Annotated in this window: 50 protein-coding genes and 1 pseudogene (1 of these 51 running past the window's edge); 23 read left to right on the forward strand and 28 right to left on the reverse strand. The window is 69.6% G+C overall.

The genetic code is table 11. The features are described 5' to 3' along the window. Window positions 1-1181: sensor histidine kinase (locus tag ACFQ4H_RS21005; RefSeq protein ID WP_377572845.1), on the reverse strand; the 1181-nt coding region annotated here is incomplete at its 3' end. A gap of 4 nt (window positions 1182-1185) precedes the next feature. Beyond that, window positions 1186-1851, reverse strand: a complete 666-nt coding sequence (locus ACFQ4H_RS21010; RefSeq protein WP_377572847.1) for a LuxR C-terminal-related transcriptional regulator — start codon at window positions 1849-1851, stop codon at window positions 1186-1188. A gap of 140 nt (window positions 1852-1991) precedes the next feature. Between ACFQ4H_RS21010 and ACFQ4H_RS21015 the strand changes: the two genes are divergently transcribed. Then, window positions 1992-3464, forward strand: a complete 1473-nt coding sequence (locus tag ACFQ4H_RS21015) for an Hsp70 family protein (RefSeq protein ID WP_377572849.1) — start codon at window positions 1992-1994, stop codon at window positions 3462-3464. Window positions 3465-3583: 119 nt separating this feature from the next. On the opposite strand, the gene ACFQ4H_RS21020 is transcribed toward ACFQ4H_RS21015, so the two are convergent. From ACFQ4H_RS21020 to ACFQ4H_RS21040, 5 genes are all read right to left on the reverse strand, one after another. Next, window positions 3584-4741 (reverse strand): ricin-type beta-trefoil lectin domain protein, encoded by a 1158-nt coding sequence (locus ACFQ4H_RS21020; protein WP_377572851.1) that lies wholly within the window; start codon window positions 4739-4741, stop codon window positions 3584-3586. Then, window positions 4738-6231 (reverse strand): S8 family serine peptidase, encoded by a 1494-nt coding sequence (locus ACFQ4H_RS21025; RefSeq protein WP_377572852.1) that lies wholly within the window; start codon window positions 6229-6231, stop codon window positions 4738-4740. The genes ACFQ4H_RS21020 and ACFQ4H_RS21025 overlap by 4 nt, the downstream gene beginning before the upstream one ends. 144 nt (window positions 6232-6375) lie before the next feature. Beyond that, window positions 6376-8415 carry an Hsp70 family protein gene (locus ACFQ4H_RS21030; protein ID WP_377572853.1) on the reverse strand — a complete coding sequence of 680 codons (2040 nt, stop codon included), beginning with the start codon at window positions 8413-8415 and terminating at the stop codon, window positions 6376-6378. 437 nt (window positions 8416-8852) lie between these two features. Beyond that, on the reverse strand, window positions 8853-10517 hold the full coding sequence (locus ACFQ4H_RS21035; protein ID WP_377572855.1) for a SulP family inorganic anion transporter: 1665 nt from the start codon (window positions 10515-10517) through the stop codon (window positions 8853-8855). Continuing rightward, window positions 10514-10852, reverse strand: coding sequence for an ArsR/SmtB family transcription factor (locus ACFQ4H_RS21040; protein ID WP_377572856.1), 339 nt, complete (start codon window positions 10850-10852; stop codon window positions 10514-10516). The genes ACFQ4H_RS21035 and ACFQ4H_RS21040 overlap by 4 nt, the downstream gene beginning before the upstream one ends. Before the next feature lie 284 nt (window positions 10853-11136). Between ACFQ4H_RS21040 and ACFQ4H_RS21045 the strand changes: the two genes are divergently transcribed. Further along, window positions 11137-11814, forward strand: coding sequence for a DedA family protein (locus ACFQ4H_RS21045; protein ID WP_377572858.1), 678 nt, complete (start codon window positions 11137-11139; stop codon window positions 11812-11814). Window positions 11815-11922: 108 nt separating this feature from the next. On the opposite strand, the gene ACFQ4H_RS21050 is transcribed toward ACFQ4H_RS21045, so the two are convergent. The 3 genes from ACFQ4H_RS21050 to ACFQ4H_RS21060 all read right to left on the reverse strand — a co-directional run bounded on the left by ACFQ4H_RS21050 (window position 11923) and on the right by ACFQ4H_RS21060 (window position 15910). Continuing rightward, on the reverse strand, window positions 11923-12252 hold the full coding sequence (locus ACFQ4H_RS21050) for a nucleoside triphosphate pyrophosphohydrolase family protein (protein WP_377572860.1): 330 nt from the start codon (window positions 12250-12252) through the stop codon (window positions 11923-11925). 317 nt (window positions 12253-12569) lie between these two features. Further along, window positions 12570-14846 (reverse strand): S9 family peptidase, encoded by a 2277-nt coding sequence (locus ACFQ4H_RS21055; protein WP_377572862.1) that lies wholly within the window; start codon window positions 14844-14846, stop codon window positions 12570-12572. A 401-nt stretch (window positions 14847-15247) separates the two neighbouring features. After that, the gene (locus tag ACFQ4H_RS21060; protein ID WP_377572864.1) at window positions 15248-15910 is read right to left on the reverse strand and encodes a DUF4097 family beta strand repeat-containing protein; all 663 of its coding nucleotides are present in this window, start codon (window positions 15908-15910) and stop codon (window positions 15248-15250) included. A 227-nt stretch (window positions 15911-16137) separates the two neighbouring features. Between ACFQ4H_RS21060 and ACFQ4H_RS21065 the strand changes: the two genes are divergently transcribed. Next, entirely contained in the window at window positions 16138-16893 is a 756-nt protein-coding gene (locus ACFQ4H_RS21065; RefSeq protein ID WP_377572865.1) for a GbsR/MarR family transcriptional regulator, read from the forward strand. 104 nt (window positions 16894-16997) lie between these two features. Here ACFQ4H_RS21065 and ACFQ4H_RS21070 read toward each other — a convergent pair whose 3' ends face one another. Beyond that, the gene (locus ACFQ4H_RS21070) at window positions 16998-17960 is read right to left on the reverse strand and encodes a threonine ammonia-lyase (RefSeq protein WP_377572867.1); all 963 of its coding nucleotides are present in this window, start codon (window positions 17958-17960) and stop codon (window positions 16998-17000) included. A 212-nt stretch (window positions 17961-18172) separates the two neighbouring features. Between ACFQ4H_RS21070 and ACFQ4H_RS21075 the strand changes: the two genes are divergently transcribed. From ACFQ4H_RS21075 to ACFQ4H_RS21085, 3 genes are all read left to right on the forward strand, one after another. Beyond that, window positions 18173-19396 (forward strand): erythromycin esterase family protein, encoded by a 1224-nt coding sequence (locus tag ACFQ4H_RS21075; protein WP_377572868.1) that lies wholly within the window; start codon window positions 18173-18175, stop codon window positions 19394-19396. A gap of 401 nt (window positions 19397-19797) precedes the next feature. Beyond that, window positions 19798-20703, forward strand: a complete 906-nt coding sequence (locus ACFQ4H_RS21080) for a Vgb family protein (protein WP_377572870.1) — start codon at window positions 19798-19800, stop codon at window positions 20701-20703. Window positions 20704-21191: 488 nt separating this feature from the next. Beyond that, window positions 21192-21854, forward strand: a complete 663-nt coding sequence (locus ACFQ4H_RS21085; RefSeq protein WP_377572871.1) for a TOPRIM nucleotidyl transferase/hydrolase domain-containing protein — start codon at window positions 21192-21194, stop codon at window positions 21852-21854. A 57-nt stretch (window positions 21855-21911) separates the two neighbouring features. Here ACFQ4H_RS21085 and ACFQ4H_RS21090 read toward each other — a convergent pair whose 3' ends face one another. After that, entirely contained in the window at window positions 21912-22388 is a 477-nt protein-coding gene (locus ACFQ4H_RS21090; protein ID WP_377572873.1) for an NAD(P)-dependent oxidoreductase, read from the reverse strand. A 156-nt stretch (window positions 22389-22544) separates the two neighbouring features. Here ACFQ4H_RS21090 and ACFQ4H_RS21095 point away from each other — a divergent pair, with 156 nt between their 5' ends. Further along, window positions 22545-22895, forward strand: coding sequence for a winged helix-turn-helix transcriptional regulator (locus ACFQ4H_RS21095; RefSeq protein WP_377572875.1), 351 nt, complete (start codon window positions 22545-22547; stop codon window positions 22893-22895). Window positions 22896-23030: 135 nt separating this feature from the next. Here ACFQ4H_RS21095 and ACFQ4H_RS21100 read toward each other — a convergent pair whose 3' ends face one another. Then, complete coding sequence (locus tag ACFQ4H_RS21100; RefSeq protein WP_377572877.1) at window positions 23031-24488, reverse strand: amidase; 1458 nt, start codon at window positions 24486-24488, stop codon at window positions 23031-23033. 196 nt (window positions 24489-24684) lie between these two features. Between ACFQ4H_RS21100 and ACFQ4H_RS21105 the strand changes: the two genes are divergently transcribed. Beyond that, on the forward strand, window positions 24685-26826 hold the full coding sequence (locus ACFQ4H_RS21105; protein ID WP_377572879.1) for a helix-turn-helix transcriptional regulator: 2142 nt from the start codon (window positions 24685-24687) through the stop codon (window positions 26824-26826). A 111-nt stretch (window positions 26827-26937) separates the two neighbouring features. Here ACFQ4H_RS21105 and ACFQ4H_RS21110 read toward each other — a convergent pair whose 3' ends face one another. After that, the gene (locus ACFQ4H_RS21110) at window positions 26938-27597 is read right to left on the reverse strand and encodes a TetR/AcrR family transcriptional regulator (protein ID WP_377572880.1); all 660 of its coding nucleotides are present in this window, start codon (window positions 27595-27597) and stop codon (window positions 26938-26940) included. A gap of 96 nt (window positions 27598-27693) precedes the next feature. Between ACFQ4H_RS21110 and ACFQ4H_RS21115 the strand changes: the two genes are divergently transcribed. Then, entirely contained in the window at window positions 27694-28671 is a 978-nt protein-coding gene (locus tag ACFQ4H_RS21115) for an SDR family NAD(P)-dependent oxidoreductase (protein ID WP_377572882.1), read from the forward strand. Between the two features lie 305 nt (window positions 28672-28976). Here the strand turns inward: ACFQ4H_RS21115 and ACFQ4H_RS21120 are convergent, their stop codons facing one another. The 3 genes from ACFQ4H_RS21120 to ACFQ4H_RS21130 are packed head-to-tail and all read right to left on the reverse strand — an operon-like array spanning window position 28977 to window position 30049. Next, a complete protein-coding gene (locus ACFQ4H_RS21120; protein ID WP_377572884.1) occupies window positions 28977-29408 on the reverse strand; it encodes an SHOCT-like domain-containing protein in 432 nt (143 codons plus the stop codon). 21 nt (window positions 29409-29429) lie between these two features. Further along, window positions 29430-29690 (reverse strand): hypothetical protein, encoded by a 261-nt coding sequence (locus tag ACFQ4H_RS21125; RefSeq protein ID WP_377572886.1) that lies wholly within the window; start codon window positions 29688-29690, stop codon window positions 29430-29432. After that, a complete protein-coding gene (locus ACFQ4H_RS21130) occupies window positions 29687-30049 on the reverse strand; it encodes a DUF2089 domain-containing protein (RefSeq protein ID WP_377572887.1) in 363 nt (120 codons plus the stop codon). Before ACFQ4H_RS21130 ends, ACFQ4H_RS21125 begins: the two co-directional genes overlap by 4 nt. Before the next feature lie 347 nt (window positions 30050-30396). On the opposite strand from ACFQ4H_RS21130, the gene ACFQ4H_RS21135 reads away from it, so the two are divergent. Continuing rightward, entirely contained in the window at window positions 30397-30750 is a 354-nt protein-coding gene (locus tag ACFQ4H_RS21135) for a hypothetical protein (RefSeq protein ID WP_377572889.1), read from the forward strand. 261 nt (window positions 30751-31011) lie between these two features. On the opposite strand, the gene ACFQ4H_RS21140 is transcribed toward ACFQ4H_RS21135, so the two are convergent. Next, a complete protein-coding gene (locus ACFQ4H_RS21140; protein ID WP_377572891.1) occupies window positions 31012-31620 on the reverse strand; it encodes a CueP family metal-binding protein in 609 nt (202 codons plus the stop codon). A 53-nt stretch (window positions 31621-31673) separates the two neighbouring features. On the opposite strand from ACFQ4H_RS21140, the gene ACFQ4H_RS21145 reads away from it, so the two are divergent. Further along, the gene (locus ACFQ4H_RS21145; protein WP_377572892.1) at window positions 31674-31871 is read left to right on the forward strand and encodes a hypothetical protein; all 198 of its coding nucleotides are present in this window, start codon (window positions 31674-31676) and stop codon (window positions 31869-31871) included. Here the strand turns inward: ACFQ4H_RS21145 and ACFQ4H_RS21150 are convergent. Next, a complete protein-coding gene (locus tag ACFQ4H_RS21150) occupies window positions 31868-32200 on the reverse strand; it encodes a dihydrofolate reductase family protein (RefSeq protein ID WP_377572893.1) in 333 nt (110 codons plus the stop codon). The two genes, ACFQ4H_RS21145 and ACFQ4H_RS21150, sit on opposite strands and share 4 nt — an antisense overlap. A 475-nt stretch (window positions 32201-32675) precedes the next feature. Here ACFQ4H_RS21150 and ACFQ4H_RS21155 point away from each other — a divergent pair, with 475 nt between their 5' ends. The 3 genes from ACFQ4H_RS21155 to ACFQ4H_RS21165 all read left to right on the forward strand — a co-directional run bounded on the left by ACFQ4H_RS21155 (window position 32676) and on the right by ACFQ4H_RS21165 (window position 35247). Then, the gene (locus tag ACFQ4H_RS21155) at window positions 32676-33329 is read left to right on the forward strand and encodes an SRPBCC family protein (protein ID WP_377572895.1); all 654 of its coding nucleotides are present in this window, start codon (window positions 32676-32678) and stop codon (window positions 33327-33329) included. A gap of 260 nt (window positions 33330-33589) precedes the next feature. After that, window positions 33590-34234 (forward strand): DNA alkylation repair protein, encoded by a 645-nt coding sequence (locus ACFQ4H_RS21160; protein ID WP_377572941.1) that lies wholly within the window; start codon window positions 33590-33592, stop codon window positions 34232-34234. 425 nt (window positions 34235-34659) lie between these two features. Continuing rightward, the gene (locus ACFQ4H_RS21165) at window positions 34660-35247 is read left to right on the forward strand and encodes a DUF3105 domain-containing protein (protein ID WP_377572897.1); all 588 of its coding nucleotides are present in this window, start codon (window positions 34660-34662) and stop codon (window positions 35245-35247) included. A gap of 212 nt (window positions 35248-35459) precedes the next feature. Here the strand turns inward: ACFQ4H_RS21165 and ACFQ4H_RS21170 are convergent, their stop codons facing one another. The 5 genes from ACFQ4H_RS21170 to ACFQ4H_RS21190 form a co-directional block, all read right to left on the reverse strand. Then, window positions 35460-36173 (reverse strand): copper homeostasis protein CutC, encoded by a 714-nt coding sequence (locus ACFQ4H_RS21170; RefSeq protein WP_377572898.1) that lies wholly within the window; start codon window positions 36171-36173, stop codon window positions 35460-35462. Beyond that, the gene (locus ACFQ4H_RS21175) at window positions 36170-38368 is read right to left on the reverse strand and encodes an ABC transporter ATP-binding protein (protein ID WP_377572900.1); all 2199 of its coding nucleotides are present in this window, start codon (window positions 38366-38368) and stop codon (window positions 36170-36172) included. Before ACFQ4H_RS21175 ends, ACFQ4H_RS21170 begins: the two co-directional genes overlap by 4 nt. Window positions 38369-38380: 12 nt before the next feature. Beyond that, complete coding sequence (locus tag ACFQ4H_RS21180) at window positions 38381-39304, reverse strand: ABC transporter permease (protein WP_377572902.1); 924 nt, start codon at window positions 39302-39304, stop codon at window positions 38381-38383. Next, on the reverse strand, window positions 39301-40260 hold the full coding sequence (locus ACFQ4H_RS21185) for an ABC transporter permease (RefSeq protein WP_377572903.1): 960 nt from the start codon (window positions 40258-40260) through the stop codon (window positions 39301-39303). Before ACFQ4H_RS21185 ends, ACFQ4H_RS21180 begins: the two co-directional genes overlap by 4 nt. 77 nt (window positions 40261-40337) lie before the next feature. Next, complete coding sequence (locus tag ACFQ4H_RS21190) at window positions 40338-42140, reverse strand: peptide ABC transporter substrate-binding protein (protein WP_377572905.1); 1803 nt, start codon at window positions 42138-42140, stop codon at window positions 40338-40340. Between the two features lie 287 nt (window positions 42141-42427). Between ACFQ4H_RS21190 and ACFQ4H_RS21195 the strand changes: the two genes are divergently transcribed. The 3 genes from ACFQ4H_RS21195 to ACFQ4H_RS21205 are packed head-to-tail and all read left to right on the forward strand — an operon-like array spanning window position 42428 to window position 46041. Next, window positions 42428-43573 (forward strand): ROK family transcriptional regulator, encoded by a 1146-nt coding sequence (locus ACFQ4H_RS21195; RefSeq protein ID WP_377572907.1) that lies wholly within the window; start codon window positions 42428-42430, stop codon window positions 43571-43573. Between the two features lie 13 nt (window positions 43574-43586). Beyond that, entirely contained in the window at window positions 43587-45056 is a 1470-nt protein-coding gene (locus ACFQ4H_RS21200) for a M81 family metallopeptidase (RefSeq protein WP_377572909.1), read from the forward strand. A 4-nt stretch (window positions 45057-45060) separates the two neighbouring features. Then, on the forward strand, window positions 45061-46041 hold the full coding sequence (locus tag ACFQ4H_RS21205) for an ROK family protein (protein ID WP_377572910.1): 981 nt from the start codon (window positions 45061-45063) through the stop codon (window positions 46039-46041). Window positions 46042-46210: 169 nt separating this feature from the next. On the opposite strand, the gene ACFQ4H_RS21210 is transcribed toward ACFQ4H_RS21205, so the two are convergent. Next, a complete protein-coding gene (locus ACFQ4H_RS21210; protein ID WP_377572912.1) occupies window positions 46211-46903 on the reverse strand; it encodes a YitT family protein in 693 nt (230 codons plus the stop codon). A gap of 145 nt (window positions 46904-47048) precedes the next feature. On the opposite strand from ACFQ4H_RS21210, the gene ACFQ4H_RS21215 reads away from it, so the two are divergent. Further along, window positions 47049-47510, forward strand: a complete 462-nt coding sequence (locus tag ACFQ4H_RS21215; protein ID WP_377572913.1) for an Lrp/AsnC family transcriptional regulator — start codon at window positions 47049-47051, stop codon at window positions 47508-47510. 208 nt (window positions 47511-47718) lie between these two features. On the opposite strand, the gene ACFQ4H_RS21220 is transcribed toward ACFQ4H_RS21215, so the two are convergent. Beyond that, entirely contained in the window at window positions 47719-48396 is a 678-nt protein-coding gene (locus ACFQ4H_RS21220; protein ID WP_377572915.1) for an AAA family ATPase, read from the reverse strand. Between the two features lie 157 nt (window positions 48397-48553). Next, a complete protein-coding gene (locus tag ACFQ4H_RS21225) occupies window positions 48554-49564 on the reverse strand; it encodes a TerC/Alx family metal homeostasis membrane protein (RefSeq protein WP_377572917.1) in 1011 nt (336 codons plus the stop codon). Between the two features lie 609 nt (window positions 49565-50173). On the opposite strand from ACFQ4H_RS21225, the gene ACFQ4H_RS21230 reads away from it, so the two are divergent. The 4 genes and pseudogenes from ACFQ4H_RS21230 (at window position 50174) to ACFQ4H_RS21245 (ending at window position 56094) form a co-directional block, all read left to right on the forward strand. Then, a complete protein-coding gene (locus ACFQ4H_RS21230) occupies window positions 50174-50473 on the forward strand; it encodes a FeoA family protein (protein WP_377572918.1) in 300 nt (99 codons plus the stop codon). Continuing rightward, window positions 50470-52419, forward strand: a complete 1950-nt coding sequence (gene feoB, locus ACFQ4H_RS21235; RefSeq protein ID WP_377572919.1) for a ferrous iron transporter B — start codon at window positions 50470-50472, stop codon at window positions 52417-52419. The genes ACFQ4H_RS21230 and feoB overlap by 4 nt, the downstream gene beginning before the upstream one ends. A 7-nt stretch (window positions 52420-52426) precedes the next feature. After that, window positions 52427-52942: pseudogene (locus ACFQ4H_RS21240) on the forward strand (NifU family protein); the annotation flags it as partial. A 674-nt stretch (window positions 52943-53616) separates the two neighbouring features. Next, a complete protein-coding gene (locus ACFQ4H_RS21245; protein WP_377572921.1) occupies window positions 53617-56094 on the forward strand; it encodes an Hsp70 family protein in 2478 nt (825 codons plus the stop codon). 142 nt (window positions 56095-56236) lie between these two features. Here the strand turns inward: ACFQ4H_RS21245 and ACFQ4H_RS21250 are convergent, their stop codons facing one another. Beyond that, window positions 56237-56875 carry a TetR/AcrR family transcriptional regulator gene (locus ACFQ4H_RS21250; RefSeq protein ID WP_377572923.1) on the reverse strand — a complete coding sequence of 213 codons (639 nt, stop codon included), beginning with the start codon at window positions 56873-56875 and terminating at the stop codon, window positions 56237-56239. A gap of 127 nt (window positions 56876-57002) precedes the next feature. On the opposite strand from ACFQ4H_RS21250, the gene ACFQ4H_RS21255 reads away from it, so the two are divergent. Next, window positions 57003-57671, forward strand: partial view of an SDR family NAD(P)-dependent oxidoreductase gene (locus tag ACFQ4H_RS21255; protein ID WP_377572924.1) — the 5' portion only. Its footprint extends 147 nt past the window's final position; the window shows 669 of its 816 coding nt (coding positions 1-669); it begins with the start codon at window positions 57003-57005; the stop codon falls past the right edge of the window.

A 57671-nucleotide genomic window follows, 5' to 3' on the forward strand; every position in this document is an offset into this window, starting at 1 on the left:
GCTGCGGCGGGCACGTGCGGCGGCGACGCGCCGACCTGCGCCGGCGGTGACCAGTCCCCGTCCAGCCGCAGCGGAAGCCGGATGTCCACCACGGTTCCGGCGATGTCCGATGCCCGTTCCACGTGTAGTCGTCCGCCGAGCGCCGCCAAGCGCCGAGCGTCGTCCCGCAGCGCCACGGCCACCCGGGCCGGCTCGACACCGGACCGCCCCGCCCGGATCGCCAGGGCGGCGCTGGTGCGGATCAGCTCGACCCGTACCGGCTGGGCCCCGCCGCCGAGTCCCAGCGCGGCAACGGCTGGCGCGGCGGCCTGGTACAGACCCGACTCGATCTCCCAACTCTCCCGCCGGCCCAGATCGCCGTGGAAGTCCACCGGCACGCCGAGCACCCCGACGAGTTCCTCCAGCGCCGCGCGCACCCCGACGCCGCGCAGCACCTGCGGATACACGCCGCGGACCAGGGCACGGAACTGCTCGATCATCCCGCTCAGTTCCGAACGGATGGTGGCGGCAATGGCCGCCGCGTCCGGCGAACCGGCGTGTAGCGCCTGCTCCAAAGCACCGGCCTCGGCCAGGATCGCCCGCAACTGCCGGTCCGGTGTGGCCGTCACGGCGGCGGCGAGGCGGTCACGCTCCACGGCCTGCACCGTGGCCAGTTCCAGACGGGCGACGCCGACTCGCCGGACCGCTCGACCGGCCCGTTCCTGCGCGGCGACGGCCTCCCCCCGATTCCGCGCCCGGCGCAGCAGCAGCCCGACACAGAGCGCCGCCATTCCCAGCGTCCGCGCCGGCACCGGCAGCGGGCCGATCCGTTCCCGGTGGGCCAGCACCAGGACGCCGTACCGGGCTCCGCCGTCGGTCGCATCCGTCGTGGCGACCACATCCGGCACGGTCAGCAGCAGATCAGGGTCACCGACAGGATCGGTCAGGAGCAGGTCCGGTGCCCCGGAACCGGTCCGCCACACGACGGCCGGGGCCCACGATGGACGATCTGGGCCCGCCGGCAACCAGAGCGCCGCGTACCGCACCCCACAGCCCCTGCCGAGGTCGCCCAGCAACTCCTGTAGCACCGGCCGGTACCCACCCAACGGGTCCTCGGGTCCGACCGCGCCACCGACGCTGGTATCGGCCATCCGGGCCAGCACCGCGAACGGCCCGACCGGAGCCGGCTCGCCACCGGCCACGTCGTCAGCCCGCCGTCCGGCTCGACCGCAGGTAGGTCAGCACCGCCAGCACCCGCCGGTGGTGCGCGGCGGGCTCGGTGGAGAGGCCCAGCTTGGTGAAGATGCTCGCAATATGCTTTTCGACCGACTTGACGGACAGGTACAGCTCTGCGGCGATCCCGCCGTTCGAGCGGCCCTCGGCCATGAGGCGCAGCACGCCTCGCTCCCGGTCGGTGAGGTCCGCCAGCGGACCCTGGCCGCGGGCGCTCGACCGGTCCACCAGGTTTGCCGCCAGGCTCGGTTCGATCACCAGTTCCCCCGCGGCGATGCGGACCAGCGTATCGGCCAGCACGGCGACCCCGGCGACCTGGTCCTTGAGGCGGTACCCGATCCGCTTCGTCCCGATCTCCAGCAACCGGTACAGATAGTGGGCCTCGGCATGCTGCGAGAGCAACAGCAACCCCATGTCGGGGTATCGCGCCCGGACACGCTGGGCGGTGATCAGCCCACCATCCAACCCGGGCGGCATCCGGATGTCCATGATGGCCACCTCGGCCGGCACGCGTTCCAGCAGGTCGAGTAGCTTGTCGCCGTCCTCCACGCAGCCCACCACCCGCTGGCCTGCGGCGCCCAGCAGCAGTTGCAGCCCTTCCCGGAACAGCGCGCCGTCATCGGCCACCACAACATCCATGGCTGTCTCCCGATGCCACTGCATGCGATCTCATGAACCGTCGGAACGCGTATCGTGCTGGTGCCGCCCGGACGATCATGATTATCGGACCGAGGATAATCGCTTGCAAGCAACCGGCTGTCCGGGCAAGGGGGTCGTGAGTGTACAGCGTCGGCATAGACCTGGGCACGAGCTTCGCCGCAGCGGCGGTCGGGCAGGCCGGGACCCTGGAAATGGTCCGCCTCAGCGGCCAGGCGACGGTGACCCCCTCGGTGGCGTACCTCGACGACAAGGCCGGGCTGCTGACCGGCGAAGCGGCCGACCGCCTCGGCCTGGCTGACCCGGCCCGGGTGGCGCGCGAGTTCAAGCGCCGCCTCGGCGACCCCACCCCGATGATCCTCGGCGGATCGCCGTACTCCCCCGCCGCTCTGATGGCCGCCCAGCTCCGGTCCATCCTCGACACGGTGATCGAGGACCGGGACGCCCCACCCGACCACGTCGTGCTGACCCACCCGGCCGTGTGGGGGGCGTACCGGCAGGAGCATTTCGCCGCTATCTCCCACCTGGCTGGCCTGCCACAACCAGGGTCGGACACCGCCGGCCCGACCGTGGTGACCACGACGGAGCCGGTGGCCGCAGCCACCTACTACTGCTCCACCCACCCGCTGCCGCCGGCCGGCCTGCTCGCCGTATACGACCTGGGCGGGGGGACCTTCGACAGCGCAGTGGTTCGCAACGGCCGGGACGGGCTGGAGATCGTCGGTAACCCGGAGGGCATCGAGTGGCTCGGCGGCACCGACTTCGACCAGGCCATCCTGGACCAGGTCGATCGCCAACTGGGCGGGGCGGTCACGAAGCTGGACCCGACCGACCCGGGCACCGCGCCACTGCTGGCCGCCCTGCACCGCGAGTGCACCCTGGCCAAGGAGGCGCTGTCCACCCGGCCACAGGCGGACGTCACGGTCTGGCTGCCGGCCGGCGTCCGGCACGTGACCGTCGGCCGGGACACGTTCGAGCAGATGATCACGCCGGCTCTGGACACGACCGTCGAGGCGTTCCGGCGGACCCTGGTCCTCTCCGGCATCACCCCGCAGGACCTCACCGCCGTCCTGCTGGTCGGCGGCTCTTCGCAGATCCCGTGGGTGACCCGGTTGCTGCGGAACACGCTGCGGCGGCCGATCCTCATCAACACCCACCCGAAGCACGCGGTCGCACTGGGCGCCGCCATGCTCGGTGCCGACGCCATCGCCCGCCGGAGCACCCGTCGGCCCGGTCGGCGCACCGCCACCTCCACCGCGACGGCGACTACGCCCGCCGCGACGGCCACGCCCACACGCGGTCGGCCACCGTCCATGCCGCCGACACGTCGGAACACCGGAGGTGGACACGGCGGTCGAACACAGCCGCCGGGTGGCCCGTGGCGATCACGGCGCTTGCTGGTATCCGTGATCATCGTGGCCGTCACGCTCCTGCTGGTGCTGCTGTTTCTCGTCGCGCCGAAGCTGCTCGGGGCTATTGGTGCGGCTCGGCCGGGGGGCCTGACGACCAGCGGGAAGGCTGCAATCAGCTCCGCCGTCACCACCTCTCCGTCCCAGGCTCGCGCCCCCGACGTCAGCAGGATCACGATGGGCTGACCGGCCAGGACCAGCTCGTGCCGGCCCGACCTCCGCGCCGCGGCGCGGAGGTCGGGCCGGACACGCCACTGCTGCCGGACACGCCACTGCTGCCGGACACGCCACTGCTGCCGGACACGTCACTGCTGCCGGACGCGGAACAACTGGTTCGTCTGCTTCAGGCAGGTGAACAGCACGACCGACGTAGTCTTCCTGGTCGAGTCGTAATGGATGTTCACGCACTTGTCAGCATAAGAGCTGTAGATGTGGCCATCGCTGTTCAACTTGAACTGCTGGGCCGGGTTGCCGCTGCACACCGCCACCTGCACGGGCGTCCAGTTGGCGGTCGAGGCGTTTGCGGCGTCCATGCACAGGCCGACCGAACGGATGGTCCCGTCGGACATCGCCCGCCAACGCTGCGGAGCCGAAGCGTCGCAGCGAGCCATGATCAGATGAGTACCATCCAACGCACGGTTGGCGCTCAGGCAAGCATGGAACTCGTCGTTGTACAGCCCCCCGCCGCTGCCCAGCCCCGGCGTGGTGCGCTTGGTCGGGCTGGGCGACGCCTTCGCCGGCGTCACGGACCTGGTCGGTGAAGTGCGGGCGGGCGTGCTCGGCTTGGCCGTGGGGGCGGGTGCTGCGGAAGGGGTGGGCAGCGCGCGGGTCGGAGTTGGGGACGGCTGGGTGGTGGCGGGCAGCACGAGGGTCAGCGACGGGGACGGCTGGGGCAGACCACTGCCATCCGGCGAGAGGGCGTACCAGGATGCATGCCGGATCACCCGCTCCACATAGTCGCGGGCAGCCTCGGGGATCCCCCTGTCCCGGTTGACGGCCGGTAGTCCGGAGTGGAACGCCGCCAGCGACAGCTGCCACGGATCACCGGGGACCTTCAACACCCGGAGCTGGCCGACCAGGTCACACATCAGGTGGGCCAGCGCCAGGATGTTCGCCGCCCGGTCCGTACGCGTGGCCGTCTGCGACGGTTTCCAGGCATCCCACTCCGCGTCCGTCAGGCGGGCCAGACCCTGCCCGCCGCCCCGGCCGACGCCATCCTGGTCGAACCCCGACTCGGCCATGATCTGCCCGGACAGCTTCGCCATCCCGAGCGCCGGACACGACCCGCCAGCGGTGGCCAGCACCACCTGGTCGGCGACCGCCACCGGTACGCCGGGCAGCGGCTTGCTGTCGGCCCGACCCACACTCGTCCCGACAAGCACGAACCCGGACGTCAGCAGCCCGACGACCAGCGCCACGGCCAGTGCGTTACGAACGACCCATCGCCTTCCCGCAATTTTCATGGTCGGTCTCCTAGCGGCTGGGGCTCGTCGGTCATGGGGGCGGCCCCGTCCGGTGTGGTCCGTCTCCGGCGGTGGCGAACCACGCGGAGCAGCCGCGGGGTGACCATGGCCACCACGGCCACAGCGAACGAGAGGAACAGGACCAGCAGGGCGATCCAGGTGACGGACACGCCCTGTCCGGTCTCCGGTACGTTTTCCTGTTGCTCGGCGGGGATGTTGCGGGTGACCGCGTTGTACGGGTCGAGGATTCCCCAACCTGTCGTCGGGTCCGGCAACGTGGTGCTGGCCGGCTGTGCGGTCAGCTTCACCCGGTGCACCACCCCGGCGGCGGCCAGGTGCGGGTACCGGGAGCGGACCAGGGCCACCTCACCAGCCACCAGCGCCACGGCGTACTGGATGCCCGTGCCGGAGAACGCGGCGCCGTTGATCCCCACGCTCAGTACCCGCACCGCCGGGGCCAGCACGTCGACGCCGCCGCGCAGGTACCCGCCGGTCAGCTTCCCGTCCTCGCCGATCCCGCCGACCCGCAGCACCTGCGGCGCGACCGGCCCAGACGAAGTCGCCGCCCCGGTGGCCGGGGCGGTGCCGGAGGTGGTCGCCGGGACGACCACGACCACGTCGCGTGCTGTTGCTTCCCCGATGGCCGAGACGACCTCGGGCGCGTTCACGTCCACGTAGGATCCGAATGCGATGACCCGGGCGCCGCCGGAGACCGCGAGCCGGATCGCGGCGGCCTGGTTGTTCGGTTGGGAGGCACCGTCGCCGGCCACCACCCGGATCGGCATGACGGTCGCATCCGGCGCCATGCCGGCAACCGATGCATCGCGCTCGGACCGGCCCACGATGAGGCCGGCCATGGCGGTGCCACTGCCATTGCAGTCGACGTCGCCCCGCCCGGTACCCGTGGTCGTGTCGGCACCCACGGTCAGGTGGCCCCGCAACGCGGACAGCCTGGCGTCGGCCCCGGTGTCCACGACAGCGACCAGCACCCCGGCACCCTTCGCGTACGGCCACGCCCGGTCGGCCTGCAACCGCAGTTGTGCCCACGGCTGTGGGTCACCGTCAGCTGCCTGACTGACCGTACAACGCGGAACCGCAGCTGGCGGGCGGCTCGGGTCCGGTACGGCGGAGGCGCTCACGGACGGCGAGGAACCGGCGGTAGCGGGCAGTTCGCCGTACACGACACCCGGGCCGACCGCATCCCAGGGCAGTACGAGCACCCACCCGACCCGCGGCGCGCCTCCGGCGGCCAACGCACCGCCGCCAGGCTGCTGCCGGCCGACGTTCAGCTTGTAGATGTCGGCGGCCCGTTTCCGGTCACCCAGTACCCGCTCGGCGATCTCCTCCAGGGTCTCCGGCTGCCCCTGGGCATTCGCCGCGACGATGCTGTACTTGACGTTGTCCAGGTTCGCTTGGGCGGGCGGTACGGCGAATCCGAACACGATCGCCAACGCCAGCACCGCCGGCAGCACCCTCCGGGCGAGCAGCACCCTTGCCTCCATCGAGTTTCGGCCGCCACGGCCATCACGGTCGCCAGCGCGCACGCTCAGTACCGGTATCACGGGTCACGGCATGGGCGGGTTCAGCGGCACGGACGGTGGACGCGGCGTATCTGGCCGGTTTCGCCTGGGCGATCAGCTCAGGCTGTCGCATGACAGTGCACCCGGGGCGTCGGCGGCACCCACGACCCAGCGGATGTTGGAGAAGGAAACGTCAAGCGCACCACCCGCGCCGACCAGGAACACCGTGTCCACCCGGCGCAGGTCCAGGCCGCGTTCGACGAAACACCGCAGCGGGATGCGTAGCGTCGTCTGCGCGTCCGTCGACAGCGAGCGCAGCACGGCACCCAGGGCCAACTCTCCCGCGCACGGGTACTGGCAGTGCATGGCGATGGTGGCCGATCCGGTCGGCGCGGCACGCACCGCCACATCGAACACCAGCGCCGTCGAGGCGTCGGCATACGCGCGCATGTCCCGGCCCACGGAGGACTGGATGTAGAACTGGGCGGGAGCGGTGCCGCTCCAGCGCACCCGAAGGTGGGTACCGCCCTGCTCGGCGGCAGCCGTGACGGTCCTACTCGACGCGCTCAGGTCGGGACCGAGCATGGTGGGCGCCCAGCCGTCGCTCTGCGAGCTGACGTACGCCTGATACGGCGCACCCACCGTGCCGTCGAAGACCACCATGTTCTTCAGTCCCGGCACTTTCCCGGGGCCACCGGTCGGTACGCCGCTCTCGGACGGCACTGTTCCCGCTCCGGGAAGCACGGAGCCGGCGGTTTGCGTCGGGGTGCCCTCGGCCGTGGCACCCGCCGGCCCGCGTTGCGGCAGTAGGGTCACGGCCCAGACCGCGACCGAGGCGAGCACCATGCACGCGACGGTGAGCCGCAGCCAACGGGGTGTGCCGCGCAGCCTGTCACCGACCCGACGTAGCCCGTGAAGGGCCCGTGCGGTGGGCTGCGACCGGGCGGCCTGCTGCGGTGCCGGGTCGGCGAGCGGTTCGGGTGGTATCACCGGGGATTCCGACACACTGGCTTCCTGGGCAGCGGCGACGTCGGTGCCCACCCCGGTGGCTGTCGACGCGGCCGATGTGCTGCGCCGCTTCGTGGATTCCTTCGGCACTGCCCGTCGGGCTGCGGTCGCTGCGCCCAGCGCCACGATGTGCTTGGGGTGCAGGCTGACCCGTACCGGACGACCGAGGGCATCGGAGACCATCTGCGGAATCAGCGGAATCCGCGACGAGCCGCCGGCCAGCAGCACCGCGGACAAGTCGGCCGACTGCAGGCCGGCCGAGGCCGCCGTGCGGCGCAGCGCCTCGATGGTCAGCGCCACGGAGGGGCGGATCATGTCGTTGAACTCCGCCCGGGTGACCCGCACCTCCCGCCGCCCGTCGGGTAGCGAAATCCGCAGCCACACCTCCGGTTCGACGGACAGGTCCTCTTTCGCCCGTACGCACGCCATACGGATACCAGCCAGCAACGCCGCGTGCTCGGAATCGTCGGGGTCCAGCGCGCTGACCGCGCCGTCCAGTTGGGTGTCCGCATAGGCCAGCAGTGCATCATCGAAATCGATGCCGCCGAGCTGTTCCACGCCTTCGGGGGTGCCGAGGATCTCCATGCCTCCCCGGCTCACCCGCAGAATCGTCGCGTCGAAGGTGCCGCCGCCCAGGTCGTACACGGCGACGGTCTCGCCGGTGCCCAGGCGGCGCTCAGCGGAGTAGTGCATGGCGGCGGCCTCGGGCTCGGTCACCACATGCACCCCGGTCAACCCGGCCAACCGGGGTACCTCGCCGAACAGCTCCCGCCGATACGGCCCCCACACCGCCGGACAGGTCAACACCACCGAATCTGGCGGCGCGGCCTTGTCCCGGGTCGCGGTGGCCACGACGTCCCGAAGCTGCGCGGCCAGCAGCGCCGCCGGCGGGTACGGCGCACCGCCGATCACCAACGGGGTCGGGTCTCCGAGCCGGCGCTTGTGCCAGTAGCAGAGCCGCAGCGGATCGCGCGCTCCGGCCACCTCTGCCGCCAGGCCCGAGGTGACCGTCCCGTCAACGGCCACGTGTACCACCGACGGCACCACGAAGTTCGGGCCGAGCGCCACCATCGCGGTCTCCTCCGGCCCAGAGACCGCCGCGGCAGTGAACGTCGTGCCCAAATCGACGCCGAGTCCGTACGACACATCCACTCCTCGAACGATGTCAGGGTGACCGGCCGGGCACATCCGCGAAACATGCTAGCCCTACCTGGAATGCACAACCACCACTCCGGAACGACGGTCAGGTTGCCTGATTGCCCCCGGTGACCGGGCCCTCGCAAGTGGACCCGGGTCGTGCCCGTCCCGGGAAGGTGCGGGTGCCGGAACCGTGCGGCCACGCTGCTCCACCCAGCCGCTGCCCCCGACGGCCTGCTGGTGGTCGACGATCTCGGCGGCGGCGCATTCGACAGCGCGTGGCTGGGACGGTCGGTGGCCGCCTTTCACGCTGTCGCCGACCGGGTTGTTCGACGCCTACCGCCCTGGGAACCCGGTTCGTCCGACCGGAATCGAACCGGCCGGTCCGGCTCGTCGTACGAGAGATGGGCCGACGGGCCGGACCGGCCGGGGTCCAGGTGGCTGCCTCAGACGGGTTTGAGGGTGCCGGTTTGGTGCAGGTAGGCGCGGGCGGCGGCGATGGCCTCCGGGGTGCTGGGGAACACCCGGCCGGCTTCGTCGAGGCGGTCGAGGACGTTGAGGGCGGTCAGGGCCCGGGTGTGTGCGGGCCGGGCGCCGGAGGCGTAGACGGTGATGCCGCGATGTTCGAGGCGCTCGATGATGTCCTTGAGGACGAGGGCACCGGTGGTGTCGACGGTGGTGATCCGCGACAGCCGCAGGATGACGACCTTGACGTCGCTGACCTCGGTGAGTTCCAGCAGGAACCGGTGTGCGGCCGCGAAGAACAGCGGGCCGTCGATCCGGTAGGCGACGATGTGCTCGGCCAGCAGTGCGTGTTCGGCCGCGCTGTGGTCGCCCGTGGCCAGGGGCACCTCCTCGATCCTGGCGGCTTGGGCGATCTTGCGAAGCGCGAGGGCGCCGGCCACCACAAGGCCGCAGATCACTGCGGCGACCAGATCCAGGGCCAGGGTCGCGGCGGCGGTCAGAGCCGCGATCAGGGCTTCTGAGCGTGACGCTTTGCCGATGGCGGCCAGGGAGCCGACCTCGACCATCCGGACCGCGGTGGCCAGCAGCACGCCGGCGAGGGCCGCTAGCGGGATTGCGGCGACCACTGGCGCAGCCGCCAGGATGATCACGGCGAGAATCGCGGCGTGGCTGAGAGCGGCCAGCCGGGAGCGGGCCCCGGAGCGGACGTTGACGGCGGTACGGGCGATCGCGGCGGTGGCTGGCACTCCGCCGAACAGCGGGGCGGCGAGGTTGGCCAGGCCCTGTCCGAACAGTTCCCGGTCGGGGTCGTGGCGGGAGCCGACCCGCATCCCGTCGGCGACGGTCGCCGACAGCAGGCTCTCCAGGGCCGCCAGGGCCGCCACGGCCACCGCCGAGGGGAGCAGGGCCGGCACCGTCGCCGGGTTCAGGAAGTCGAGGGAGGGGACGGGCAGGGTGGCCGGCAGGGCGCCGATCCGGGTCACGTCCAACCGGGCCAGGTGCGTCACGACTACGGCGCCGGCCACTGCCAGCAGCGAGAACGGGATGGCGGGCCGCCAGCGGGCGCCGGCCAGCATCACCGCCGCCACGCCGCAGGCCAGCGCGAGGGCTGGCCAGTTCGGCCGGTGGGCGAACTCCAGCACGGCCCGCCAGGCGACCACGACGACCTTCTCACCCTCCGGGGTGGGTACGCCGAGCGCAGCGGGCACCTGCTGGAGGAAGATCACGGCCGCGATGCCGGCGGTGAAGCCCTCCACGACCGGGGCCGGTACGTAGCGCACGTACCGGCCGGCCCCGGTCACCGCCAGGCCGATCAGGAGCAGCCCGGCCAGCAGGCCGACGGTGAGCACCCCGTCCGGTCCGAAACGTAGCATGATCGGAACCAGCACCACGGTCATCGCGCCGGTAGGTCCGGACACCTGCAGGTCCGAGCCGCCGAAGACCGCCGCGACCGCACCCGCGACGATCGCGGTCGCCAGCCCCGCAGCGGCGCCCAAGCCGGAGGCGACCCCGAAGCCCAGCGCCAAGGGCAGGGCGACGATCGCCACCGTCAGGCCCGCCAGCAGGTCACGCCCAGGGCTGCGGCGGATGGTGGCCAGGTCGACGCGGCCGGGCAGCAGCCGAGCCAGGCGGGTCACGGCACTCACGCGGCAGGATCCGAGTCCAGCAGCGCCTCCCGCAGCTCAGCCCGCCCGGCGAGCATCTCGGTCAGGATGCGACGGGCCGCCCGCATCAGGTCGGCCACATCCGGTCCCGCCAGGGCGTAGACCACCTGCCCGTCGGCGCGGGTGGACACCACGATGCCGGCCCGACGCAGCACGGCCAACTGCTGCGACAGGCTGGATGCTTCGACCCCGGTGTCGGCCAGCAGATCCTTCACGGAGGTGGGGGCCTCGCCGAGCAGTTCCAGAACCCGGATGCGGACGGGGTGCCCGAGCATCCGGAAGAACTCTGCCTTTGCCTGGTACAACGGCACCGACACGCCAGCACCCCCGCTCACATTGATGTCGTGAGCATTTGACAATTTCTTCAATTGCACATTCTCGCCAGGGTCGATTCCTGTGGCATGGGTCACAGGCGGCCGTGCAGTGCGACGTGGTCGACATCAACGGCCGGCGGTGCACGGTGGGCACCAGTGGCGGCCGGAACCACGCCACCATCATCCGCGGCGTTGCGGGTTGTGGTGGTGTTATCCCCACCCACAATCGGCGGGCTCGCACCATCGCGTGGCGTCGTCATGATCCGTACGGTCGAAGCAGCAGACCGATGGCGGAGGGGACGACGATGCTGGACCACCTGATGCCGCTGCTCTCCTCGCCTTGGCTCTACCTGATCGTCTTCGCGGCCGTGGCGATCGACGGGTTCGCCCCGGTCATGCCGTCCGAGGCCGTGGTGATCGGTCTGGGCGCGCTGTCGGCGGCCGGCTCACCGAACCTCGTCGCGCTCGCCACGGCCGTGACGGCCGGCGGGATGGTCGGTGACCGGATCTCGTACCTGCTCGGTCGGAAGGCGGGCTGCCGGGTCACGAACGGCAGGCTGGCGGTGGCCAAGGAGAAGGCGGAGCAAGCTCTTCTACGGTACGGAGGTGTCGCGATCCTGGTCGGCCGGTTCCTCCCGTACGGGCGCACCGCCACGACCATGACGTCCGGGTCGGTGTCGCTGGCGCTGGGCCGGTTCCAGCTGTTCACCGCGCTGGCAAGCGCAACCTGGGCCGCATATGCGATCGGCCTGGGCCGGCTGGGTGGCGCGGCCTTCGCCGACTCGCCGCTACTGGGCGCAGTGTCCGGAATGGTGCTCGGCATGATCCTGGCCGGCATGCACACCATCGTGGCGAAGCGGCGGGAGGTCGGGAAGAAGCGGCGAGCCACAGCCCAGCCGGCCGCTTGCGAGCCTGCCAGATTCGAGGCACCCGACCGCGAGTTGGTGACAGCAGGTCAGCGCTGAGTCACGAGATCCCGTCACCCTGATTGCACAACCCTGGCTGGGGGCCATCAGCAGAACCCGCTACCAGCGGAACCGCGATGAGGGAACGAAGCGCAACGAACCCCTGGCTCAGCGGTTGTCGCCGCTGCCACCCAGCACGCCACGGCCCTGCCGGCTGGCCAGCTTGGCCAGGTTGGCCGCCGCGATGTCGTCCAGCGACAGATCGAGGTAGTCCGCGAGCACCGCCACGTACCAGAGCACGTCACCGAGTTCCTTGGCGATGTCGGCCCGGTCGATCCGCGACTCGTCGCTGTCGAGGTCTCGGACCCACTTCTTGAACTTCTCGGCGATCTCACCCGATTCGCCGACCAGCCCGAGCACCAGATGGAGCAGCTCGTTCCTCTTGTCACGTGGAGCAGCAGTACGGAGGGCGCCGCGCTGGTACTCATCCAGGTCCATGGCGGACAAGTATGGTCGAACCCCTCCCACCCGACCAGCCGGGTCGTACCTACGACCGCAGGGAAGCCGCCGTCGTGTTAGCCGAGCGGCTCGGCGTGCTACTCGAATTCTGGCCAACGATGTCCGAGGAGCGGCCAGCGAATGGCCGAGAACGCCGGCGGGGCGGCGTACACCGACGTGGTGCCGGAGTACGCCGCCCTCGGGCAGGACGAGCTACGGAAGACGACAGCCCGCGCTGTCCTGGCGGCTGCTTCGGGTCGTGATCGAACCTTGATGTCGACCAGAGGTAGCCGGGCAACCTGTCTGTGGTGTCGCGCTCAGGCGAACAGCTCACTGAGCAGCTCGGGGTCGATTGCGATGGGAGCGGGACGGTAGGCGGGTGGCTGGATGCCCATCAGCTCGCGTACCAGGAAGTCCCAGCTACGCTTACGGACATAGTGCAGGCAGTCGATGAACACGTGCTCGGCCCCGGGCACGATGAGCAGTTCGAAGTCCTTGTCGGCGGCGACGAGCCGGTCGGCCAGCCGCAGCGTATGGTCCGGGTGGACCCGGTCGTCCATTTCGCCGTGGATGAGCAGCAGTTTGCCCGCCAACCGGTCGGCAATCTCCACGTTCGAGGTACGGGCCCAGGCCTCCGGGTTGTCCGCACCGTCATAGGCCTCCACGAAGTCCAGGCTGAAGTGGCGGGCGTCGTGCGAGCCGGAGAGGGCGACTCCGGCCTTGTACATCTCAGGGAAGTCCAGCATCGCCCGTACTGTGGCGAACCCGCCTCCGGAGTGGCCGAACGCCCCCACCCGGTCCAGGTCCATCCACGGCCGGCTCTCGGCCAACTGTCGCAGCGCCGCGACATGGTCGGCCAGGCAGCCCGCGTCGGCCAGGTGCCCGTAGGAGGCGTCGTGGAAGGGCTTGCTGCGTCCCGGGGTGCCTCGCCCATCCACCGCGACCACCACGAAGCCCAGCGCCGCGATGGGCTCCGCGTCGAGGCCCATCCCGCCGGGGTCGAAGCACGGGGCCACCCGGGTGACCTGCGGTCCCGGGTAGACGGTGTCCACCACCGGGTATCGCTCGGCGGGGTCGAACCCCCGTGGCCGGTACAGCACCCCGTAGATGTCCGTCACCCCGTCGGCCGCCTTCACCCGGAACCGTTCCGGTGGCGTCCAGCCGGTGGCGGTGAGTTTGGTGATGTCGGCTCGCTCCAGCTCTACCAGCACCCGCCCGGCCCAGTCACGGACGCTGGAAACCGGTGCAGTGTCGACGGTGGAGGCGGAGTCGACGAAGTAGTCCTTGGTGTCCGACACCGTGACGATGTGGTCCAGGTCGTCGTCGGTGACCCTGGCGAAGCCGGAGCCGTCCAGCCCGACCCGGCACACCGTGCGCCGGTACGGATCCGCTTCGACCAGCCCGGAGGCGGTGAAGTACACCACCCGCTCGGCCTCGTCGACGTGCAGGATCTGCCGTACCGCCCATTGCCCGGAGGTGACCTGCCCGAGCAGCTCGCCGGTGCGCAGGTCGTACCGGTACAGGTGACCCCAGTCGTCGCGCTGCGAGTACCACAGAACTTCGTCGGCCAGGACCCGCACGATCGGTGGCTCGTACATCCACTGGTTGGGCTCCACGCGGGTGGCCCCGGTCTCGCTGAGCACGGTGGTGACCTCGCCGGTGGCCGGGTCGAGGCGGTGCAGGCTGAGTGTGCGCCGGTCGCGGGGCTGACCGAGGTAGTACACCGCCGATCCGTCCGGCGCCCACCACGCCCACTGGCTCATGATCGGCGACACCATCGGCATGAGCAGCGGCTCGGCCTGCGCGCGGACCGTCGTACCCTCGGCGAGGTCCAGCACGACCAGCTCGGCCTGCGGCATGGCCTCGTCCCCGGCGTAGGCGTACCGCTGGGTGTGCTGGAGGGGCGCGCCCCCGTCGGCGGGCCTGGCCTCCAGGAGGTGGGTCTCGCGGACGCCGCGCTCATCGGTCCGATGCGTCAGCACGCGTGTCGAGTCGGGCGACCAGGCCACCGCGGGCGGCAGGTGCGGCAGGCCGAACTTGCGTAGCAGGGTGCCGTTGCCGAGGCACTCCGGGCTGGAGCCGTACTGGTACGCGGGCTCGCCGTCGGTGGTCAGTGCCCACTCACGGCCGTCGGCCAACGAGCGTGCCCACAGGTCGTACCCCCGTAGGGACACCGCGACCTCCTTGTCGGGTGACGGCACCTCCAGCGGACTACCCGGCGGCGTGAACTCGGCCCGCTCGCAGGCGTAGCTGTCGAGGCGGCAGCGCCAGTGTTCGCCGAACGCGTCGAACTCCACGGCGTTCCCGGTCGGCTCGATGGTCCTGAACGGCAACGCCTCAGGATCGACCTGCTGCCCGGAGGCGGTGGCAAGCGCGGCGGCGAGCCGGGCGTGGTCGAAGGCCGGCCTGCGGCTGCCCGCCGCCGGGTCGACCAGCACGAACCGCCTTCCGACGCCATTGCTCACCGCGTACCAGAAACGGGTGCCTCCGTCGATCCACTGCGGCCTGACCTTGTCGCCGATGACGAGTTCGCCAGGGCGGGCGGGTCGGCGGAGTAGTTGCTCCGCGGCCTGGTAGGCCTGAGGGGTACTCATTCGTCTTGTCCTTTCTCGGCGCCCGGGTCCGGGCATGGTGATGCCACGGCGGCGCCAGCACGGCAGGGGTGATAGGGGCTGGAAGGGCTCGGCCGAGGGCGCTGGCCGTCACACGAGCCGGTGAGGCGAGGTGGGCGCGCTCGCCCGAGCGGCGGTACGACGACCGTCCCGCTCTGGTTGGTGGCGATGTCGTGACCGTCGGTACGGATGTCGCCGGAGGCGGGTCGGGGAAATGAGGTAGAGAGAATGTTGACGGCGGTGGTCTGCCGGTGCAGTTGGACCGGAGGGCGAAGCTCGTTCCTTCGGGGACGGCCCGGTCATCACCGTCGGGCGCGACCTTGTCACCGTGGGACTTGCGCAGCCCGTTCACCGCGGTGGCCAGGTTTCGTGACGCGTGCTCCTCAGAGGCTACGGGCGACGATGTCGCCGTAGGCGGTGGTTGCGTGGATGCTGAGGTCGGGGGCGCCGGTGTTCCTGAGCGTGTTCTGGATCCGGCCATGGGCGGTGCCGGCGTCCAGGGAGGCGGAGACGCCGTGGGCGACGCCGACCGTCACGTCGCCGGCCTGGGTGCGCAGTACGACCGTGCCGCGCACGGCCTCGGCGATCCGGATGTCGCCCTTTCCAGTACTGATCTCCGCAGGGCCATTGAGGCGGCCGACCGAGACGTCACCGCTGGCGGTGGTGAACCGGACGCTCACGGCCTCGTCGAGCTTGATCGCGCCGTGCGAGCCCTCGAAGGCGACGTCGCCGAACCGTCCGACGGCCCGGAATTCGGCGCTGGCTGCCTTCACCTCGACCCGGGAACCGGCGGGCAACTGGACCGTCACCTCGATGAATCCGGAGCTTCCGAGGATCTGGTTCCTGGCCGAGGCCTCGATCCGTAGGACGCCGTCGCTGTATTCGACCCTGGTCTGCTCCGCGACCTTCACGTCGCGGCCCTTCGAGGCGTCCGCCGGCAGGACCTCGACCGTGGTGTCGGCCCGATCGGCGGCGATGAACTGGACACGCCCTGCGGGGATGTCGAGGACGGCGGAGATCGGGGTGGGGGTGTCGAACTTCTGCATCGTGCTTCTCCTCCTGGACCAGTTGTTTCCAACACCGGAAACGCTACGTTGCGTTCGAGAATCAGGCAACAGGCCCGTTGCACCTGAACAGCATTAACGCAGGTGGAGGCCTCATTATCGTTGCAACGTCCGTAATTTCAACGCAACGGAGACGACTCAGACGTTGCATTGTGTTGGGAGTGAACGCTATTCTTCCGACTTCAAGGAAGCATGAAAGGGAGATCGCGATGCCGGGAGGCAGGCTCACCCAGCTCGAACGTCAGCAGATCGCACAGGGGCTGGCCGACGGGCTCGCCTACGCGGAGATCGCCAGACGTCTCGACCGCCCCACCTCGACGATCACGCGTGAGGTGATGCGGAACGGGGGTCCCACCACCTACCGCGCCGACCTGGCCCACCACGCCACTGAACGCCGCGCCCACCGGCGCAGGCAGGCCGTTCCCCGAGGACCACAGGCGCCCCCGCAGGCCCACGGACGCGACGCCGAGGCTGTGCGCGAGTACGAGGAGACGTTCACCACCCTCCTCATGCAACAGGGCCTGCCCAAAATGATGTCCCGGGTGCTGACCTGCCTCTACACCACCGACGCGGGCAGCCTCACCGCGTCCGAACTAGTCCAGCGCCTCCAGGTCAGCCCGGCGTCCATCTCAAAGGCGATCACGTTCCTCGAAAGCCAGGGCCTCATCCGCCGGGAACGCGACGAACGCCGCCGCGAGCGCTACGTCGTCGACGACGACGTCTGGTACCAGGGCATGATTGCCAGCGCCCGATCCAACGCCCAGCTCGCCGAGACCGCACGGCAGGGCATCAGCATCCTCGGCCCCGACACCCCGGCCGCCACCCGCCTCGAGAACATCGCCCGCTTCGTCGACTTCGTCGGCGAGAGCATCATCCGCGCTGCGGAACAGGCCCGCGAGGTCCTCTACACCAGGACCGAAGCGACCTCAGGCGGCACTGTCACGCCAGGTTCGGATCGCGGATAGATCCACCTTCGTGGCTGAGCCGTGGCTGAGCCGTGGCCGCAGCCGGACAGGTCATCGCCGACCGGTACCGGCGTGGACGCTGCCGGTGTTCCGTCTGCCGGGGTTCACCGGTGGACCCAGCGGTGGTAGGCGTCCAGGTCGACGTTGCTGCCACAGACAATCGTGACAACGTGGCGGCCGGCGAAGCGGTCGGGGTCTTCCAGGATGGCCGCGATGCCGAGAGCCGCTGAGGGCTCGACGACCAACCCCGCGTGCTCCAGGAGCAACCGCATTCCGGTGACGATCGATGCCTCACGTACGAGGACTGCGTCGTCGACCACCTGGAGGAGATCGTCCAGGACGGCAGGAATGGGGTACCGGCCGGCCACACCGTCGGCGATGGTATCGGTCGAGTCGGTGGTGACGACCCTGCGTTCGTGCCAGGACAGCGTCATGGCAGGCGCGCCGAGCGGCTGTACACAGATCACCTCGACCGTCGGTGCCAGGGCTTTGAGGACATGGCCGACGCCGGTGGCCATGGCGCCGCCACCAAGCGCGATCAGGACGGCGTCGCCGGCGGACACCGCGCCCACCAACTCCAGGCCGATGGTCGCGGCCCCCTCGCAGGTCTCAATGTCCAGGCTGTCCTCCACCAGCCGGACGCCGCGCTGATGCGCGATGTTCGCCGCCCGCTCGCGGGCCATGTCGAAGTCGCCGTCCACCAACTCCAGGTGCGCCCCGAAGGAACGGATCCGGTCGAGCTTGACCGTCGGCGCAAAGCGTGATGCCACAACCGTTACGTCCAGGCCCCGACGGCGACCCGACCAACCCAGCGCCTGACCGAGGTTGCCGGCGCTGGCGCACACCACCGCCGCTTCGCCCTGGTCGGCAAGGTGGCCCGCGACCAGTTCGGTACCCCGGGCCTTGAAGCTGCGCACCGGGTTCGCCGTTTCCAGCTTGATGCTCATCGTGCAGCCGAGCTGGTGTCCCAGGGCGTCGCACCGGTACAGCGGCGTGGTCAGAAAGACCGGGTCGATCATATTGCGGGCCGCGCGGATCCGATCGAGATCGAGACGGGTACGAACCATGGCCAGTGAACGTACCCGACAGCCGAGCCATGCGAAGTGTGCCCGGAAGGGTCCCGGCCGCCTCGTAGTTCCCGATCACCTATGTGGACCGGCCGTGCCCACGTGCCCGGCCACCCGGCCTGAGTCGCCCGCTGTCTTGAAGGTTTCAGCGCACCGTCCTGGTGTGACTGGGCAAAAGGTTCAACCGAAGGTTCAACGATAGCGTTGAGGACATGACTGCTGCGATCAAAGATGCTGCCCATGTCGTCGACGCTGCCACCGTCATGCGGTTACTCCCGGCCCGGCCACGGCTGTTTGCCCTCGGTGAGCCCACCCATGGCGAGGACGTTCTGCTCGAGCTGCGAAACGATCTCTTCCGGCAACTCGTCGAGCAGGAGGGCTACCGGACGATCGCGATCGAGAGCGACTGCCTGATGGGCCTGGTCGTGGACGACTACGTCACCTCGGGTACGGGCACCCTCGACGAGGTCATGCAGCGCGGCTTCAGCCACGGGTTCGGCGCGTCCCCGGCCAACCGTGAGCTGGTGCGCTGGATGCGCACGTACAACGACGGCCGGCCAGCTGCCGACCAGCTGCGCTTCGCCGGCTTCGACGGCCCGCTGGAGACCGCCGCAGCCGCGAGTCCCCGGCAGGCCCTCACCGCACTTTACGACTACCTCGCGGACCGGGTGGACGCCGATCTGCTTCCCTGCACCGCAGAATCGCTCGACCGGCTGCTCGGCACCGACGAGCAGTGGACCAATCCCGCCGCGATGATGGACCCGACCCGGTCCATGGGGCGGACGCCCGAGGCCGGACAGCTTCGGCTGCTTGCCGACGACCTGGTGAGCCTGGTTGACACGCAGACGCCGTACCTGGTCGCAGTGTCCTCGCCAGACGACTGGGACCGGGCACACCTGTACGGGCGTACCGCCACCGGGCTGCTGCGATACCACTTCTGGATGGCCGATTCGTCACCGGGCCGCATCGCGCGGGTGCTGGGCGCGCGGGCGTCGATGATGGCCGCCAACCTGCTGGCCATCGCCGAGCGGGGCCCGGCGCTGGTGCACGCCAACAACGCGCATCTCCAGCGGAACGAGAGCACGATGCAGATGGGCGATCTGACGTCGCATTGGTGGAGCGCCGGGGCGATCGCCAGCGCCCAGCTCGGCGAGGGGTACGCCTTCATGGCCACCGCCCTCGGCACGATCCGCCACCGTGGTGTGGACACCCCACTTCCGGACACGATCGAGGGGCTCCTCTACGTACTACCGGAGGACCGGTACATCGTCGACCCCCGCCGACTGGCCGCCGCTCTCGGCGACACGACGCCCGCCCCCCGCGTCTCCCCCTGGTTCGGCTACTCCCCGCTGGACCCGGACCACCTGGCGAGCATCGACGGGATCGTGTTCGTCAGGGACGCTCCCGCCGGGCAAACGTGGTGGCCGGCGGCGTGATCATCGACGGCTGATCAGCGGTCCGGATGGTGACCGGGCGTCGCCGACGCCCGGTCACGCGGTGGGGGTGGCGCCCGGTAGGTACGCGGCTGAGGGCTGGCGGCCGACCGTGTCGATGTGGGTTGCGCCCCAGCTGGGTCGCCGGTTCGACGTCCTCACTACGGACGGGCGACTGGACTGCCTCAGCCAACGTCCGCGCTCGCTCGGACTGCCGTGGCCCGATGGCACGGCGACGGGAGCGACCTGTCGGGAAATCCTTTTGTTGATCGTGGCGGGCCCATGACATGATGCTATTGCAACACTAGTCGCACTAAGCGCCGGCCCAGCACCGCCGACGATCATGGCCGGAACGTCCGCCGACATCGACTACATCGCCACCGAGCATGGTCTGGAGCAGCCAAGTGACACCCGTTTCCATTCACGAGTACGCGGTGACCGACGCCGCCGGCGGCCCGTACGCGATCACCACCGGCCCGGACGGTGCACTGTGGTTCACCATGGTCCACAGCGGGCAGATCGGCCGACTGGTACCCGGCCAAAAGCCCACCAGGCAGCAACTCGATCCAGGGTGCGGGCCGACGATCATCACCGTCGGGCCGGACCGGGCGCTCTGGTTCACCGAGTACCGGGCGCACCGCATCGGGCGAATCTCGACCGACGGCTCCGTTGACGAGTTCCCGTTGCCCAGCCCGGAGTGCGGACCGTTCGGCATCGCCGCCGGCCCCGATGGCGCACTCTGGTTCACCGAGACCAACACCGACCGTATCGGACGGATCACCACCGACGGCCAGATCACCGAGTTCCCTCTCCCGGTCGCCGGGGCCTTTCCGTCCGCGATCACCCCCGGCCCCGACGGCGGGATGTGGTTCACCATGAACCAGGCCAACGCGATCGGGCGGATCGGCATGGACGGCGTGACGGTCGTCCACCCGCTGCCGACCGAGGCCGCCGCGCCGGTAGGCATCACCGCAGGCCGGGACGACGCCCTCTGGTTCGTCGAGATCGCCGCCGGTCAGGTCGGACGGATCAGTCCCGACGGCGCGATCATGGAGTTTCCGTTGCCCGACCGCGCCGGCCGACCACACGCCATCACCCCTGATCGTGACGGCAACCTGTGGTTCACCGAGTGGGCCGGCAACCGCGTCGGCTCGATCACGACCGACGGTGTTGTCGAGACGTACGACCTACCGACATCACGCTGCGAACCACACGGCATCACCCTCGGACCCGACAACGCCCTGTGGACAGCTCTGGAGAATGGCTCACTCGCCCGTATCCAGTCCGTCGCCACGACCCCTGCTCGGTAGGTGTCGCGTTGACACGATCCGCTTGTTCAGCGTTCGGCACCGACTCCCGTCATGTCATTCGTGGGCGAGCACGCGTCGGACGGTGGGACGTCCCCGTCGCGCCGGCCGACTTCGGTGAAGCCGGCTCGTAGGAACAGGTTGAGGGTGCCCGGAAACAGGTCGGAGGTTGAGTGGTGGTGGTTCGCTGCCGCGATCGGGTACGCCTCCAGGTGTTGCGCCCCGGACGCGGCGGCATGGGCGGAGGCTCCGGGCTCTTCGACGAGCTGGACCGTAGTTAAATCCCTGGTCGGCCGATAGGCGTATCACCGATGATTGCGGCCATGGCCACGACACTATCGACACCTCATGTTCGAGATGCGACGCGCACCTCTTGATTCCGAGGCAGTGGCGCGGTCGTACCGTCGAGCCGCCGACGGTGTCGCCGCGCGAGGTGCTGGGCGGGTGTGCGAAAGAGTTCACTGGTGTCACACCGGGATGGGGAAATCATCATGGACGTCACCGACAGTGTGCCTGCCCTCGGGGCGCTGGATGGTCCCCTGGGTGGCAACGCCGCCTCGCTCCGGGCTACGGCCCACGCCCTCGGGAAGGTCGAGTCCGCCGTGGCCGTGGTGCTCGTCGAGGGCATCAGTGACCAGATCGCACTGGAAACGGCCGCCATGGGCTACGGCCGGAATCTCGAGGCGGAGCGAGTCGTGATCGTGCCGATCGGCGGAGCACACGCGATCGGCCGCTTCCTGACGAGGTTCGGCCCGCTGGGCACCCGGCCACGACTCGCCGGTCTGTGCGACCTGCGTGAGGAGGAGGTGTTCCGGCGCGGACTGGTCGCGACCCAGGTCGGCTCACCCCGTACGCGCACCGACATGGAGCACCTGGGGTTCTACGTCTGCGTCAAGGACCTGGAGGAGGAACTGATCCGCGCGGTGGGCACCGCCGGGGTCGAAGCACTCTTCGACTCGCAGGGCGACCTCCGATCGTTCCACTCGTTCCAGAAGCAGCCCGCCTGGCGCGGCCAGCAGCCCGAAGCGCAGATATACCGGTTCGTGCGCAGCAGTTCGCGCCGCAACCTGCTCTACGCACGCCTGTTCGTCGAGGCGGCAGTCGACCGCGGTACCTTGCCACGGCCGCTCGACGGGCTGCTCACCGCTGTTTGACCCGGAGTGTGGTTCGACCGGAACCAGTGAGGTCAGGTCGAAACGCAACGTCCCGGGCTAACCCGCCACGCCGATGTGCGTTCGACGGAACTGCATGCGTTCGGCTTCGTCGATCAGGGCACGCGCGTGATCGGCATAGGTGATGTGCGCTCTCAGGTCACCCGGTGCGAGGTGGTACGCGCCGGTGGGCCTGCCCTCGAGGTCGAAGCTGCCCGACGGGCTGACCGCGACCCATTCGAGGTCGGAACTGCGCAGAATGTCCAGGGCGGTCTGGTGGGCCAGTGAGAAGGGTCGGAACTCAGGCGGGAAACCAGTCGTGTCCATGAGAGGCACGCCGTTCGCGTCGGGCAGCAGCGACGCGAGGCTGACCCAGACGAGGCGATCTACCCTGGCCTCCCGCAACCCCGCGACCAGGCTCTCAGCTGCGGCGCGAAAGAACACGGCCGGTTCGTTGACGTCGCCCACGGCCGCGATCGCCACGTCGTGCCCCGCCGCCCCTGCGGCCACCGCCACCGGATCGGTCACGTCCGCCACGGCCCGTACCAGCGGCGTGACCTCGTGGCCACGTGCGCCTGCCTCCGCCACAGCGGCACTGCCCGCCCTGCCACCAGCTCCGAAAACAACGATCTTCAACATGGCAACGACCATAGGCCGGGTCCTGGTTACCGATCGGGTATCTATCCTCGATGTATGAGCCGCCTTGCTCCCGACATGTTCGATGAGCTCTGTCCCTCCTCGTTCCTACCCATCCGGATGGACCACAAGTGGGCGCCACTGGTCATGCGGTCGCTGGAGGAGGCACCCCGCCGATTCGGCGAACTTCGCATCGCGCTACCTCGGACGAGTCCCAAGGAACTCACCCGCGCCCTACGTACCCTTGAACGCGACGGCTTCGTGTCACGCTCCACAGCCGGTCGCACCGTCACGTACGAGCTGACACCGCTCGGCCGGAGCCTGCTGGCCCCCCTCAAGGTCGTCTATCAGTGGACCGCCGACCACTGGGACGAGATCCTCGACGCCCGTGACCCCGTCGAAGCTTGAACGCATGTCGGCTCGACCACCGCTTCTCCGGACCGGAATGCACCGTGGGCTGTGCGTCCACGTCGTCGGGTACGCCGCCGTCGGCGGCGTACCCGATCCGAACGGCGGTGACGGGACCGCCGAGTGGAACCGCCCCTACCCGGCGATCCCCGGGTGCCGGCCGGCCCACGGGCGGGCCTGCTCCAGCACGCTACCCAGCCGGATCAGCAGGTCCTCCCGGCCGTATGCGGCGACGAACTGTACACCGACCGGCAGCCCGTCGGCCGACCAATGCATCGGCAGCGACATCGCCGGCTGCCCGGTCGCGTTGAACGGCGAGGTGAAGCTGACGTACTCGCCCGACTTCAGGAAGCCGGCCAGCGGCTGCCCGGGTACCGGTCGCAGCTCGCCGAGTTGCGCCGGCAGCTTCGGTAGCGTCGGCGTGACCAGGAGGTCGTAGCCCGGGTCGCGCCCGCCGTCGACACCGGCGTCGTCGTGGTTCCACCAGGCAGCAACCCGCCGGCACCACCGGTGCAGCGCGCTCAGCCCTTCGAGGTACGCGACAGCGGGTACGTCCTTGCCGTACATGCCGAGCGCCCAGTTGTCCTGGTCCAGATCGTCGGGGGTGAGTTCCCGGCCGATCACCTTGCCCCAGTGCACGATGTCCAGGTACTGGAACACCGGCATCAGCACCTGCGCCTCGGCCGGTGGCTCGTCCAGCGCGGCCGGGCGGGCCTCCTCCACGATGTGCCCGAGTTCCTCCAGCAGGGCGGCCGTCGACCGGACCGCCACCACCACCTCGGGGTCGAGCGCGACGTTCGGATGGTCGACCTGGATGCCGACCCGCAGCCGGCCAACCGGTGCACCGACCTCCTGCACGTACGGGCGCTTCGGCGTCGGCGCCGTGTACGGATCACCGGGTGCCATCCCGCCGACGACGTCGAGAATTCCCGCGATATCCCGTATTGATCGGGTGATGGCGGACTCGTGCGTCATGCCGGCCCACGCCTCACCCAGTTCCGGGCCGAGCGAGACCCGGGCCCGGGTCGGCTTCAGGCCGACGAGACCGTTCGCGCTCGAGGGAATCCGTACCGATCCGCCACCGTCGTTGGCATGCGCCGCCGGCACCATGCCGGTCGCGACCGCGACCGCGGAGCCGCCGCTGGAACCACCGGACGAACGGCCGAGATCCCACGGGTTGCGCGTGGGGCCGTACGAGTCGGGCTCCGTCGTCGTCCACGCACCGATCTCGGGGGTGTTCGTCCGGCCGACGAGCACGAACCCCGCCGCCCGCAGCTTCGACACCATCCAGGTATCGGCCGACGCCCGCCAGTCCAGCTCCTTCAGGAAGCGGGTGCCGTAGTGGTAGGGGTCGCCCTCGCTCTGCTGGAACAGGTCCTTGACGGCGAAGGGCACCCCGCCGAACGGTCCGGTCGGCGCTCGATCGGCGACCGCCCGCGCCTTCTCGAAGCTGGTGTGGATGAACGCGTTGACCTCGGGATTCAGCTTCTCGATCCGGCTGATCGAATGCTCGACGAGTTCGCGGGCGCTGACCTCGCCCGAACGGACCAGCTCGGCCTGCCCGGTCGCGTCGAGCCAGGTGATGTCTTCCATGGCGTCCTCTCATAGGGCCGGCACTGTCGGGCCGACCGACGGTCGACCGGCGAGTGCCGCTGTTCGCCTGTTACGTCCCACAGCCTCACCGCCACCGGTCGGCCCGACAACGGACAGCCGCCGGATCGGCAGTACTGCCTAGGCAATGCCGACTGGGTCGTACGGGTCATCGGCCGCCCTCGTACGCTGGCCGTCGATGACCCGTACGACGCGTGCACGGCCGGTGCTCGAACGGCGGCTGGAGACCGCCGCCTGGCAGCACCGGTTGACCGTCGTGCACGCCCCCGCCGGCTGGGGCAAATCACTGGGCCTGGCCGCCTGGATCGCCTCGTCGGCGCGGGGGAACCGGATCGCCCGGGCCGAACTGGATCCGGACTGTTCCGAGCCGGTCGTCTTCTGGACCCGGGTGGCCGAGGCGCTGGCCGGCACCGACGACCGGTTCGCCGGCCTGGACACGCCTCCAGCCGGGGTGGACGACCGTCGTACCTGGATAGCGGAGCTGGTCGCCACCGGACTGTCCGCGCCCGCCGACCTCGTCCTGGCCCTCGACAACGTCGAACGGATCGACACCCCGGCCGTCGGCGACGAGCTCGCACTGCTCGTGCTTGGCCGCTCCCGGATCCGGCTCCTGCTGGCCGGCCGTACCCGGCCGCCGCTCGCCCTCGCCCGGCTGCGGGCCTCGGGGGCGCTGGCCGAGATCGACGCCGGCGATCTCGCCTTCTCCGCCGACGAGGCGCGGTCACTGCTCGACAGTCCTGCCACCCCGGAGTTCGAGGAGGCGATCCGGCGGGCCGAGGGCTGGCCCGTCGCGCTGCGGTTCGCCGCCGGGCAGCCGCACGAGCGGCTCCGCGGCGACCATCACCACCTGTACGACTACGTCGTCGAGGAGGTGCTCGCCCCGCTGCCGGCCAACCTGCGTCGCTTCCTGCTCGGCACCGCCGGGCTCGACTGGCTGGGCGGCCCGCTCTGCGACGCGGTCACCGGCGGCGACGATGGCAGCGGCATGCTGGCCCGGCTCGACCGGGCGGGAGTCTTCGTCGTACCGCTCGACCGCCGCCGCCTGTGGTTCCGCTACCACCCGCTGTTCCGGGAAGCACTGCACCGGGCCGCAGCGGCCGAAGGCGTCGACACCGAGGCAGCCCACCGCCGCGCCGCCCGCTGGTTCGTCGACCACGGGATGCCGGACCGCGCGATCGCGCACCTGCTGGCCGCCGGTGACGAGGCCGAGGCGGGCGAACTGATCGCGTCCACGTACTGGCGGATGCTCGATGTCGGCCGCACCGCCACCGTCCTCGCCTGGATCGACCGGCTTGCTCCGGAGCACCTGCACGCCGACGCGCGGCTGCTACTCGCGCACGCGTCGGCGAGCCTGTTCGCCGGCCGTACCGGGGACGTACACCTCGCCCTGGCGCTGGCCGAGACGGCACCGGCCCGGCAGGGGCCCCTGGCCGATGGCCTGCCGTCGGTCGACGCCGGTATCGCGCTCGGCCGGGCCTCCCTCAGTGCGTTGCGCGGCAACGTCGGCGAGGCGGTGCGCTGGGCACGGCGGGCCCGCGCGATGCACGGGCCGGAGCATTTCACGCAACGGGCGAACTGCGACATCATCCTGGCCGGCTCGGCGTACTACGCCGGTCCCGGCGACGACGTCGAGTTCCGGCTGACGGAGATCGTGGAGTCGGCCACCCCGATGCGCAACACCGCGGCCGAGGTCGCCGGCCGCGCAACCCTCGCCCGGGTCCGCGCGGAGCGCGGGGACCTGCCGGCCGCCTGGGAACAGCTGGCCCGAGCCGAGGCCCTGATCGGTTCCCGGTACGCCGCCCTGCCGTTCGCGGACCGTGTGTTCGCCCTCTGCCACGCGGCGGTCGCCCAGCACTCGGGTGCTGTCGACACCGCGGTCGCCGGCTTCACGAACGCCCACGATCTGGCGATCGCCGCGACCGACCGGATCACCGCCTTGGACGCCACCCTGGGCCTGGCGGAGTTGGAACTCGACGCGGGGCGGGTGGAGACCGCCCGGCGCTGGTCGGATGAGGCAGCGCGGCTGCTGGCCGAGTGCGAGGACCCCGGGCAGCGACTGCGCAGCCGGCAGGCAGCGGTGCGAGCCCGGCTCGCCGACCGGGTCGCTGCCGATCCGACCGCTGGCGGTCTGGTCACCGCCCGCCAGGGGGCGATCCTCCAGGCGGTCGCGCGCGGTCTGTCCGATGCCGCGATCGCTGCGGAACTCGGGGTGAGCGTCCGAACGGTGCACGCACACCTGCGGGCGGTCAACGCCCGGCTGCGGGTCCACTGCCGCGCCGACGCGGTCCGCGTCTACCGGGCGCGCGGCGGCCCCGCTTGAGCGGGGTATGTGTGGTGGAACGTCGATGCCAGGTGGCATGGGTGCCCGAGGCACCCGTACGGGGTGCAGCACCGGACACCGCCGTGATCGCCGGTAGCCGTGGGCTGCCGGTCACCGACTCGGGCGGATTCCCTCCGCCCCAAGGGACACCGGCGCAGTGGCGTCCGCGGCTTCTGAGCAGTGCAGTGCGATCTCGGCTGCGCGCAGCATCGCGGCGTGGGTCCGCTCCGGTGGCTCGGCATGCCGCAGGCTGGTCACCGCGCTGGCGCTGATGGCCCCCATCAGCGCCCCGACGACGGCTGCCGCCGCGGCCTCGTCGAGTGCCTCCGGATATGCCCGGTGCAGCGCCTCGGCGATTCGGGTCTGAGCGGTGAACACGGTGTGCAGCACGCGGGCCTGAACGGCGGGCGTTGTGACTATCAGACGCGCCCGCAGTGCCGCCAGGCCGCCAGGTAGGTCGCCGGCGGCGGTGTTGGCGATCATGCTCCGGGTTGCCCCGGCCAGCACCTCCCGCATTGGCGCGTCGGGCCGCCGTCCTTCGATGGCCTGCACGGCCAGGTCGATCCTCGTATCACTGTCGACCAGCAGCACGTCCTCCTTCGCAGGGAAGTGCAGGAAGAACGTGCGCTTGCTGACGTCGGCGGCCTCGGCGATGTCAGCCACGCTCGTCCGGTCGTAACCCTTCTCGGTGAACAGGCGGACGGCGGCGTTCACCAGTGCCTGTCGGGTGACCTGCTTCTTCCGTTCACGACGTCCAAGTTCGCCTGACACCGGGCCAGCGTAGTACACCACGTACATAGGTTCACCAAGAGTATGAGTACACTGAGTGCACTAATTTGTCGGGCGAAATGAAGCGAGGTGCCGTACATGGGCGAGCTGACTGGACGGACAGTGCTGGTCACCGGCGCCGGGCGGGGCATCGGCCGGGCGGAGGCGCTGTATCTGGCGGCCAGCGGCGCGAACGTAGTCGTGAACGACCCCGGCGTGGAGATCGATGGACGGGGCGGCGACGCCAGCATCGCTGCCGCTGTGGTCGACGAGATTCGCGCGCAGGGCGGACACGCGGTCGCCGACACGGGCAACGTCACCGACTGGGCAGCCGCCCAGCGCATGGTCGAACTGGCCGTCGCGGAGTTCGGCGACCTGCACGCGGTGGTCAACAACGCAACCATTGAGATCAACAAAGGGCTCGAACGGCTGACCGAAGCGGAGTTCGACGACGTGGTGGCAGTCAAACTGAAAGGGACCTTCGCGTTGAGTCACTGGGCTACGGCGTACTGGCGTGGCCGGCTGGACCGAGGAGTGCGTACGGACCGAGCCATCGTCAACACCGCGTCGGGCTCCGGCCTGCTCAATCCACTACCCACCCAGTCGAACTACGCGGCGGCGAACGCCGCAGTCGCGGCCATGACCACCGTGCACGCACTGGAACTGCGGCGAATGGGGGTCCGGGTGAACTGCATCAGCCCGTCGATGGTGCGCACTCGGCTGACGAACCCGGTGCCGGGCATGGATCAGACACCGCCGGACGGGGAACTGGACCCGAAGGACCCCGTCGTGGTGGCTCCGCTCGTCGCCTACCTGGTCAGTGCGGGGTGCCCACTGACCGGGCAGGTGCTGTCGGTGCGTGGCGGCTCGATCGCGGTCAACCACGGCTGGACACGCGGTGCGCAGATCAACAAGGACAGGGAACTCTGGACGGTTCCCGAACTGGCGGCGGGCCTGGCGACACTACCGCTGGAGGATCCATTCGACCGGCTGGCGACCGCACTCGGTGGCGCCCTGGGTATCCACGGCCGCGACAGGTTCGAGGCGATGGTCAACGCAGAGCTCGACAGGAGCTGAGCGGTCGGCTCAGCTCGGCTCGGCTCGGCTCGAGGTTTCCGGAATCCGCGTCGGCGGTGTTGCTTGGCCGGCCAGTCGACCAGGCCGGCCCGGTGGCCCGTATTCGTTCCTGCTCGTCACCGCGGCTTCCGAAGGACGTCCCCGACGCAACCACATACCGCACCGGGACGGTGAACGCTTTGGGGGTAGGTTGCGGAGGCAACACCTCGCGAACTCCACAGCCACGGGTTGAGCGCACGCGGCGGCCATCTGGCCGGACGGCGCCCGACCCGTGGTCCGGACGGGCGTCGGGCGCCGTGGCGGTGTCACTCGCAGAAAACCTGCACCTTGGTGTCGGGCTGGTCGACGTCGATGGTGAGGTCGTCGAGTTGCTCGATGAGCTCCTCGATGTGCTGCGGCTTGAGCTGGGTGAGGTCGATGGGTACGCCCGACTTGTTCAGCTCGTCGTTGACCTTGGCGAGCGCCTGCGGGGGGATGAGGCTGGTGAGCCGGACCCCGGCACGCAGCAGTTGCAGCGGGACCCGGACATTGACCCGGGCCGGTCCGTCACTGCTGGTGTCGTCCTCCGAGTTCACCACGACGCGCAGGTACTTGGGTCGCGGTTTCGGGCGGAACGTGGCTCCCGGCGGCGACTCGGGCTGTTCTCGCTCGACGGCGTCGATCAGCCGCTCGGCCTCGTCCGCGGTGATCTTTCCCTCGGCCAGCATCTGTAGGATCTGGCGGCGCTGCTCATTCATTGTCATTCCTCCCCTTCTGACTCATCTGATGCTTAACAGCACGGCCGTTCGGCCCTGCTCAAGTTCGAACCGGGTGCCGGGGAGTGCCCACAGCAGTTGCCCGGTGCCGCGTAACGCGCCCACCGGACTCACCCGGAAGACGAGGCATGCGACCAGTCCGACCAGCACGGCCAGCAACAGCAGCGGTGACAGCACCAGCAGTACCGGCAGTACCGGGACATACAGCCGCAGCCAGCGGCCGTCCCGACGACGTTGGCGGTACGTCACCAGCTGCGGGATCATCGGGACCTCTCCAGCTCGGCCAGCGCCTCCTCGACGCTGATCTCCCCCCGCCGCAGGCGGTCAACGACGTCGGCACCGGCGGGTGCCGGATCGGTGTCGACGAAGTCGAACTGCTCGGCGATCCGGTTCAGCCGGGACTTGATCGTCGGGTAGCTCACCCCGAAGATCCGCTCCATCTCCTTGATCGAACCGTGCGACCGGACGAATGCGGCAACGAACACCTGGTCGTCGGCGCTGAGCTGAGCCAGCTGCGGTGGCTCGAACTGCCCCTCGACCGCGACGCCGCTGCCGACGAGGCGGACCCGCTCGACCACGAACGGCTGTCCGCGCGTCAGGTCCGTCAGCTCCTGCCAGTCCACCTTCGGCCCCCTTACCTCCGACGATCCGTCCACCATTTAGTTTTACCTTGATTTTCTTAAGCTTTCAATCTCGGGGCCTTAATTTTTTTGATTTGATCTTCATTGCCGTGACGCTGACACCCGTCCGGCACGATCCGCCGTGTCCCGGGTGGGCCAACAGTGCCGTCATCACGTCGCGCGCCATGCGCACACCTCGGTCGGCCCGTTCGACTCCTCCACACCTCGGGGCCCACGCTGGCCCGCCGCCCACCGGCGCCACACGTGAAGCCCCCACGCACGGGTCGATCATGAGAGAAGACCGCTGGCGCTGGATTAATGGAACCCACGACCCTGTGGGGGGATGAGGCGTGTCCGGGGTCCTGGGCATGCCCGGCCCACGCTGTGGTGTCGAGCCCGCCTGCCGGGCGTACGACGGGGACCGGGTTCTGCGGACACGGGTTCTGCGGACAGCAGCCGGCAGAAGCGGCTGGGAAGTGGTCGCCATGGCGATGCGGACCCATGAGCAGGAGGGTGTGTGCCGGGTACGCGAGTGCGCGCCGATGCGGCGGGCGTCGATGGTTTCGGCGGCATCCGGGAATGCCGCGAGGCCGGAGCTGCCAGGCATCAGGGTGCCGGCCACCGGGAACGACATGCTGCCCGGCTGCGCCATCGCGTCGTTCCTGGTCATCGTCACCGACGATGCGACAGGTCCTGGTCGCTGATCAGTCGGTCGACGTCGTCGAGGTCGAGGAGGGCGGCCAACACGGCCGGGTCGCCATGATGCATCTCGGGCTGCCGGGGCCACCCGGCATGCAGGCGGGGCACCGAGTCCGAACTCGTGGTTTACCCGTTCGGAATTCTGGACGAGGGCGTGACCTTCAGCGTGGTCAGCGCCCGTTGGAAGAATCGTCGGCTGCGGCGGCGTTCCGACGCGCCGGTACGGGCACGTCGATGACCTGCCCGTACCGGTCGACCGTGTGTGCTCAGGTCATCTGCAATGTGGTCAGACAGGTCGGCGCGTCCGGACCGGTGGAGATCTTCGTTTCGGCTGCCTTGCCGCCGGAGGCGATCCGCAGCGTACCGGTCATGCCACGAGGCAACCAGAATCCCACGAAGCCGTTGGCGAAGGTGGTGACCGCCTCGTCGACCAGCACCTTGCCGCTGGCATCGTCCACGACCCTCACCTGCACCTCGGTGTTGACCAACTCGCCCTTGCACGTGGTCAGCGAATGGTAGAAGCACTCATGGGTCCGCTGCACGTACGGGGCCACCGACAGGTAGAAACGGTCGTCGGGCAGAGCCAGGCTGTGCTCCTGCCCACCGGCAGATACCACCAACTCGCTCGCGCGCACCGACGCCTTCAGGTCAGCCGGCCGGTCCTGTAGGCCCAGCCGGTCGAGCCGGTCGATGACCTCCACCGTGCTCTTCCCAGCCAAACCATAGCGAGCCAGCAGCGGCTCGGCACCGGCAGACACCGACGGGGCCGCCGAACTCGCCGTATCGGCTCCTGCAGCGGCCGTGTTGTCGCCACCACTGGAGCAACCGGTCACCAACAGCACCGACACCGCAGCCACGAGGACGAGTCGTTTCATGCTCATGATCCTGGCATGGCCGCCAGACACGCTGCTCACCTCGGCGAGGGGAAGTGACGAAAACAGGCCGCCTGGCCGTCTCGGGCCAGGCCACCCGGCCCACGTATCAGGCCCAGCCGACCCTTCCCACACCCGGTTACGGGAAGCGCACCGCCAGGGCCACTCCCGGCCGGCTGCGCTGCCGATGCCTGGCCGGAGGCCGCCAGCACGACTCGACCAGCGTCGAGGAGCACTGGCGCGGCAACGACTAACGAACTCGCTCGTAGGCGATGGCGAGTACACCGTGGTCTCCGGCGGTCGCTTTGACGAGGGTCCACTTTGAAGGCGGCAGGCCCGCGTCGAGCAGCCGCTGGCCGCCGCCGATGATCTCAGGGAACACGGTGAACGAGATGCGATCGACGCGGTCGGCCGCGAGGAGCGCCGTTATGACACTCGCGCTCGAGAGGACGACGATGTCGCCACCCGGCTCGCCCCTCAGTTGATCGACGACCTCAGCGGCGGGGCGGTCGAACACTCGGGCATTGTTCCATGGTGCCTCGGTGAGGGTGTTCGAGAGCACGACCTTCTCGCTGTCCCGCATCCAGGCGCCGTACGAAGGAATATTCTTGTCAAAGACTATATTCGTCGAGCGCTAGCTGGCCGCTACGACGGAAGTCCGTGACGTCGGGCAGCTTCCGGAAACCGGCGGACGAGCAGCCTCGCGCGCACCAGCGCGACACAGCGTAGATCAGACTTGACTTAATTAAGCCGCCACTGACACAGTTCATCGGGTGCACGCGTTCGACGTCCTCAGTGACCGGTACGACGCCGGACACTGGAGTTGCTGGCCGACGGAGAGCAGGCCGTCGGTGCCGTCAGCAAAATCGTCCGGGTGGAGTTCGACGTCCCGCCGGGTCGCTTCCGGCAGTTCTTGAGCCGGCACACCTGGATGCATCGACCACCGAAGCAGCCTGCGGCAAACGCGAACGCCGCGAACAGCGCGATGACAGTGGAAACCGAAGACACTGCGGGGACACCGGCTCGTCGTCAGGAGACCGAGTCCGCGAGGAGGATACGTGATCGACATCATCAACCAGATCAACACCACCCAGCGGGCGATAGGTAATCGGGCGGTTGCCACCGGTAATGGACGGTCAGTGCTGCTGCGCCGGGTCTACGATGCCCCGGTCGAGGACGTCTGGAGCGCCTGCACCGACCCGGAGCGGCTCGGCCGATGGCTGGGCCCGGTCGAGGGCGACCTGCGGGTCGGCGGTACGTTCCAGCTCAAGGACAACGCCGGTGGCGAGATCCTGCGCTGCGAGGAACCCCGTCTGATCAAGGTGACCTGGGTCTTCGGCGAGGGCATGCCGACCGAGGTCGAGGTACGCCTAGCGCCCGGCGACGACGGCCGCACCCTCTTCGAACTGGAGCACGCCTCACCCGCCCAGATCGTCGACGAGCTCGTGCGCACGTACGGTCCCGGTGGCACGATCGGAATCGGCTGCGGCTGGGACCTCGCGCTACTCGGCCTCGACCTCTTCCTGCACGGCGTGAAGTTCGACCCCGCCACCTGGCAGGACACTCCCGAGGGAAAGGAGTTCGCCATCCGCAGCTGCCACGCGTGGGGGCCCGCGATCCAGGCTGCCTGGCATACCAGTGACGAAGACATCGCCGGGGCCATCGCATTCGCGGTGCAGCACTTCGCCCCCGGGACCAGCGACGACCGCTGATGACCCGCGACATCACCTCCGGCGGCGGTCGGGTGCCCGGGGCGGTACCGGATCGACGGGAACGCTGCTGAACAGCGGCGTCCGCCGACGCCGCTGACGGCTTCCCACCGGGCACTCCGAAGGGCCCTCCCATGACGAAGCTGACCCGCAGGGGTGCACCCGGAGCTTGGTTTTCGACCCGGGCGAACGCCGGATGGCAGCCGCTGCGCGAGAGTATTGGACAGGAGGTTGAGGTGACTGAGACGACGGTGGCCGAGGTGATGGCCGAACTGGCTGAGCTCGAGGACCCGAAGACACGCAAGGTGAACGAGAAACACGGTGACGATCACGGTGTGAACCTCAGCATGCTGCGCGCGCTCGCGAAGCGGCTGAAGACGCAGCAGGAACTCGCGTGCCAGCTCTGGGCGACGGATGACACCGCGGCGAGACTGCTGGCGATCCTGATCTGCCGTCCGAAGACATTCGAGCGTGACGAGTTGGACGCCATGTTGCGCGAGGCACGCACACCCAAGGTGCACGACTGGCTCGTGAACTATGTGGTGAAGAAGAACCCGCACTCCGAAGAGCTGCGCCTGGCCTGGTTCGTCGATCCGGATCCAGTGGTCGCGAGTGCAGGTTGGGCACTGACCACCGAACGCGTGGCTAAGCAACCCCAGGGCCTGGACCTCGCAGGACTGCTTGACGTCATCGAGGCGGGGATGAAGGACGCCCCGGATCGCCTCCAGTGGGCGATGAACCACTGCCTGGCTCAGATCGGGATCGAGCACGCCGAGCACCGCGCCCGTGCGATCGACATCGGCGAGCGCCTGGAGGTGCTCAAGGACTACCCGACTCCCCCGAACTGCACGTCTCCGTTCGCGCCCATCTGGATCAACGAGATGGTGCGCCGACAGCACGACAGGTAGGAAGGTCGGCCTCACGCTCGTGCGGCGCCCCACCTTCGTAGGCGACAGCGGCTGCCCACGTACACGATCTTCCTCGACCCACCGGCCGCCGACTGTCTGCGGGCGCGGGCAATCATTGTTCTCCCGCCGACCTCGGTAGGATCAGGTTCCCCACCCGTGGCTCGGAGGCGACAGCAGACATGGGCAATCCGGAACAGCCGCAGCAGCAGCAACCTGCCCCGCCACTGGTACCGCCACAGACATCCGCACCCCTACCGCCGCCCCCGGGCTACGGAACCCCGCAAGGCTATGGGACACCACAGCCCGGATACGGGGCACCACAGCCCGGATACGGGGCACCACAGCCCGGATACGGGGCACCACAGCCCGGATACGGGCAGTCGCCCAATTACGGCCAGCCGGGCTATCCGCACCCCGGCGCCCCGGTGGCACCGACTCCACCGGCCCGGCGTACCGGGCTGATCATCGGGATCGTGGCCGGAGCCGTCGCACTGGCCCTGCTCGTCGCCTGCGGAGTGGGCGGCTTCGTCTGGTACCAGCGAGGCAAGGGCGGCGACGACCTGCCCGAGGTGATCAACTACCGCAAGACAAACCCGGACGCGTTGAAATCGGACCACGTCCAGGCACCCCCCGTGTACCCGATGACCCCACCGGCCGGCGGCCCACACTTCCTCGAATGGCAGAACTGCAACGGCGATGTCTACTCTGCCCCCATCGTGGACGGCAACGCGGTACACAGCCTCGAACACGGCGCGGTGTGGATCACGTACCGGCCGGACCTGCCGGCAGCCGACGTGGAACGGCTGGCCGACCGGGTACGCGGACAGACACACCTGATGCTCAGCCCGTACCCGGGACAGGACTCGCCGATCTCGCTACAGGCCTGGGGGTACCAGCTCAGGGTCAACAAGGTCGACGACCCGGCAATCGACGAGTTCATCCGGACCTACCGGGAGACCGCAGCGATCGAACCCGGAGCGCCCTGCGGCGGCGGGATCACCACGACGCAATGAGCCGCCACCGGACGTGCTACCGCCGAGCGGGCCCACGGACGGCATCCCCAGGGCTGCTGTCGACTGCCATCGGCACCGTCGCTGCCCTACGCGCCGCGTCGGCCGAGGACGATCTTCACGGTACGTCGTCGGCTGGCTGGGCTGTACCGACGGCGGTACGGCGGCCGTGATGCCACAGTTTCCGTCTCCCATCACGGGGACGGAGTGTCGGGTCAACGGCCACGTACGGCGGCGACGACCCGGCGTACCTGGTAGCCGTCCGTGGCCTCGCGGCCGCCGCACCGCACCGGTGCCCGCAGGTGCACCTCCCGCGCCCCGGTCTCGGCGAGCACCCGCTGGACGTTGTGCGACCGGATGTCGCCGGCGGCAATGACCCGCAACCGGTCACCGGCCCGCTGCCGCAGGGCTGCGATCCGTGCGGCACCGGCCAGCGCGGTGGGTGCCGCACCCGAGGTGAGCACCGCGTCGGCTCCGAGACCGATGATCTCCTCGATCGCTTCCAGTTGGTCGCCGACCTCGTCGAACGCCTTGTGCACGGTCACTGGCAGCGGCCCCGCCGCCTCGATCAGGTGCCGGAGTACGGTCAGGTCAAGGCCGCCGTCGGCGGTGAGCGCCCCGACCACCACCCCGACCGCGAGACCGTGCGGATTGGGCAGGCCGTGGATGGCCTCGATGTCGGCGAGCATGACCTGCTTCTCGATCTCGCTGACCCGGAAGTTGCCACCCCGGGGGCGGACCATGACCCGTACCCCCACCCTGTGCAATGTCCGCAGGGCGACCTCGACGGTCCCCAGGCTGGGGGTGGTACCGCCCTGGCCAAGGTCCGCGCAGAGTTCCACCCGGTCGGCCCCGGCCGCCTCGGCCACCAGCGCGGTCGGTACGTCGCTCACGCAGATCTCCACGATCGTCCGATCTGTCGAACTCATCGGACAGCTCCGGTGTCCGCAGTGGCCGCCGTGGACACCGCACGGAGCGGGAAATGGCAGGCCACCTGGTGCCCGTCGCCGGCCAGCGGCGGCTCCGTCCCGCAGATCTCCTGGGCCAGGGGGCAGCGGGTCCGGAACCGGCAACCGGTGGGCGGGTTCAGTGCACTGGGCAGTTCACCGTGGATGGTGACGCCGTCGCGTACGGCCGGGGTGTTCGGGGTGATGGAGGGAACGGCGTCGATGAGCGCCTGTGTGTACGGGTGCCGGGCCGCCCGGACCACGTCCCGGGCCGGGCCGACCTCGACGAGTTTACCGAGGTACATGACGCCGATCCGGTCCGCCATGTAGTCGACGACGGACAGGTCGTGACTGATGAAGACGTACGCCAGACCAAGCTCGCGCTGCAGGTCCTTCATGAGGTTGAGGACCTGCGCCTGGATCGACACGTCCAACGCGCTCACCGGCTCGTCCCCGACGATCAGCCGGGGTTGCAGGGCCAGTGACCGGGCCAGCCCGATTCGCTGCAACTGGCCGCCGGAGAACTCGTGGGGGTAGCGCTCCAGGACCCGCCGCGACAGCCCCACCTGGTCGAGGAGGGTGGCGATGCGCGCCCGCCGGGCCGCGCCGTCGCCCACCTTCTGGATCTCCAGCGGCTCGGCGAGGATGGCGTCGACCCGCATCCGTGGGTTCATCGCGGCATAGCTGTCCTGGAACATCAGCTGGACCTGCCGGTGCATCCGGCGGCGTTCCCGCCCGGTCAGGCTGGCGATGTCGGTGCCGTCCAACATGATCTGCCCGGAGGTCGGCCGCTCCAGTCCGACGGCCAGACGGCCCACGGTGGACTTGCCGCAGCCGGACTCGCCGACCAGTCCGAAGGTCTCCCCCGGACCGACCTCGAACGAGACACCCGCCACGGCGCTCACCTGACCGGCGGTGCGACGCAGCAGCCCTCTACCGTGCGCGGCATAGTCCTTGACCAGGGCCCGCACCGACAGGACAGGTGTCGTCACCGGCTCACCTGCCGGGGCCACCGACTCAGCCGGCCCAGCCGCCGGTTCAGCGGGCCCTGCCACCGGCTCGCCTTTCCGGGCCGCCGTGCCGGCCGGCTCCGGGACCGGCTCGGCCCGGACCGGGGTCGGCAGCGGAACCGGTACGGCGGATGCCACGGGCACCGGATGCAGGCAGGCGTGCTGGTGCTCACCGGCCGACAGGGTCACCTCGGTGCTGCGGCACTCGTCGGTGGCGTACCGGCAGCGGGGGGCGAAGCGGCAGCCGGTCAGGGGCCGGGAAAGGTCCGGCGGCAGTCCCGGGATGCTGTAGAGCCGGGCGTGTTCACCGGAGTCCCGGATCGCCGACTCAGGCAGCGCCTCCATCAGTGCCTGCGTGTAGCGGTGCCGGGGCGAGTGGAGGAGCTTCTCGGTCGCGGCGGTCTCCACCACCCGTCCGGCGTACATGACGGCGACCCGGTCGGCCCGGCCGGCGATCACCCCCAGGTCGTGGGTGACCAGGATGACGGCCATCCGGAACTCTTCCCGCAGGTCGTCGATGAGTTCGAGGATCTGCCGTTGGGTGGTGACGTCGAGCGCCGTGGTCGGCTCGTCGGCGATGAGCAGGCGGGGCGAGCAGACCAGCGCCATCGCGATGGCGACCCGTTGCCGCATCCCGCCGGACAACTCGTGCGGGTAGTTGTCGACGATCCGGTCCGGGCGCGGCATCCCGACCCGGCGCAGGATCTCGATTGCCCGTTCCCGGGCCTCCGCCTTGCCGACCCGCTCGTGCACCCGCAACGGTTCGGCGACCTGGACCCCGATCCGCATGGTGGGGTTGAGCGAGGTGAGTGGGTCCTGGAAGACCATGCCCATCCGGACCCCACGGATCCGGCGTACCTCGTCGGCTGGCAGCGACCGTAGGTCCCGGCCCTCGAACAGGATCTGCCCGCCGCTCACCCGACCACCGGGCGGCAGCAACCCCATGATCGACAGTGCCGTCATCGTCTTGCCGCTGCCCGACTCGCCCACGACGCCGAGGGTCTCCCCCGGCATGAGCTCCAGGTCGACCCCGTCGAGGGCGTGCACCGTACCGCGGCGCAGGGCGATGTCGGTGTCGAGATCGCGCAGTTCCAGCAGGGGCTGGGCACCCGTCGTGTCCCCTGCCGCCGAGGAGTGCCGCACGGTCGGCTCGGTCGATTCGATCATTGCGTGCTCCTGCTACCTCCGCCGGAGGCGGACCTCGAAGGCGTCCCTCAGCCCGTCGCCGATGAAGTTGAAGGCGAGGACGATGAGGATGATGGCGATCCCGGGCGGGTACAGCAGCCACCAGTGACCGCTGTAGGTGTTCGTCAGGCCGTCGGAGAGCATCCCGCCCCAGTTCGCCGCCGGCGGCGGGACGCCGAGGCCGAGGAAGGACAGGTACGCGACGTACAGGATCGCGTCTGCGACCTGGAAGGTGGCGTTGACGATCACCGTTCCGATGGCGTTCGGCACGATGTGCCGGCGTACCGCCCGGCCGCCCGTCCCACCCATCGCCCGCATGGCCTGGACGTACTCGCGCGACCGCAGGGTCAGTGCCTCGCCGCGGACCAGCCGGGCCGGCCCCAGCCAGGCGAAGGCACCGATGATGAAGATGAGCATCGGCACGCTCGGCGTGACGATGGCGGCCAGCAGCATGAAGAGGAAGAGCGACGGGATCGACATCATCGCGTCGACCACCCGCATCATCGCCGAGTCCGCCCAGCCGCCGACGAATCCGGCGACCGCTCCCCACAGGGTGCCGAGGATGGTGGCGAGGACTCCTGCGGCGAGCCCGACCACGATCGAGGTCTGCCCGCCGAGCATGAGGCGGCCCAACTGGTCGTAGCCGAGCCCGTCGGTCCCGAGTGGATGTCCCTGCTCTCCTGGGGCCAGGTATACGGCGGTGAGGTCGGTGTGCACCTGGTCGGTGCGGTAGAAGAGCGGGCCGAGGAAGCAGATCCCGGCCAGTAGGACGAACAGGCCCAGGCCCACCAGGGCGAGCCGGTTCTCGCAGAAGACGACCAGCCCCTGCCGCCAGAGACCGCGCACCGGCCCCTCGCCCGGGTCGCCGGTCTGGTCAGGGGTCGTACCTGGCCGGACCGCCTCGGAAGGTGTGGTCATGAGGCGCTCCTGCGGAGTCGGACCCGGGGATCGACGGCGGCGTAGAGCAGGTCGGCGACGAGCGCGCCGACGACCGTCGCGATCGAGATGATGACGGTGACCCCGAGCAGGATCGGGAAGTCACGCTTCAGCGCCGCCTGCCAGAACAGCTGCCCCATGCCGGGGAAGTTGAACAGCGACTCGACGACCAACGCCCCGCTGAACAGCGCGGGCAGGTACATGCCGAGCAGCGTGATGACCGGGAACAACCCGTTGCGCAGCGTGTGCCGCAGCACGACCCGCCATTCGGACAGGCCCTTGCTGCGGGCGGTGCGGACGTAGTTCTCGTTGAGGTTGTCGACCATGGCGGAGCGTACGTACCGCGAGTAGACCGCGACGGTGACGATGGCGAGCGTGACCGTGGGTAGGACCAGCCCAGCCGGGTCGGCGAGCATCTCCGCCACGGTGAACCCCTGTGGTGCCTCCGGCGGCAGGATCGGCCAGACCTGCGAGAAGAGAATGATCATCATGAGGCCCATGAAGAAGATGGGCGTGGCGTACGCCAGCAGCGACAACGAGGTGATGGTGTAGTCGGGCCAGCGGTTTCGGCGTACCGCCTGGATCACCCCGAGCGGGATGGCCACCGCGACGGCCAGCAGGGTCGACAGTAGCGAGAGCACCATCGTCTTCGGCAGCCGTTGCCCGATCGCCTCGGTCACCGACTGGTTGAGCTGGTACGAGTAGCCGAGGTCGCCGTGCAGCAGGCGCTTTACGAACATGCCGTACTGCTGGGGCAGTGGCCGGTCGTAGCCCATCTCGTGGTTGAACGCCGCGAGCTGCTCCAGCGTCGCCTCCTTGCCGAGGGTGGCTCGCGCCGCGCCCCCGGGGAGCAGGTGCAGGATGAGGAACGCGATCACCGTGACGAGCGCGACGACGATGAGGGCCTGACCCAAGCGCGTGATGAGGTAGCGGACCACCTGGGCCGTGCCTCCTCTCCGGTCGGGGCCTCGACGGCGCGGCGGGCGCCGCCGAGGCCGGGACGATCAGTGATCGGTCACTTCCAGGACCAGTCCTGGAAGTACATGAAGTTCATCGGGTCCTGCGGCTCGACGCCCTGCAGGCCGGACCGGTAGGCGGAGAGCTGGAACACCGGGTTCGGCATCCAGAGCACCGGCAGGTCCTTGGCGAGGAAGTCGTTGTACGCCTTGAGCGCGCTCTCGTCGCCGGAGAACTGTGTGGTCTCGATGAGCCGATCGGCCTCGGGGTTGCTGTAGCTGCCCAGGTTCACCGGGGCACCGGTGGCGAAGAGCCGCTCACCGCTGGCGAACGCCGGGTAGTACCAGCTGCCCTGCGAGCCGAAGAAGGACATGTCCCACGAGCAGGCCGCCTCCGTCGGCTTGCAGGCCGGGGTGACCGCGACCGAGTCCGGCACCTCCTTGATGGTCAGCTGGATACCGAGCTTGGCCATCTGCGACTTGATCTCGGCGAACATCTTGGTGGTGGCGGTGAACCCGGTCTGGCTGGTGACCGTGAAGGCCAGTGGCGTGCCGGCGGCGACACCCTCGCCGCACTGGTTCGGGCCGGTACCCGGCGCCTGGCAGGTGGTCTGCCCGTCCGGGGTCACCTTCCAACCGTGGCTCTCCAGTAGTTCCTTGGCCTTAGCCGGGTCGAACGAATAGGCACAGCCGGCGGCGTCGGTGCCGCCGGTGCCCGGCTTGGCCGGTACCGGGCCACAGGTGGGTGCCGCGGTGCCGGACCAGATCACCTTGCTGATCGTCGGTTGGTCGATGAGCATCTGCATCGCCTGCCGCAGGTACGGCTGGTCGAACAGCACCCCGGTCTTCGGGTTGTTGAAGTTCAGCTGGAGGTAGGTGATCGACCAGCCGTACCAGGGAGAGATCGTGTAGCCCTTGGACTTGAGGTGTTCCTCCTGCGACACGTTGGCCGCGGGCACGTACCCGTAGTCGATGCCACCCGCGCGCAGCACGTTGAACTCGGCGTCGTCGCTGGTGAACGGCCGGAGCACGACCTTGGCCAGCTTCGGTTTGTCCACCCCCGAGTACTTCGGCTGGGCGGCGAGGGTGACCTCACCGTTCGGCACGTACCGCTCCAGCTTCCACGGGCCGCTGTTGACCTTCCACAGCTCGTTGGAGTCGTACGTCTTGAGGTCCTTGGCGGCGGCGGTGAGGAAGTCGAAGACCTTCCGGGCGCCCTCCGGCGTGCTGGCCTGCCCACCCACGGCCGCGGTCGCGGAGTCCCTGTCCCACGCGTGCTGCGGCAGGGGGGTGATGCGGTTGAGCTGGTTGTCGACGAACCACGCGGTGTTGTACGCCTTCGTGGTGGTGATCGAGAAGGTCTTGTCGTCCTTGACCGACCACTGGGCGATGTTGTCGGGGAAGCCACCGGCCCGGTACGACGCCCACTTGTCCTTGTTGGCGGTGACGAGGTCGTACCAGAACTGGATGTCCCTGGTGGTGACGGGCTTGCCGTCGGACCAGGTGTTGTCCTTGAGGGTGATGGTGAGGGTCTTGCCGCCGTCGCTCACCACCGGCGGCTCGGCCATCGAGCGCTGCGGGTCGATGTTGTACTGCGCGGTGCCGTCCAGCTTGTACTGGTAGAGGGACCGGTACAGCGCCTGGCCGAAGATGGCGTTCTCGCCCTGCGTGTAGCCGGGTGCCGAGATCGGCAGGATCCAGTTGGGGGTACGGAAGGCGACGGTCACGGTGTCCCTGCCCTGACTCCCGCCGTCCTTCGAAGAACCACCGCCGCTGCAGGCGGCCAGGCTCGCCCCGAGGGCGACCGTGCTGGCTACCGCCACCGCGCGGCGGAGGGCGCGCCCGGGAAATCTGCTCCTCATGAGTCTCCTCGATTGATGTGCACGTGCCCGCGTCTCCGGGTGCCGGCGGCATCGCCACGCGACCTAGCCGCCCGAGGCTGCTCCTCGACGTTCGACGCGGAGAATGTAACCGCGCCGAAGTACCAAGTCAACGAAAGTTACTCTCTTTATTCGGCATCTTCGGCCGGGGTACGCTCAAAGCCGGCGAAGCATCGGGCGATACTCTTCGCGTGGCCTCCGGACCGCATCCCGTGGCACTGCGCCACACTGAGGCGCGCCAGAGGACCGCCCAAACAAGGAGAGGCACCTTGGAACCATCGATCTCCGCCACGCTGCGCGAGCAGACCCTCAGCCTGCTGGCCAACGGCACAGCCACCTCGCGCGCCGACCTCATCGAGGCGTTGCAGGTCGCCCCCTCGACGGTCACCAGCGTGGTGCGCCGACTCCTCGAGGAGGGCGTCATCCTCGAGGAGGGGGTGGGCCGGTCCACCGGGGGGCGACGCCCCCGGATCCTGCGGCTGCGGGACACCAAGGGGGTCCTCGCCGTCGCGGAGTTGGGCGGCAGGCACGCCCGGGTGGGGTTGTGTGGGCCCGACGGCGGGCTGCGCACCACCGAGGAGGTGTCCATCGACATCGCCACCGGGCCCGACGAGGTGTTCGACATCGTCGCGGCGACATTCGCACGGCTCCAGGCGGAGACCGCGCCCGGCCAGGAGTTGCTCGGGGTCGGCGTCGCACTGCCGGGCCCGGTCGAGTTCCCCGGTGGACGGCTGGTCGGCCCCGCCCGGATGCCCGGCTGGAGCGGCGTCGACGCGCGGGGACACCTCGCCAAGCGCTTCCAGGTGCCGGTGGTCGTCGACAACGACGCCAAGGCCGCGGCGATCGGCGAGTACGTCACCCGAGGAAACGAGTTCGGCGACATGATCTACGTCAAGGCCGGCACGGGCATCGGCGCCTGCCTGGTCAGCGGCGGACAGATCTACCGGGGCGGTCGCGGCCTCAGCGGAGACGTCACGCACGTCCGCGTAGCGGACAGCGGCGAGCAGGAGTGCTCCTGTGGCAGCCGGGGCTGCCTGGAGACGGTTGCCAGTGGTGCCGCACTGGCCCGCCAACTGGCCGGGCAGGGCTCGTCGGCGACCACCATCCGGGACATCGTGGCAGCGGTCAGCGACGCGGACCCGACCGTGGTGACCCGGGTACGCCACGCCGGCAGCCTGCTCGGCGTGGCCCTCTCCGGTCTGGTCAACTTCCTCAACCCCGACGCCGTCGTCATCGGCGGCGCGCTGTCCAGCCTGGACGTCTACGTGGCCGCGACCCGGGGAATGCTCTACGGGCGCTGTCTACCCTCCATGACCCAGTCCCTGACCATCGAAGCCAGCGTCGCGGGCCCGGATGCGGCCCTGGTGGGCCTCGGGCACCTGCTACGCACGACCACCGACGTACGACCCTCCTGAGGAGCCCACACCCGTGCCCCGTCCCCTCCGCGTCGCCATCGGCGGCATCCACATCGAGTCCAGCACGTTCTCCCCCCACCTGAGCACCGCCGACGACTTCGAGGTCACCCGGGACGGTGCGCTGCTGGCGCGATACGACTGGCTCTCCCCCACTGCGTCCTGGGCCGCTGACGTCGAGTGGATCCCACTCGTACACGCCCGGGCGTTGCCCGGCGGAGCGGTGGACCGGCCAACGTACGAGGCCTGGGCCACCGAGATGACGGCGAAGCTCGGTGCGGCTGGTCCGCTCGACGGCCTGCTGCTGGACATCCACGGTGCGATGACCGTCGTCGGAAGTGACGACGCGGAGGGCGAACTGGTCACCGCCATCCGATCGGTGATCGGACCGGAGCCGTTCATCTCCGCCGCCATGGACCTGCACGGCAACGTGTCGCAGGTGCTCTTCGACGCCTGCGACCTGCTCACCTGCTACCGGACCGCACCGCACGTCGACGTGTGGCAGACCCGTGAACGCGCCGCCCGGAACCTGGTCGAGGCGTTGCGCCGACAGCAGCGCCCGCACAAGGCGTTGGTCCACGTACCGATCCTGCTGCCGGGCGAGATGACCAGCACCCGCGAGGAGCCGGCCCGGGGACTCTACGCGCGGATCCCCGAGGTCGAGACCCGCGACGGCATCGTCGACGCGGCGATCTGGATCGGGTTCGCCTGGGCCGACCAGTCGCGCTGCCGGGGTGCGGTCGTCGTCACCGGCACCGACGCCACCGCCAGCGCCGAGGCAGCCCGTGAACTCGGCGAACACTTCTGGGCAGCGCGCGACGAGTTCACCTTCGTCGCCCCCACCGGCTCGATGGACGAGTGCCTCGACACCGCCCTGGCGGCGGTCGCCGATCCGAATCGACGCCCCTTCTTCATCAGCGATTCGGGCGACAACCCCGGTGCCGGCGGCGCCGACGACGTCACCTTCGCCCTCGAACGGATGCTGGCCCGCCCGGAGATCCGGGGCGGCTCGCACCGCGCCGTGTTCGCCTCGCTGGTCGACCCGCAGGCCGTCAAGCAGATCGCCGACCTGCCGCTCGGCACACCGGTACGGGTGACGGTCGGGGGACGCATCGACGCCCGGGACCCGGGCCCGCTCCCCCTCGACGGAATCCTGGAGGCGGTCGCCGACGACCCCGACGGCGGACAGTGTGTCAGCGTACGGATCGGTGGGCTCAGCGTCTTCGTCACGTCCCGCCGGATGCAGTACCGCCTGCTGGACTCCTACGCACGGCTGGGCATCGTGGTCGACGAGATGGATCTCGTCGTGGTGAAGATCGGCTATCTCGAACCCGAACTGTTCGAGGCGGCCGGGGACTGGCTGCTGGCACTGACACCGGGCGGCGTCGACCAGGACCTCGGGCGGCTGCCGTACCGGAATGTGGTGCGACCGGTGTTTCCCCTGGACCGCGACTTCGCCGCGGACCTCACCGTGGTGACCGGGTGATCGCGTGACGCGACCCGAAGGCCAGTGCGTCCTCGCCGTCGACGTCGGGGGGACGACCATCAAGGGGGCCGTGGTCGGCGAGGATGGCGAGTTCCGGCATTCGCTGGTCGTGCCGTCGCGGGCCGACGACGACCCGGTCGAGGCCGTGCGATCCCTGTGCCTCCAGTTGCGCGACGACGCGCTCGCCCTCGGCACCGCGCCCGCCGCGATCGGCGTGGTCACTCCGGGCCTCGTCGACGAGGCCGAAGGGGTGGTGCGGTACGCCGCCAACCTCCGGTTCCGCAACGTGCCACTACGCGCCTTCATCGGGGAGGACCTCGGACTGCCGGTTGCGGTCGGGCACGACGCGCGGGCGGCCGGCATCGCCGAGGCGGTAGCCGGAGCGGCCAGCGGACTGGACAACTTCCTGCTGCTACCACTGGGCACAGGCATCGCCGCGGCGGTGGTCGTGCATGGTGCGCCGGTGCCCGGCGCGACCGGTTCGGCCGGCGAGGTCGGCCACATACCGGTCTATCCCGGCGGAGAGCCGTGCAGTTGCGGGCAGCAGGGCTGCCTGGAGGTGTACGCGTCCGCCGGGGGACTGGCCCGTCGCTATGCCCGACTCGGCGGGACCCCCGGGTTGGACAGCCGGGCCATCGCCGACGCGGTGACCACCGATCCGGTGGCCCGCACCGTCTGGGACGACGCCACCCAGGCTCTGGGGACCGCCCTGGCCACCCTCACCCTGACCCTCGACCCGGCCCGCATCATCCTCGGCGGTGGGCTCGCCGACGCGGGCGCGGTGTTCTTCGGCCCGGTGCGCGACGCCCTGCACGCGGCCCTCGCCTGGCGGCCCCCGCCCCCGGTGCTGCGCTCCGCCTTCGGCGCCCAGGCCGCGCAGGTCGGTGCCGCCGTCATGGCCCGACGGAAGGCTGGCCTGCCCGTTCCTGATGGCTGGGGCGTGTCCGATCTTGTGCGGACGGTTGCCGGACCGCACGCCTGTTGATGGCCGCCGGCGTCCGCCTGCGTGGCTGGGCTCGCCCACCCGCGCTCGACGTCATGCACCGGATGCCCATCCGGTAGCGACGCGGAACAGGGTGGCGCGTCATTGCCCAAGCCGTAGACCGTTCAAGGCCATCGCGATGTGATGGCCTTGAACGGGTTCCGGATCGGGGCTACAACGCTTCGGGATAGCGGCCAGGACGGTGATTGATGACCAGCACGAGGTTGAGGATGGCCACCCCTGCTGCGGACAGTGCGACGGTGTGCAGGGGGGCGATGAACGCTGAAAGGACCACGACGGCGGCGTCGAGGGCCAGCAGCACGTAGCCGACGCGCCAGCCGAAGCGCTCCTGGCAGACCAGGGCAACCACGTTGAAGCCGCCGAGGCTGCTGTGATGGCGCAGGACGATCAGGAGCCCGATTCCCGCAGCAAGGTTGCCAACCAGGGCGGCGTACACGGGGTTGGCGCCGTCCAGGGGCAGTAGCCGGGGCTGGAACAACGAGAAGGTGGACAGCAACACGATGGCCAGTACGGAGCTGGCCACGAAACGCGGCCCCTTGCGTTTCCAGGCGAGCACCGCGAAGGGCAGGTTGACCAGGGCGAAGATCATGCCGAACTGCCATGGAACCAGGTGGGTCAGCAGGAGCACGAGCCCGGCGGTTCCTCCGGTGACCGCGCCGGAGGTCTTGATGAGGTAGAGCCCAATCGCGGCGATCAGCGTCCCGGTGGCCAACGCCAGCAGGTTCTCGGCGATGCCGTGTCGGGCCGCAGGACGGGGCGGGGCGAGTTCGGCGGCGGGGGTGGTCATCGGGTGGCCGACGAGGTAGCGGGGCGGCACGGGGCCACGGCGGAGAGCACCGAACACGGGGCGGAGCTCCGTCGCAGCTCCTGGAGCAGGTGCGACGTCATCACTCGGTCACCTTCTAAGGTCGTTCCCGTATGCGCAAGCGAAGCCTTCTCAGTTGAGCATTGTGTAGCCGATCACCTCTATTCGGTGTCATACTGCTCAAATGGATGATCTTGATGCACGGATCCTGCTGGCTCTGGACGAAGACCCGGATGCCACAGCGCTCGCCCTGGCGCAGCGGCTCGGCATCGCCCGCAACACGCTGAGTGCACGACTGCTGCGGATGCGGCAGACCGGGGCCCTGCGGGAGTTCACCCGCAGGGTCGACCCCGCTCATCTTGGGCGTCAGTTGGTGGCGTTCATGTCCATTGCCCTGAGCCAGGCGAGTTCGGTGCATGCGACCGCGGCACTGCGGTCGGTGCCTGAGGTGATCGAGATGCACCGGACCACCGGTGAGGCGGATCTGCTGGTGAAGGTGGTCGCGCGCGATACGGCGGACCTGCAACGAATCACCGATGTCATCCTTGCGGCACCGGGCGTGGTACGGACCAATACGGCGATCTCGTTGTGCGAGGAGATGCCGCTGCGATTGCGAGCCCTCATCGAACTGGTGGCGCGGCCCTGACCCGGTACCACGCCAGAGCTCGCGTACGACCCGGGTGAGCATACGTCGATGGGGCGCCTGTTCCACCTGGCCGTACACCTTGCCGCAGGCCCCGGAGATCCCGGAGGCCCCTTCCGGGTAGTGCCCCGGTGCAGCCTGTCCGCGACGGGCGGCTCCCTTCGGCATCCGAACAGGACGTGTTCGGGCTCAAGAATGCCCGGGGGCGAGGTCATCGGTGAGCGTTCACGAAGGCAACGATCTCATCAAGGCCGGGTCGGTAGCCGTCGCTGGTGTCCACTTCGATCTCAGGCACATCAAGTCGGACGCGGTCGAAACTGTCGTGGCCAGTCCCGTGCACCTGCTGGTCGACAAGGTACGCATCGGCGTGTGCACGCCGCTTCGGGCTCTCCTCCTGCCGCTGCTGGATGCGGTCCCATGCCACCCCGGCCGAGACCTGGCAATGGACGACCCGGATGTCGGCGAGTACCCCCAAAGGCCGCAGGTACGGACGCCAGAGCCGGTCCTGGAAGGCTGCCTCGGCCACCGTGGTGACACCTCCCGTCAGGAGCAGTTCCAGCACCTGAAAGAACGTCGGGAGCGTTCGCACGCTCAGTTCGTCGCTCGGTGCGGCGACAAAGTCGCCAGCCACATGGACCATGCCCTCCTTGATCTCGTCTCGGCAGATCGCCGGACAACCGATCTGCCGGGCTAGTCGATGGGCAAGCGTGGTCTTGCCCGCGCCGGGCGGGCCGCTGACGACGACAAGAACCGGTTTTCTCCGCACCAGATCGTTTATAGCCCCGGCACCCCGATGACCGTGGCGCCGGCCGAGCCGCGCACTTTCACGCCGCCCGGGCCCCGAGAACACCTCGGGGCCCGTACGGTCGTGGCGGTGGCCACCGTTCACGCAGCACCAGACACGGAGAGTCGGCACAGGTCGCGGGCGTGTCACCTGACGCGTCGGATCCGGTTCCGGCACTGGCATGCCCGGCATCGCCGCGCCAGGGCGGGTCACGGTCGCCTCGACCTTGGCCGGTCGTGCCGGATCCGCCCGGCCGCAGCGTCTACTGCCGTTCGGTGACGACCTCCTTGGAGCCCGGCACCGCGTTGCGCGTCGCGCGCAGGCTGGTGATGGTGACGGTGGTCAGCACGCCGACGATGACCAGGAGCGAGACCTCGGTGGAGATCACCGGAACGCCCTTCCAGATGCCGTACGCCCAGTGCAGGCCGAGCTTGATCCCGATGAAGGCCAGGATGACGGCCAAGCCGTGGCTGAGGTGGACCAGCCGGCTCAGCGCTGCGTGCAGCACGAAGTACAGGGCCCGCAGGCCCAGCAGGGCGAAGGCGTTGGTGGCGAAGACGAGGTACGGGTCCTCGGTGATGCCGTAGACGGCCGGCACCGAGTCGATGGCGAAGACCACATCGGTGGCGAACACCGCCGCCACCACCAGCGCCAGCGGGGTGAACGCCCGTCGGCCGTCGACCCGCACGATCATCTTCGTGCCGCGGTACTCGTCGACCACGGGCATGATGCGACGCAGCAGGCGCACCGAGCGCATGGCGCTGATGTCGACCGTCTGCTCGTGGCCGCTGAACGCGTCGCGGAACAGCTTGACCGCGGTGAACAACAGGATCAGCGCGAAGATCAGGAAGGCGAAGTCGAGGGTCTGCAACGCCGCATGGCCCAGGGCGATGAACACACCACGCAGCACCAGCGCTCCGGTGATACCGAACAGCAGCACCCGCTGGGCAAGCACGCTCGGCACCGCGAAGGCGGCCAGCAGCAGCATGAAGACGAAGAGGTTGTCGACCGAGAGCGACTTCTCGACCAGGTAACCGGTGAGGTAGTCGAAGCCCCGGTCCGAGCCGAACTCGGACCAGATCCAGGCGCCGAAGGCCAGCGGCAGCGCGATGTAGAACGCCGACCAGCCCAGCGCCTCCTTCAGCGACACCTCGTGCGGCCGGCGGGTCACCACGAAGTCGAGCACCAGCAGGGCGATCACCCCGGCGATGGTCACCGCCCAGAGCGACGGCGTGCCTACCGACTCCAGGCCGGCAGCAGCATATTTGGGCACGAATCCTCCTCGAACACCGTGTCATGTTCGAGGTCTCCTTCACCCATGCTTCATGGGCAGCCACCCGAGACGCACTCCGGGTGCGCCGTACTGACCGGTATGGCTCGTGGGAAGTACTCCCCTCGTACCGACAAGGTTAGGGCAGTGCCGGCGGCGGGCGTGGGTGGCCCCGCTCACCGACCCACCTGACCGCACCGGCCAAGCCGGTAATCGATCAGGCCCAGGATGAACGAACAGAGCGGTCAGGCATCGGTCGAAGAAGGTCAGAATTCGTCCCGCGTGAGGTATCTGTCACGGATCACCCGCTTGAGGATCTTCCGGGTGGCCTCGTCGTCGTCGAGGTACCCAGCCAGCAGCAGCGCCCGTCGCCACGCGAACCCCGAACCGCTGCGCCTGTGTCTGGCCTTCGGGCGATGTTGGCGGCGGCGGGTGATGGGCCGACGAACAGGCAGAGGCCACCGCGACACCTCCGTGGTCCTGCTGCGGACACCGTATGAGTCATGACTCATCGGTGCAGGATCGGGTCCAACGGCCCGCGCCCGGCGCGAAGTGCGAGGTTAGCCTGCCCTTACAAGTGGAGGTACCGAGGCCAACTGCCGGAGGTTACGGATGGCCAGCACACGCACCGCCGAGCGGCAACGCCGTCGCCCCTCCCCGGACCTCGGGGTCGGCACCGGCACCCTCGCCGACCTGCCGCCCGGCGCTCAGGCGAGGGTCACCGGCATCATCGCGACGACACCGGGCACCGCCGGGCGTCTGGCGGATCTCGGGTTCACCGTGGGCACGGTGGTGCAGGTGCTGCGGCGGGCGCCGCTGGGCGACCCGGTGCTGTACCGGGTGAAGGACTACGAGGTGTGCCTGCGTCGGGCGCAGTCGGCATGCGTACGGGTGGTAGAGGTGGACCGTTGACCGCCGGGTGCCACGACGGCGGTGGTACGGGCACGGTCGCGACCCAGGCACCGCGAATCGCGCTGGTCGGCGCCCCTAACGCGGGCAAGACCAGCATCTTCAACGCCCTGACGGGGTTACGCGGCAAGACCGGCAACTATCCCGGGGTGACGGTGGCCCGGTCCGTGGGAACCTGCCGGGTGGGGCGGGACCGGTACGTCATCGAGGACCTGCCGGGCACGTACGGCCTGGAGCCGGTCAGCCCGGACGAACGGATCATGGTCGATGTCCTCGACGGCCGCGCCGACGGCGTGGACCGGCCGGACGCGCTGCTGGTGGTGGTCGACGCCACCACCCTGCGCCGGTCGCTGGGGTTCGTCGCGCAGGTTCTGGCCCGCGGCCTGCCGGTATGTGTGGTCGTCACCTTCACCGACGAACTGGCCCGCCGTCAGGGCCACCTGGACATCGACGCGGTCGCCCAGGCGCTGGGCGCACCGGTGCTGCGGGTGGTCGGCCATCGCCGGTACGGGGTCACGGAACTGCGCGAAGCACTGGCCGACTGGGCGACGTGGCCGGTTCCCCCACTCCCGCCGCCGACCGAGCCGGCCGAGCGGGATGCGTGGGTCGAGTCCGTCCTGACGTACGCCGACTACCGTGCCGCCGAACGGCACCGGGTCACGCAGCGCGTCGACGGCGTTCTGCTGCACCCGGTCTGGGGCACGGTGGTCTTCTTCGCGGTGATGGTGCTGTTCTTCCAGACGTTGTTTACCGCCGCCGCCCCGTTGCAGGACGCCGTGGAGGCAGGCTTCCGTGCCCTGGCGGCCCTGGTCGCCACACACGTGGAGAACCGCTGGCTGGCCTCTCTGTTCGGTGACGCGCTGATCGGCGGGGTGGGCGGCGTCCTGGTCTTCGTCCCGCAGATCATGCTGCTGTTCCTGCTGATCGCCCTCCTCGACGGGGTCGGTTACATGTCCCGCGCGGCGTTCCTGATGGACCGGGTGATGGCCCGCGCCGGGCTGGAGGGGCGCGCCTTCGTCGCGCTGCTCTCCTCGTTCGCCTGCGCGATCCCCGGCATCATGGCCACCCGGACCCTGCCGTCGGCCAGGGACCGGATCGCCACCATGATGGCCGCGCCACTGATCACCTGCTCGGCCCGGCTGCCGGTCTACGTCCTGCTGGTCGACCTCCTGGTCGATCCGTCAGCCTCGGTGGGCCCGTTCGGCGCGCAGGGGCTGGTCATGTTCGGTCTGTACGTACTCGGTGCCGTATCGGCGATGCTGGCGGCGTGGGCGTTCAAGAAACTCGGCAACCGGCGTGGCGCGCTCATGCCGTTCTATCTGGAGATGCCGCCCTACCGGCTACCCGCGCCCCGGTCGATCCTGATCGCCGTCTGGAGTTCCGCCCGGTCGTTCCTGCGCAAGTGCTCCACCATCATCGTGGCCACCACGATCGTGCTGTGGCTGCTGCTGAACCTGCCGCTGCACTCGGCCGCGCAACTGCGTGCTGCCGGTGTCGACACCGGCGATCCGGCGGCGGTCTCCGCCTACACCGTCGACCACAGCTATGCGGCGGGCCTCGGCCGCCTGGTGGCGCCGGTGTTCGACCCGCTCGGCTTCGACTGGCGGATCAACGTCGGGATACTGTCGGCCCAGTCCGCCCGGGAGACGTTCGTGGCCACTCTCGGCCAGGTCGCGGCGGCCGAGGACCCGGAGGACCCGGCCGAGGCGCTACGCGCCATGACGTACTCCGACGGCGACCGCGCCGGGCAGCGGGTCTTCACGCCGCCCACGGTCGCCGCGCTGCTGGTCTACTTCGCGTACGCCCTGCAGTGCATGGCCACCGTCGGGGTGATCCGTCGGGAGACCGGCACCTGGAGATGGCCCGCCATCGCCTTCGGTTACCTCGCCGTGACCGCCTGGCTGATGGCCTACCTCGCCCGGTTCGTCACCGGTCTGCTGACGGGGTAGCGCGATGGTGGTTCCCATACACCCCCAGTCATGTCCGGGCGACCCGGACCGGGTGCGCTGGATCATCCCCGCCAGCCTGCTGAGCGGCACCGGCACCGTCACGGCGGTCCCGGTGCCGCTGGCGGCGCTGCTGACCGACGGTACCCTCGCCGAGATCGTGGTGGAGCCCGCTGCGGTGGTGACCCGACTCGGCCATGGGCGCAGCTGGTCCACCGACGCTCCCCGAGTACGCACCGCGATCCACGCGGCCCTTGAGGAGCCCACCGCGTGGATCGCGGCGGACGACCCCGACGGCTGCGGAGTCGACGCCCTGCTGTACCCGGTGGTCCAGGAGTTGCTGGACGGAGCGGTCGGTCAGTACGCCCGCTCCCATGGCGGCCGGATCGACCTGGTCGACATACGCGACGGCGTCGTGACCGTCCGCCTCACCGGCGCCTGCCACGGTTGTCCCGCCGCCCACCTGACCCTGCGTCACCGGCTGGAACGCGACCTGCGCCGGTGGTACCCGGCCGTGCGTGTGGTGGACGCTGGACGGGCACCATGGACCGGGCCTGCCAGAACGCAGGTTCCCGGCGCGGCCCCGGTCACCTGCGCCACGTTGGCGTCACCGGCCAGACCGACTCGGGACCGGGAGTCCGATCCGTGCGCGCCAGGCAGCCGCAGGGCGTCGTCGTACCCGCGGGGCAGTCTGATCCGCTGCCGCTGCAGCGTCTGCTACAGATCCAGCTCTGCTGGTAGACATGCCGAGTCCGCGCAACAGCATCCGTAGGATCGGTCGATACCGACCGAAGCTGTCATCCGAAAGGTCCATATCGGACAGCCTCGGCATGCTGCGGTAGCGTTCCCCGCGTGGTGACACCCCGCTCGAATCCGCTGGGCGGTGTCCAACCCGCCGTCCAGGCCCGGTGGCATCCGGATGTCCATGTTGGTCACGTCCACCGGCGTTACGGCCAGTAGTTCGAGCAGCTGGTCAGCTTCCTCCACACAGGGTGGCCGGCAGCAGACAAGAGCAGTTGTCGGCCCGCCCGGAACAGGCACCATCGTCCGCCACCGCGACATCCATTGGTCGGCCACCCGAAACATGTGCCCGCGGCCCCGGCGCCGTCACGACCCTGAGTACCATAATCGCCTGACCTCGACTCAATATGCTGGTCGCTCGAGCGTCGATAACCTATCGGTCCTGAACAAGGGGGCTGGATGTACGGGGTCGGTGTCGATCTGGGTACGAGTTTCGCTGCCGCGGCCATAGCGTGCGACGGAGCCCTCGACATGGTGCGGCTCGGTGGGCAGGCGATGGTGACCCCGTCCGCCGTGTACCTCGACGAGAACGGCCAACTGGTGACCGGTGAGGCCGCCGACCGCCTCGGTCTCCAGGACGCCAGCCGGGTCGCCCGGGAGTTCAAGCGCCGACTCGGCGACCCCACCCCGGTGCTCCTCGCCGGCGCACCGCACTCCCCTACCGCGTTGATGGCCGCCCTGCTCCGCTCGATCGTCGAGCGGGTGACCCAGACACGGGGCGGACCACCGGACCACATCGTGTTGACCCACCCAGCCGTGTGGGGTCCCTACCGACGGGAGCAGTTCGCCGCCATCCCTCCCCTGGCGGGCCTGCCCCGACCGGCCAGCTCGCACGCGGACCCGGTACCGCCGGTCTCCGGCGAACCGACGATCCATACGGTCACCGAGCCGGTGGCCGCAGCGACCTACTACTGCTCTACCCATCCCTTGCCCCGCGATGGTCTGCTGGCCGTCTACGACCTGGGCGGGGGGACCTTCGACAGCGCCGTCGTACGTAACGGTGATGACGGACTCGAGATCGTAGGCACCCCGGAGGGCATCGAGTGGCTCGGTGGTGCCGACTTCGACCAGGCAATTCTGGATCACGTCAATCGTCAGCTCGGCGGTGCCATCGACAAACTGGATCACGCCGACCGCGACGCCGCTGCGCTGCTGGCCATGGTCGAGCGCGAGTGCCTCCTGGCGAAGGAGGCCCTTTCCACGCGCCCGCAGGTGGATGTCACGGTGTCCCTGCCCGACGGCGATCGACACGTGACCATCACCAGGGAACTGTTCGAAAAAACGATCACTCCCTCTCTGGACGCCACCGTCGAGGCGTTCCGGCGGGCTGTGATGACCGCCGGCGTCACGCCGCGAGACCTCACCGCGATCCTCCTCGTGGGTGGCTCCTCGCAGATACCACGGGTCGCCGAGGTGCTACGTGACACGTTCCGACGGCCGATCCTGATCAATACCCATCCGAAGCACGCGGTGGCGCTGGGCGCCGCCATGCGCGCCGCTGACGCCATCACCGCGCAAACCGCATCACGTGGGCGGCGCAACGTCGTCGGTGTCACGCCGCCATCGGACCCGCCGGAAGATGCCACGGCCGGGACCGAGGCCAGCCCGGTAAGAGCCGAGCCCGCCACGGCCGGGACCGTCAACGTCGCGGCGGGCGTGTCCGCGCCGCCAGCCCGCGCATCGGGCCCCACCGAAGCCCCGGCAGACGTACGCCCACAGGGGCCGACCGCGCCCGTTCCGAAACGGCGCCGTTTGCGGTCCCGATACCTCCTGCTGCCCGCCATCGTCGGTCTCGCCGCACTGGTGGGCGCGTCGTTCCTGGTCGTGCCCCTGCTGTGGGCTGACCAGACGCCCGTCTGCGGCACCGCCGACATCGCCCGACACCAGCCGGCGACTGCGTCCTCAACCGAGGGCATGGACTACGCCGCAGCCAACGCGGTCGACAACAACAGCACCAGCCGCTGGAGCAGCGTCACCGGTGATCCACAATGGCTCCAGGTCGACCTGGGCCGGCAGGTCGACGTGTGCGGCGTGTCGATCCAGTGGGCGAGCGCATACGCGACCGCGTACCAGATCCAACTGTCGGTCGACGGGCGGACCTGGACCGACGTCTACTCCACGACAACCGGTGACGGCGGCAAGCAGCGATTCACCGTCTCCGGCACCGGCCGATACGTACGTGTGCTCGGCACCGCCCATACGAACGGCTCCGGTTATTCGATCTCGGATCTCACCGTTCACACCAACGGGGTCCCGGTCAACCCGAACCTCGCGCTGCCCGACACCACCAAGTCGACCAGCGTGAGCCCGACCAGCCCCACCGCTTCGAAATCGACCGTCTCCGACCGGGAGGCGCAAGGCCAGGCCAACCGGAACGCGACTCCACGCGGATCGACCGGGGTTCCCGCCGGCAGCACCAGCGGGCTCCGGAGCGTGGCCACCGGACTCTGCGTGGACAGCAACACCAAGCCGGTGGTCGCGCTGAACGGCACGCCGATGGGCGGGCAGGCCTTCGCCGCTGCCTGCACCAGCGCGATCAGCCAGAAATGGCGCGAGGGACCGCCGCTTTCCGAGGACACCGCCCCAGGTGCCGACTGGTACCGGCTGCTCAACCAGATGACCGGATTCTGCTTCGACAGCAATGGCGACGGTCTCGTCTACACCCTGCCGTGCCTGAACCCGAACCGGTATCAGCTCTGGCAGCGGGTGGCCAATCCGCGCCCGGCCAGCGGGTCGGTGTCGCCCGGCACCGTGGTTGCCTACCGCAATCTGCAAACCGGACGGTGCATCAGCCTGGCGGCGTCCGACAAGAAGGTAGAAACCCTGCCCTGCCCGTCCGGCAACAGTTGGCCAACCAGCATGCTGTTCTGGCGCTGACCAACAGCGCCGGCCTCAACGCCCGAACACATCCGATTGGCACCGCGCCGCCAGCTTTGCGCGATGCACGAGTACCAGATGGCCGGTCGGCGGTCACGTCCTGCTGACCCTCGGCACGCAGTATGAGCCGTATCTGTCCACCTCATCGTTCCCCTACGCCGCCTGCGGCAGGCGCTGAAGGCGTCGATCGCAGTGCTTCCGGCCCCGGGGGCAGCACGGTCCTCAGAATCCGGCCGAAATCCTCGTCCGTCGGCGGAACGCCCTGCGACTGCTCCCACATGACCACTCCCTGGAAAAGCAGGTAGGCGATGATCTGCACGTCGTGCCGGTCGCTCAGTTCGCCGTGGCCCACCGCGCGATCAAGCGCCCGGCGAAATGGGGCGAGAGTGCGTGCGTTAGCCCTCCGTACCAGGTCGCGCAGCTCCGGGGCACCGGTCGTCGCCGCCGTGATCAATGCACGGCCTTCCGGCTGGGCCGCGTTGTCCCTGATCAGGGTCATCAGCGCGAGCAGGTCACCGTGCAGCGATCCGGTATTCGGATCGGTGTCGTAATGCTCGAGTAGCGGCTCCACCACCGCTTCGAGCAGCGCTGCCTTCGACGGCCAGCGTCGGTAGATCGTCGTACGGTTGACCTGCGCGGCCTTGGCCACCCCCTCGATGGTGAGCCCCGCGAAGCCGACCCGGGTCAGCTCCGTCAGGGTGGCGGCGCGCACACCTTCCACCACCTGGACGCTGCGCGGTCCGCGTTGTACGCCGCGGGTGCGTCGGGTCGGTTCAGTCATCAGGTCCCGACCTTAGCCGATCAGCAGATGGCAACATAGTGTTGCCATCTGCCCGCCTCGCGGCATAACGTCTGATCCATTGCGCCGGGCCGGCCCGTACGAGACACCACCACGAAAGGAAACCGCCATGTCCACCGCTGACGTGTCGAGCAAGTCCCTATCCGAGATCATTTCCCTGACTGGCCGCCGGGCCGTCGTGACCGGTGGCGGACGCGGCCTCGGCAAGGCGATCGCCCTGCGCCTGGCCGAGGCCGGCGCCGACCTGGTGATCGGTGACGTCAAGGAGGAACTCGCGGCCAGCGCCGCCGAGGACATCGCCCAGCGTCACGGCGTACGGACGATCGGCTGCGTGATGGACGTCACCGACACCGCCTCCGTAAGCGCGGTCGCGGACCGCGCTGTCGCCGAGCTGGGCGGCTTGGAGATCTGGGTCAACAACGCCGGCATCTTCCCCAGCGTGCCGCTGCTGGAGATGAGCGACGAGACCTGGGACCGGGTATTCGACGTGAACGCGCGTGGCACCTTCGTCGGTGCCCGCGAGGCGGCGCGCCGAATGGCAGCCGCCGGCGCGGGCGGGGTCATCGTGAACATCATCTCCACGGCCGGCTTCCGCGCGAGCGCGCCCGGGCTCGCCGCGTACGTCGGATCCAAGCACGCCGCCCGGGGACTGACCCGGGAACTGGCCCTGGAGCTCGCCCCGCTGGGCATCCGGGTACTCGGCGTCGCCCCCAGTCATGTTCCGACCGAGGGCAACATCCTGGCCGCGGCAGACGTCGCCCCCTCACCCGACGGTCTT

The organism is Micromonospora sonneratiae, from assembly GCF_042679305.1.
In the GTDB taxonomy this organism is placed as follows: domain Bacteria; phylum Actinomycetota; class Actinomycetes; order Mycobacteriales; family Micromonosporaceae; genus Micromonospora_H; species Micromonospora_H sonneratiae.

Excerpts from the sequence above, each read along its gene's own strand:
- ACFQ4H_RS21010 (WP_377572847.1), bottom strand. The coding sequence starts at position 1,851 with ATGGATGTTGTGGTGGCCGATGACGGCGCGCTGTTCCGGGAAGGGCTG.
- ACFQ4H_RS21020 (WP_377572851.1), bottom strand. The coding sequence starts at position 4,741 with ATGAAAATTGCGGGAAGGCGATGGGTCGTTCGTAACGCACTGGCCGTG.
- ACFQ4H_RS21045 (WP_377572858.1), top strand. The coding sequence starts at position 11,137 with ATGGCGGAGGGGACGACGATGCTGGACCACCTGATGCCGCTGCTCTCC.
- ACFQ4H_RS21050 (WP_377572860.1), bottom strand. The coding sequence starts at position 12,252 with ATGGACCTGGATGAGTACCAGCGCGGCGCCCTCCGTACTGCTGCTCCA.
- ACFQ4H_RS21055 (WP_377572862.1), bottom strand. The coding sequence starts at position 14,846 with ATGAGTACCCCTCAGGCCTACCAGGCCGCGGAGCAACTACTCCGCCGA.
- ACFQ4H_RS21060 (WP_377572864.1), bottom strand. The coding sequence starts at position 15,910 with ATGCAGAAGTTCGACACCCCCACCCCGATCTCCGCCGTCCTCGACATC.
- ACFQ4H_RS21065 (WP_377572865.1), top strand. The coding sequence starts at position 16,138 with ATGCCGGGAGGCAGGCTCACCCAGCTCGAACGTCAGCAGATCGCACAG.
- ACFQ4H_RS21070 (WP_377572867.1), bottom strand. The coding sequence starts at position 17,960 with ATGGTTCGTACCCGTCTCGATCTCGATCGGATCCGCGCGGCCCGCAAT.
- ACFQ4H_RS21075 (WP_377572868.1), top strand. The coding sequence starts at position 18,173 with ATGACTGCTGCGATCAAAGATGCTGCCCATGTCGTCGACGCTGCCACC.
- ACFQ4H_RS21085 (WP_377572871.1), top strand. The coding sequence starts at position 21,192 with ATGGACGTCACCGACAGTGTGCCTGCCCTCGGGGCGCTGGATGGTCCC.
- ACFQ4H_RS21095 (WP_377572875.1), top strand. The coding sequence starts at position 22,545 with ATGAGCCGCCTTGCTCCCGACATGTTCGATGAGCTCTGTCCCTCCTCG.
- ACFQ4H_RS21100 (WP_377572877.1), bottom strand. The coding sequence starts at position 24,488 with ATGGAAGACATCACCTGGCTCGACGCGACCGGGCAGGCCGAGCTGGTC.
- ACFQ4H_RS21105 (WP_377572879.1), top strand. The coding sequence starts at position 24,685 with ATGACCCGTACGACGCGTGCACGGCCGGTGCTCGAACGGCGGCTGGAG.
- ACFQ4H_RS21115 (WP_377572882.1), top strand. The coding sequence starts at position 27,694 with ATGGGCGAGCTGACTGGACGGACAGTGCTGGTCACCGGCGCCGGGCGG.
- ACFQ4H_RS21120 (WP_377572884.1), bottom strand. The coding sequence starts at position 29,408 with ATGAATGAGCAGCGCCGCCAGATCCTACAGATGCTGGCCGAGGGAAAG.
- ACFQ4H_RS21125 (WP_377572886.1), bottom strand. The coding sequence starts at position 29,690 with ATGATCCCGCAGCTGGTGACGTACCGCCAACGTCGTCGGGACGGCCGC.
- ACFQ4H_RS21140 (WP_377572891.1), bottom strand. The coding sequence starts at position 31,620 with ATGAAACGACTCGTCCTCGTGGCTGCGGTGTCGGTGCTGTTGGTGACC.
- ACFQ4H_RS21150 (WP_377572893.1), bottom strand. The coding sequence starts at position 32,200 with ATGCGGGACAGCGAGAAGGTCGTGCTCTCGAACACCCTCACCGAGGCA.
- ACFQ4H_RS21160 (WP_377572941.1), top strand. The coding sequence starts at position 33,590 with ATGGCCGAACTGGCTGAGCTCGAGGACCCGAAGACACGCAAGGTGAAC.
- ACFQ4H_RS21170 (WP_377572898.1), bottom strand. The coding sequence starts at position 36,173 with ATGAGTTCGACAGATCGGACGATCGTGGAGATCTGCGTGAGCGACGTA.
- ACFQ4H_RS21175 (WP_377572900.1), bottom strand. The coding sequence starts at position 38,368 with ATGATCGAATCGACCGAGCCGACCGTGCGGCACTCCTCGGCGGCAGGG.
- ACFQ4H_RS21180 (WP_377572902.1), bottom strand. The coding sequence starts at position 39,304 with ATGACCACACCTTCCGAGGCGGTCCGGCCAGGTACGACCCCTGACCAG.
- ACFQ4H_RS21190 (WP_377572905.1), bottom strand. The coding sequence starts at position 42,140 with ATGAGGAGCAGATTTCCCGGGCGCGCCCTCCGCCGCGCGGTGGCGGTA.
- ACFQ4H_RS21215 (WP_377572913.1), top strand. The coding sequence starts at position 47,049 with ATGGATGATCTTGATGCACGGATCCTGCTGGCTCTGGACGAAGACCCG.
- ACFQ4H_RS21230 (WP_377572918.1), top strand. The coding sequence starts at position 50,174 with ATGGCCAGCACACGCACCGCCGAGCGGCAACGCCGTCGCCCCTCCCCG.
- ACFQ4H_RS21245 (WP_377572921.1), top strand. The coding sequence starts at position 53,617 with ATGTACGGGGTCGGTGTCGATCTGGGTACGAGTTTCGCTGCCGCGGCC.
- ACFQ4H_RS21250 (WP_377572923.1), bottom strand. The coding sequence starts at position 56,875 with ATGACTGAACCGACCCGACGCACCCGCGGCGTACAACGCGGACCGCGC.